Annotated in this window: 51 protein-coding genes and 1 pseudogene (1 of these 52 cut by a window edge); 32 read left to right on the plus strand and 20 right to left on the minus strand. The window is 51.1% G+C overall.

The genetic code is table 11. From position 1 onward, the window contains the following. The 4 genes in view from HZB31_01955 to HZB31_01970 are tightly spaced (at most 58 nt apart) and all read left to right on the plus strand, a layout consistent with a single transcriptional unit that may run on beyond the window. Positions 1–136, plus strand: partial view of a response regulator gene (locus tag HZB31_01955; protein MBI5846714.1) — the 3' end only. Its footprint begins 218 nt before the window's first position; 136 of the gene's 354 nt are visible here — the last part of the coding sequence; the start codon falls outside the window, past its left edge; it ends in the stop codon at positions 134–136. 58 nt (positions 137–194) lie between these two features. Beyond that, positions 195–1,157: an NAD(P)-dependent oxidoreductase gene (locus HZB31_01960; protein ID MBI5846715.1), complete on the plus strand. Its 963-nt coding sequence runs from the start codon at positions 195–197 to the stop codon at positions 1,155–1,157. Further along, complete coding sequence (locus HZB31_01965) at positions 1,148–2,347, plus strand: aminotransferase class I/II-fold pyridoxal phosphate-dependent enzyme (GenBank protein MBI5846716.1); 1,200 nt, start codon at positions 1,148–1,150, stop codon at positions 2,345–2,347. The genes HZB31_01960 and HZB31_01965 overlap by 10 nt, the downstream gene beginning before the upstream one ends. A 4-nt stretch (positions 2,348–2,351) precedes the next feature. Beyond that, positions 2,352–3,455 (plus strand): N-acetyltransferase, encoded by a 1,104-nt coding sequence (locus tag HZB31_01970; GenBank protein ID MBI5846717.1) that lies wholly within the window; start codon positions 2,352–2,354, stop codon positions 3,453–3,455. A gap of 27 nt (positions 3,456–3,482) precedes the next feature. Here the strand turns inward: HZB31_01970 and HZB31_01975 are convergent, their stop codons facing one another. Continuing rightward, on the minus strand, positions 3,483–4,832 hold the full coding sequence (locus HZB31_01975; GenBank protein ID MBI5846718.1) for a beta-ketoacyl-[acyl-carrier-protein] synthase family protein: 1,350 nt from the start codon (positions 4,830–4,832) through the stop codon (positions 3,483–3,485). Between the two features lie 71 nt (positions 4,833–4,903). On the opposite strand from HZB31_01975, the gene HZB31_01980 reads away from it, so the two are divergent. Together HZB31_01980 and HZB31_01985 are read left to right on the plus strand one after the other, a co-directional pair. After that, positions 4,904–5,698, plus strand: a complete 795-nt coding sequence (locus HZB31_01980; protein MBI5846719.1) for a helix-turn-helix domain-containing protein — start codon at positions 4,904–4,906, stop codon at positions 5,696–5,698. A 9-nt stretch (positions 5,699–5,707) separates the two neighbouring features. Then, entirely contained in the window at positions 5,708–7,306 is a 1,599-nt protein-coding gene (locus tag HZB31_01985; protein ID MBI5846720.1) for a DUF4388 domain-containing protein, read from the plus strand. Here the strand turns inward: HZB31_01985 and HZB31_01990 are convergent. Next, positions 7,303–7,503 carry a hypothetical protein gene (locus tag HZB31_01990; GenBank protein MBI5846721.1) on the minus strand — a complete coding sequence of 67 codons (201 nt, stop codon included), beginning with the start codon at positions 7,501–7,503 and terminating at the stop codon, positions 7,303–7,305. The two genes, HZB31_01985 and HZB31_01990, sit on opposite strands and share 4 nt — an antisense overlap. A gap of 96 nt (positions 7,504–7,599) precedes the next feature. Here HZB31_01990 and tilS point away from each other — a divergent pair, with 96 nt between their 5' ends. From tilS to HZB31_02010, 4 genes are all read left to right on the plus strand, one after another. Next, positions 7,600–9,012 (plus strand): tRNA lysidine(34) synthetase TilS, encoded by a 1,413-nt coding sequence (tilS, locus tag HZB31_01995; GenBank protein MBI5846722.1) that lies wholly within the window; start codon positions 7,600–7,602, stop codon positions 9,010–9,012. Positions 9,013–9,088: 76 nt separating this feature from the next. Then, the gene (gltX, locus tag HZB31_02000) at positions 9,089–10,501 is read left to right on the plus strand and encodes a glutamate--tRNA ligase (GenBank protein ID MBI5846723.1); all 1,413 of its coding nucleotides are present in this window, start codon (positions 9,089–9,091) and stop codon (positions 10,499–10,501) included. Between the two features lie 208 nt (positions 10,502–10,709). Then, positions 10,710–13,772, plus strand: coding sequence for a PAS domain S-box protein (locus HZB31_02005; protein ID MBI5846724.1), 3,063 nt, complete (start codon positions 10,710–10,712; stop codon positions 13,770–13,772). A gap of 14 nt (positions 13,773–13,786) precedes the next feature. Further along, positions 13,787–14,293, plus strand: a complete 507-nt coding sequence (locus HZB31_02010) for a response regulator (GenBank protein ID MBI5846725.1) — start codon at positions 13,787–13,789, stop codon at positions 14,291–14,293. Between the two features lie 81 nt (positions 14,294–14,374). Here the strand turns inward: HZB31_02010 and HZB31_02015 are convergent. Further along, a pseudogene (locus HZB31_02015) lies at positions 14,375–15,280 on the minus strand (glycosyltransferase family 2 protein). Positions 15,281–15,636: 356 nt separating this feature from the next. Between HZB31_02015 and HZB31_02020 the strand changes: the two are divergent. From HZB31_02020 to HZB31_02090, 15 genes are all read left to right on the plus strand, one after another. Then, positions 15,637–15,954, plus strand: a complete 318-nt coding sequence (locus HZB31_02020) for a hypothetical protein (GenBank protein MBI5846726.1) — start codon at positions 15,637–15,639, stop codon at positions 15,952–15,954. 15 nt (positions 15,955–15,969) lie between these two features. Further along, positions 15,970–17,016 carry a hypothetical protein gene (locus HZB31_02025; protein MBI5846727.1) on the plus strand — a complete coding sequence of 349 codons (1,047 nt, stop codon included), beginning with the start codon at positions 15,970–15,972 and terminating at the stop codon, positions 17,014–17,016. A 211-nt stretch (positions 17,017–17,227) separates the two neighbouring features. Continuing rightward, positions 17,228–17,668: a carboxymuconolactone decarboxylase family protein gene (locus HZB31_02030; GenBank protein ID MBI5846728.1), complete on the plus strand. Its 441-nt coding sequence runs from the start codon at positions 17,228–17,230 to the stop codon at positions 17,666–17,668. Between the two features lie 172 nt (positions 17,669–17,840). After that, positions 17,841–18,800 carry a tetrahydromethanopterin S-methyltransferase subunit H gene (locus HZB31_02035; protein ID MBI5846729.1) on the plus strand — a complete coding sequence of 320 codons (960 nt, stop codon included), beginning with the start codon at positions 17,841–17,843 and terminating at the stop codon, positions 18,798–18,800. Between the two features lie 25 nt (positions 18,801–18,825). After that, positions 18,826–19,854, plus strand: coding sequence for a methyltransferase (locus HZB31_02040; protein MBI5846730.1), 1,029 nt, complete (start codon positions 18,826–18,828; stop codon positions 19,852–19,854). Beyond that, a complete protein-coding gene (locus tag HZB31_02045) occupies positions 19,854–20,540 on the plus strand; it encodes a corrinoid protein (protein ID MBI5846731.1) in 687 nt (228 codons plus the stop codon). Before HZB31_02040 ends, HZB31_02045 begins: the two co-directional genes overlap by 1 nt. A 3-nt stretch (positions 20,541–20,543) precedes the next feature. Beyond that, positions 20,544–21,221: an epoxyqueuosine reductase gene (locus HZB31_02050; GenBank protein MBI5846732.1), complete on the plus strand. Its 678-nt coding sequence runs from the start codon at positions 20,544–20,546 to the stop codon at positions 21,219–21,221. A 22-nt stretch (positions 21,222–21,243) separates the two neighbouring features. Then, entirely contained in the window at positions 21,244–23,235 is a 1,992-nt protein-coding gene (locus tag HZB31_02055; protein MBI5846733.1) for a DUF4445 domain-containing protein, read from the plus strand. Between the two features lie 129 nt (positions 23,236–23,364). Next, on the plus strand, positions 23,365–23,685 hold the full coding sequence (locus HZB31_02060) for a hypothetical protein (GenBank protein ID MBI5846734.1): 321 nt from the start codon (positions 23,365–23,367) through the stop codon (positions 23,683–23,685). Positions 23,686–23,745: 60 nt separating this feature from the next. Further along, positions 23,746–25,287 carry a methyl-accepting chemotaxis protein gene (locus HZB31_02065; GenBank protein ID MBI5846735.1) on the plus strand — a complete coding sequence of 514 codons (1,542 nt, stop codon included), beginning with the start codon at positions 23,746–23,748 and terminating at the stop codon, positions 25,285–25,287. A gap of 27 nt (positions 25,288–25,314) precedes the next feature. Further along, positions 25,315–26,001, plus strand: coding sequence for a hypothetical protein (locus HZB31_02070; protein ID MBI5846736.1), 687 nt, complete (start codon positions 25,315–25,317; stop codon positions 25,999–26,001). Then, positions 25,991–27,211 (plus strand): (Fe-S)-binding protein, encoded by a 1,221-nt coding sequence (locus HZB31_02075; GenBank protein ID MBI5846737.1) that lies wholly within the window; start codon positions 25,991–25,993, stop codon positions 27,209–27,211. Before HZB31_02070 ends, HZB31_02075 begins: the two co-directional genes overlap by 11 nt. Next, a complete protein-coding gene (locus tag HZB31_02080) occupies positions 27,208–28,461 on the plus strand; it encodes a cysteate synthase (protein MBI5846738.1) in 1,254 nt (417 codons plus the stop codon). Before HZB31_02075 ends, HZB31_02080 begins: the two co-directional genes overlap by 4 nt. Beyond that, positions 28,437–29,594 (plus strand): sulfopyruvate decarboxylase subunit beta, encoded by a 1,158-nt coding sequence (gene comE / locus HZB31_02085; protein MBI5846739.1) that lies wholly within the window; start codon positions 28,437–28,439, stop codon positions 29,592–29,594. The genes HZB31_02080 and comE overlap by 25 nt, the downstream gene beginning before the upstream one ends. 102 nt (positions 29,595–29,696) lie before the next feature. Further along, complete coding sequence (locus tag HZB31_02090) at positions 29,697–32,192, plus strand: PAS domain S-box protein (GenBank protein MBI5846740.1); 2,496 nt, start codon at positions 29,697–29,699, stop codon at positions 32,190–32,192. A gap of 9 nt (positions 32,193–32,201) precedes the next feature. Here HZB31_02090 and HZB31_02095 read toward each other — a convergent pair whose 3' ends face one another. From HZB31_02095 to HZB31_02105, 3 genes are all read right to left on the minus strand, one after another. After that, complete coding sequence (locus HZB31_02095; protein ID MBI5846741.1) at positions 32,202–32,846, minus strand: hypothetical protein; 645 nt, start codon at positions 32,844–32,846, stop codon at positions 32,202–32,204. Positions 32,847–33,027: 181 nt separating this feature from the next. After that, complete coding sequence (locus HZB31_02100; GenBank protein MBI5846742.1) at positions 33,028–33,273, minus strand: hypothetical protein; 246 nt, start codon at positions 33,271–33,273, stop codon at positions 33,028–33,030. A 93-nt stretch (positions 33,274–33,366) separates the two neighbouring features. Beyond that, a complete protein-coding gene (locus HZB31_02105) occupies positions 33,367–34,149 on the minus strand; it encodes an ATP-binding protein (GenBank protein ID MBI5846743.1) in 783 nt (260 codons plus the stop codon). Between the two features lie 312 nt (positions 34,150–34,461). Here HZB31_02105 and HZB31_02110 point away from each other — a divergent pair, with 312 nt between their 5' ends. Continuing rightward, the gene (locus tag HZB31_02110) at positions 34,462–35,145 is read left to right on the plus strand and encodes a hypothetical protein (protein MBI5846744.1); all 684 of its coding nucleotides are present in this window, start codon (positions 34,462–34,464) and stop codon (positions 35,143–35,145) included. Positions 35,146–35,172: 27 nt separating this feature from the next. Here HZB31_02110 and HZB31_02115 read toward each other — a convergent pair whose 3' ends face one another. Continuing rightward, positions 35,173–36,036 carry an A/G-specific adenine glycosylase gene (locus HZB31_02115; GenBank protein MBI5846745.1) on the minus strand — a complete coding sequence of 288 codons (864 nt, stop codon included), beginning with the start codon at positions 36,034–36,036 and terminating at the stop codon, positions 35,173–35,175. Between the two features lie 22 nt (positions 36,037–36,058). Here HZB31_02115 and mutT point away from each other — a divergent pair, with 22 nt between their 5' ends. Together mutT and HZB31_02125 are read left to right on the plus strand one after the other, a co-directional pair. Next, on the plus strand, positions 36,059–36,463 hold the full coding sequence (mutT, locus tag HZB31_02120; protein MBI5846746.1) for an 8-oxo-dGTP diphosphatase MutT: 405 nt from the start codon (positions 36,059–36,061) through the stop codon (positions 36,461–36,463). 44 nt (positions 36,464–36,507) lie between these two features. Next, the gene (locus HZB31_02125; GenBank protein ID MBI5846747.1) at positions 36,508–36,747 is read left to right on the plus strand and encodes a hypothetical protein; all 240 of its coding nucleotides are present in this window, start codon (positions 36,508–36,510) and stop codon (positions 36,745–36,747) included. Here the strand turns inward: HZB31_02125 and HZB31_02130 are convergent, their stop codons facing one another. Genes HZB31_02130 through HZB31_02180 form a run of 11 tightly spaced genes read right to left on the minus strand, consistent with a single transcriptional unit; the run spans position 36,748 to position 45,805 of the window. After that, positions 36,748–38,067: a cobalamin B12-binding domain-containing protein gene (locus HZB31_02130; protein MBI5846748.1), complete on the minus strand. Its 1,320-nt coding sequence runs from the start codon at positions 38,065–38,067 to the stop codon at positions 36,748–36,750. It abuts the gene before it with no gap. Further along, positions 38,067–39,407: a cobalamin B12-binding domain-containing protein gene (locus HZB31_02135; protein ID MBI5846749.1), complete on the minus strand. Its 1,341-nt coding sequence runs from the start codon at positions 39,405–39,407 to the stop codon at positions 38,067–38,069. Before HZB31_02135 ends, HZB31_02130 begins: the two co-directional genes overlap by 1 nt. Further along, complete coding sequence (locus HZB31_02140; GenBank protein ID MBI5846750.1) at positions 39,404–39,817, minus strand: DUF2062 domain-containing protein; 414 nt, start codon at positions 39,815–39,817, stop codon at positions 39,404–39,406. Before HZB31_02140 ends, HZB31_02135 begins: the two co-directional genes overlap by 4 nt. A gap of 24 nt (positions 39,818–39,841) precedes the next feature. Further along, positions 39,842–41,029, minus strand: a complete 1,188-nt coding sequence (locus HZB31_02145; protein MBI5846751.1) for a hypothetical protein — start codon at positions 41,027–41,029, stop codon at positions 39,842–39,844. Beyond that, positions 41,026–42,234 carry a beta-ketoacyl-[acyl-carrier-protein] synthase family protein gene (locus HZB31_02150; protein MBI5846752.1) on the minus strand — a complete coding sequence of 403 codons (1,209 nt, stop codon included), beginning with the start codon at positions 42,232–42,234 and terminating at the stop codon, positions 41,026–41,028. The genes HZB31_02145 and HZB31_02150 overlap by 4 nt, the downstream gene beginning before the upstream one ends. Beyond that, a complete protein-coding gene (locus HZB31_02155) occupies positions 42,231–42,845 on the minus strand; it encodes an outer membrane lipoprotein carrier protein LolA (protein MBI5846753.1) in 615 nt (204 codons plus the stop codon). Before HZB31_02155 ends, HZB31_02150 begins: the two co-directional genes overlap by 4 nt. Continuing rightward, complete coding sequence (locus tag HZB31_02160; GenBank protein MBI5846754.1) at positions 42,842–43,786, minus strand: 2-hydroxyglutaryl-CoA dehydratase; 945 nt, start codon at positions 43,784–43,786, stop codon at positions 42,842–42,844. The genes HZB31_02155 and HZB31_02160 overlap by 4 nt, the downstream gene beginning before the upstream one ends. Continuing rightward, the gene (locus HZB31_02165) at positions 43,764–44,555 is read right to left on the minus strand and encodes a hypothetical protein (GenBank protein ID MBI5846755.1); all 792 of its coding nucleotides are present in this window, start codon (positions 44,553–44,555) and stop codon (positions 43,764–43,766) included. Before HZB31_02165 ends, HZB31_02160 begins: the two co-directional genes overlap by 23 nt. A gap of 36 nt (positions 44,556–44,591) precedes the next feature. Then, positions 44,592–44,855, minus strand: coding sequence for a hypothetical protein (locus HZB31_02170; GenBank protein MBI5846756.1), 264 nt, complete (start codon positions 44,853–44,855; stop codon positions 44,592–44,594). Then, a complete protein-coding gene (locus HZB31_02175; protein ID MBI5846757.1) occupies positions 44,852–45,541 on the minus strand; it encodes a 2-hydroxyacyl-CoA dehydratase in 690 nt (229 codons plus the stop codon). Before HZB31_02175 ends, HZB31_02170 begins: the two co-directional genes overlap by 4 nt. 12 nt (positions 45,542–45,553) lie before the next feature. Continuing rightward, on the minus strand, positions 45,554–45,805 hold the full coding sequence (locus HZB31_02180) for a hypothetical protein (protein ID MBI5846758.1): 252 nt from the start codon (positions 45,803–45,805) through the stop codon (positions 45,554–45,556). A 364-nt stretch (positions 45,806–46,169) separates the two neighbouring features. Between HZB31_02180 and HZB31_02185 the strand changes: the two genes are divergently transcribed. Both HZB31_02185 and HZB31_02190 read left to right on the plus strand, forming a co-directional pair. Next, positions 46,170–46,454 (plus strand): hypothetical protein, encoded by a 285-nt coding sequence (locus HZB31_02185; protein ID MBI5846759.1) that lies wholly within the window; start codon positions 46,170–46,172, stop codon positions 46,452–46,454. A 12-nt stretch (positions 46,455–46,466) separates the two neighbouring features. After that, positions 46,467–46,940 (plus strand): hypothetical protein, encoded by a 474-nt coding sequence (locus HZB31_02190; GenBank protein MBI5846760.1) that lies wholly within the window; start codon positions 46,467–46,469, stop codon positions 46,938–46,940. Positions 46,941–46,944: 4 nt separating this feature from the next. Here HZB31_02190 and arsM read toward each other — a convergent pair whose 3' ends face one another. Beyond that, positions 46,945–47,745 carry an arsenite methyltransferase gene (gene arsM / locus HZB31_02195; protein ID MBI5846761.1) on the minus strand — a complete coding sequence of 267 codons (801 nt, stop codon included), beginning with the start codon at positions 47,743–47,745 and terminating at the stop codon, positions 46,945–46,947. A 17-nt stretch (positions 47,746–47,762) separates the two neighbouring features. Here arsM and HZB31_02200 point away from each other — a divergent pair, with 17 nt between their 5' ends. Further along, positions 47,763–48,311, plus strand: a complete 549-nt coding sequence (locus tag HZB31_02200) for a GDSL family lipase (protein MBI5846762.1) — start codon at positions 47,763–47,765, stop codon at positions 48,309–48,311. A gap of 3 nt (positions 48,312–48,314) precedes the next feature. Here the strand turns inward: HZB31_02200 and HZB31_02205 are convergent, their stop codons facing one another. Next, on the minus strand, positions 48,315–50,045 hold the full coding sequence (locus tag HZB31_02205) for a DUF2628 domain-containing protein (GenBank protein MBI5846763.1): 1,731 nt from the start codon (positions 50,043–50,045) through the stop codon (positions 48,315–48,317). A 239-nt stretch (positions 50,046–50,284) separates the two neighbouring features. Between HZB31_02205 and HZB31_02210 the strand changes: the two genes are divergently transcribed. After that, positions 50,285–51,160, plus strand: coding sequence for a NapC/NirT family cytochrome c (locus HZB31_02210; GenBank protein ID MBI5846764.1), 876 nt, complete (start codon positions 50,285–50,287; stop codon positions 51,158–51,160). Positions 51,161–51,329 lie beyond the last annotated feature (169 nt).

The following is a 51,329-nucleotide window of genomic DNA, read 5'->3' on the forward strand; positions in this document are numbered from 1 at the left end:
AAGGATCATTGTCTGCTCAGCCTTCATCACCAGCGAACTTGAGGATGAGTTCAGCGCCAAAGGAATCTGCACACTGAAGAAACCCTTTAAACTTGACGAGTTGAATAATACCCTGAAGAAGTGCCTGGAGCAGTGACAGGCTACTTTTCAGCTGCCCCCTGTCTTAATTCTGACCTCTTGCCGGTTTTGGGACCATGAAAGCTCTTGTTACCGGTGCAACAGGATTTATCGGCAGTTTCCTTGTTGAAGCTCTCAGCGCGAAAGGCTATGACGTTACCTGCCTGGTCAGAAGAACCTCAAATCTCAAATGGTTGGGACATCTCAGACTGCAGTATCTGCAGGCAGATCTTGATGATACGGATTCCTATGCGAAGAAACTGGGTGCGTTTGATTATATCTTTCATCTGGCCGGACTCACCAAGGCAGATTCGGCAGGAGATTTTTTTTATGCCAACGCAGAATGCACAAAAAAACTCATCGCTGCCGCAGCTGAAGTGACCCCGGCCCTGAAAAGATTCCTGCATGTCAGCAGTCTTGCCGCCGCCGGTCCGAGTATTGAAAGCAGGCCCCTGAACGAAGATTCTCCTTCCTCTCCTGTTTCGGTCTACGGCAAAAGCAAGCTGGAAGGCGAAAAGGCAGTGTTCTCCTGCAAAGGGATGCTGCCGGTCACTATTGTCCGGCCCCCTGCGGTGTACGGCCCCCGGGACACTGATTTTTTTCTTGGTTTCAGGGCAGTGCAGAACAGGCTGTTTCCGGACTGGGGGAAATCGTCGTATTCTCTCATTTATGTGGAAGACCTTGTGCGGGGAATGATCCTGGCAGCAGAAAATAAAGAGGCTGCGGGTAAGGTCTATTATCTTGCGGACAACAGAATATATACGAATGACGATATTTTAACAGAGATGTCCAAGACCCTCGGCAGAAAGGCATTCCGCCTGAGGCTGCCGAGGTCTATCCTGCCTGCCCTTGCCGTTGTGCTTCAAAAAATCCAGAAAAAAGGTATAATTAACCCTGACAAAATTCAGGAGATCCGCCATCCACACTGGACTTGTGATCCGGCAAAGGCAATGAAGGAACTCGGGTTTCATACAGAGATACCCCTTGGGGAGGGGTTTAAAAAAACAGCAGAATGGTACAGGAAAGAAAAATGGCTATAGAAAAAAATACTGACCTCTTTGAAAAATGCTTTAAATTTACCAGAGCAAAAGAACTCATGGCGGTCGGCCTTTATCCCTATTTCAGAGTGATTGAGAGCGCACAGGACCCTGAGGTGGTAATTAAGGGCAGGAAGATGATCATGGTGGGGTCGAACAATTATCTCGGGTTGACGAACCATCCGAAAGTGAAAGAGGCCTGTATCGAGGCAGTGCGGAAATACGGCTCCGGCTGTGCAGGTTCCCGCTTCCTAAACGGAACGCTCGATATCCATGTGCAGCTTGAGGAGAAACTCGCCCGCTTTATCAGAAAAGAGGCGGCCCTTGTCTTTTCAACAGGATTCCAGGTTAATCTCGGTGTAATATCTGCGCTGGTCGGGAAGAACGACCTCGTTATCATTGACAAAATGGACCATGCAAGCATTATCGACGGCTGCAGGCTTACGTACGGCGGCGTAAAGAAGTATCGGCACAATGACATGGCAGACCTTGAGCGGGTGCTCCAGGAAAACGCTGACAAGAGAAAAATCATTATTGTTGACGGCGTATTCAGCATGGAAGGAGACATCGTCAACCTGCCGAAAGTCGTTGAGCTTGCAAAAGCTTACGGCGCACGGCTTATGGTGGACGACGCACATGGCGTTGGCGTGCTCGGCAAGACCGGCAGAGGCACTGCCGAGCATTTTGGTCTTGAGAAGGATGTCGATCTCATCATGGGGACGTACAGCAAGTCCCTTGCATCCATCGGCGGCTTTATTGCAGGATCAGCAGAGGTGATCCATTACATCAAGCATTTTTCCCGTGCACTTATATTCAGTGCAAGCCCTCCGCCTGCTTCAGTGGCTGCGGTAAGCGCTGCGCTCGATATTATCGAAAACGAGCCTGAGAGGATCGACCAGCTCTGGAAGAACACGCATAAGATGCTGAAAGGATTCCGTGATCTCGGATTCGAGATAGGCCCGAGCGAGACGCCGATCATACCGGTCATTGTCGGTGAAAATGAGATAGCCTTCAAGGCCGCGATGATGCTTCAGGACGAGGGAGTATTTGTAAATGTCGCCATCAGCCCTGCCGTGCCGGAAGGTCAGGCCCTCATCAGGACAAGCTATATGGCGACCCATACCGAGGAACAGCTCGACAGGGTGTTGGCCGCCTTTGAGAAGGTCGGAAAGGCCCTCGAACTGATCGACTGATTCCTTGGACGTTAAAGAAGTCATTGCATCAAAAGATCTTGACCGTTTCATAGAACTGTCGTTTTCACTTTACCGGAACTACCCTCACTATGTTCCTCAGCTCAGAAAAGAGCTGAGAGACCAGTTTTCCCGAAAGAACCCTTTTTTTATGCATGCTGAGGTCAAATACTTTGTTGCGGAAAAAGAGGGCAGGATTGTCGGCAGGATCTGTTCCATTATCAATAAGCGTCACCGGGAATTCCAACAGGAGGATGCAGGCTTCTTCGGCTTCTTTGAATCCATAAACGACATCGATGTTGCCAAATCCCTGCTCGATGTTGTATCTGCCGACCTCAAGGCAGAAGGCATGAAGGTTATGCGGGGGCCGATGAACTTTTCGACCAATGAAGAATGCGGCTTCCTGATCGAAGGCTATGATGAGCACCCGATGCTTATGACGCCGTATAACCCTTCCTACTATAACAATCTCATGGAGTCCTGCGGCATGGGGAAGTCAAAAGACCTCTATGCCTTTATTCACGAAGTGCAGCAAAGCCTTCCCGAAAAAGTGCTGCGTGTTGCTGCGATTGCCGAGAAACGCGGTATAACAGTCAGACCCGTAAACAAGAAGAGGTTCGATAACGAGATGCTCGTCTTCAGGGAGGTATACAACGATGCCTGGGAGAAGAACTGGGGCTTTATCCCTCTTACCGACGAAGAGATTTTTTATCTCGGCGAGCGGTTGAAGCAGATCGTAGTACCTGAACTGACCCTGATTGCCGAGGATAACGGAAAACCGGTAGGTTTTCTGGGTATGGTACCTGACTTCAATATCGTGCTGAAGAAGATGAACGGAAATATCAACCCTCTCACGATCATGAAAGCCCTGTATTATTCGCGTAAGATTAGGGACCTCAGGCTCCTTCTCCTGGGCATCAAGAAACAGTACCGCAATAAGGGTGTTGATGCGTTGCTCTTCCGGGAGGGGTTCAGGGGGCTCAGGGAGGGAAAATATCAGCGGGTGGAGTTTTCCTGGATACTTGAGGACAACATTCCGGTGCAGAGGATCGTGGAGATGGCCGGCGGCAGGCTCTATAAGAAATACCGGATTTACGAGAAAGCGCTATAATTACGTATTGCTGGCCATAGCAATCAATCAATTGATCTTTTTCAGCACCAGCACTGCATTCACCCCGCCGAAACCGAAGGAGTTTACCATAGCGGTCCCTATCTCCGCGGATTGTGCTTCCCGCACGACGGAAAGCAGTATCTTCTCATCCTGTTCTGAAAGATTGATCGTAGGCAATAGGGTGGATTGACTGATGGCCATGGCAGTGCAGGCTGTTTCGAAGGCGCCTGATGCGGCCAACATGTGACCGGACATGGATTTTATGGCGGTCACCGGTATGCGGGCGGCTTGCTCTCCAAAGACGAGATGGATTGCCTCGCATTCGGCAATGTCTCCCACAGGGGTTGATGTGCCATGGCTGCTTATCAGATCGACATCCGATGGTGTAATCCCTCCAGCGGTCAAGGCGCTATTCATTGCCCTTGCCTCTCCTTCGGCAAGCGGCTGTGTCTGATGAAAGGCATCAACCGAGTTGCCATACCCGATGATCTCGGCATAGATTCTCGCCCCCCGTCTTTGTGCGGCTTCATATTCTTCAAGAACGACAATGCAGGCACCTTCAGAGAGCACAAAGCCATCGCGATGTCTGTCAAAGGGTCTGCTTGCGCTCTGATCAGGGATTTTCGACAGCGCCCCGGCACTGCCATAGCCTTCCAGACACGTTCTGCAGAGCGGTGCATCAGCGCCTCCTGCAATGACCGGGCCTGTAAAGCCCGCCTTGATCATACGGTAGGCCTCACCGATTGCATTGGTGCCGGAGCTGCAGGCGTTCGAAATGCCGAGGCAGTATCCTTTCAGTCCAAGTTTTTGGGCGGTATAGGACGCTGCCATGCTTATGGTCGTCGAGGGCATGAGGTAGGGGGAAAAACGGCGGTTTCTTGTCCTGCGGCCGGTATCAGGGAGCTGAGCGCTGAGAGCCATTTCGATCGTTCTGATGCCGCCCCTGCTCGATCCGATGATTACGCCGCCGGAATTCAGATAGTTGATCTGCTGTGGCGTGGCGCCTTCTCCCTCCCCCGCCTGCGTGACCAGCCCGGCATCTTCCGCAGCCATAAGCGCTGCCTTTACCGCATACTGCGCAAAGGGATCAAGTCGTCGTATCTCCTTTACGCTTAGATAAGGGACAGGATCAAAACCCTTCACTTCGCCGCAGACCTTCCATGGTATGCCGTCCGTCTTAAAACGCGTAACAGGAGCAATCCCTGATCGCTGCCTGCAGGCAGCTTCCCAGGAAGCATTAAAGGTGCTTCCCAGCGGCGTTACGGCCCCGATTCCTGTTAATGCGATCCGATGCATAGTAAACCATATTACCACAAATGGTTTACCACTTTCTTTTTTCGGCTGCCGCATCTCGATGAGGTATCCTCCCTGATTCATAACACAAAACTTGCATAAAGATTTTTAATTAGAGGATAATAATAAGCTTTTAATCCTTGCAAGGAGAGGGTGTGGCCGGGGAACTTCTGAAAAGAAGACGTGAAGAGCTGGGGCTTGACCTGAAACAAACGGCAGATCTTCTGAAGATCAAGGAAGACTACCTTGCGTCAATTGAAAATGACCTCTTCGAGAAGCTTCCTGTTGCGGTATATACCATAGGTTATATCCGCTGCTATGCGGCGTATCTGCATATCGATCCTGAACCGATCATCGCCATTTATACGGGACATCTTACCCAGCCCAAGCCATCGACTATTTTCCCTGTAGCTTCTTCTAAGAAGAAGATCCCTTTTTATTATTACGTGATTCCTGCATTTGTGATAATTCTTCTTATTCTTGGTGTTTTCATCCTGGGACAGGGAAGAGCAGTGCCCGAGAAACAAATGGCGGCAGTGCCCGCCCCGCCTGTACAGCGCGTCGAGCCGGTCCCGGCAGAGCGGCAGCCGTCGCGGCCTGAGAACGAAACCGGCCGATCACAGTCTCAGGCAGTGCCGCCGGCTGTAAGCAGCCAGGCAACCGGTATTCAGAAGCCTCAGGTCTCCGGTGAGCACAGTCTTGTGATTACTGCAGATGATCTGACCTGGATGCATATCAAGTTTTCAAACGGCAAATATGAAGAGGTACTGCTCAGGCCGGGCACGACCCGGACCTGGCAGTTTGCTGACAAGGCGGTGCTGAAGCTTGGCAACGCAGGCGGCATCAGGTTGAATCTCGACGGAAAGGATATTGGCTCGCCGGGGAGCCTTGGCCAGGTTATGACCCTGGTTTTTCCTGAAAATCAGCAGATCAACAGGCAGGGTGAGTAGCCGGCTTTCGTGAAAGAGGTAATAAACAAAAGAGCATTTCCCAGAAGAAAGCTTGATCTCACCTTTGACCTTATCGTGAACGGTCAGGCCGTTTCTGCGGTTGCGACAGATTTTTCTCCAACCGGCATTGCCATTTTTATCAAGGGCATGTCAGAGCTCAATTCCCAAGTCCTCGATCTGAAGATCAGGGACATCAACCTCAATGCCTCCGGCAAGATCATCTGGAAAAGGGAGATGTTTGCCGGCCTGAAGGTAGGCGTTATCAGAATGGGGCCTCTGGAAGGAATGCTGGGCTACTATCGGCTTTCGGACCTTCTCTCAGGTATACAAAGGGCGCGCAAATCGGGAGTCCTGCATATCGAAACAGAGCAATCACACCGAAAGATATATTTTAAGGATGGGGAGATGGTCTTTTCACTGTCTGACCCGAAGGAAGAACCGCCTGGTGCCATGCTTCGTGCGTCAGAACCTCAGGACCTGGTTCAGGCAGCGCATCAGAGCGCTGCGTCGGTTATCATGAACCTCTGTACGGCTGAAGATGCGAAGTTCATATTCAGGGAAGAGCCCCTGCCGGGAGGGGAAATTATACAACTGAATCTGAATACAAGCGATCTCCTGTATCGCGGCGCCAGAAAGGCAGAATGTATTGATGCCTTCAAACGCAGATATCTCCCTCACCATACCACGGTATCCATTTCATCTGACATAAGCAGTATCCTGGATCGACTGGTGCTTGAGGCGCGGGACAAAGAGATCCTCTCGCTGATAAACGCCAAGGTTTCGCTCAGCGAGATCCTCGCGGTCTCTCCCTCGAATGAGGAAGATACCCTCAGAGCGGTTTACGCACTCTTTAGCGCCCGGTTGCTTGAGATGGAGGCAGAGACTGCGGGGGAAAGCCCTCAGGAACATATGATTGCACCCGAGGGAACGTCGATTGATCCTGGACTTGCCGAGAGGATCGATAAGATTTACCACGAGCACAAAACGCTCGGGTATCAGGGAGTGCTCGGCCTGCTGCCGGGAGCAACATCTTCCGAGATCAAGCATGCGTATCATGCACTGGCAAAGGAATACCATCCGGACCGTTATTTATTCGTTCAGTCCGGGGAGTTGAAGGAAAAACTCAACGTTATTTTTGCCTATATTAATGAAGCATACCGGGAGCTTTCGAGGTCCGGCAGCAGCAGTCAACAGCAGACGCAGACTGCCGCCCCCCAGGCGGAACCTCAGGGCACGAACAACAAGACTATGGCTCAGGGGAAATACCGGCAGGGCCGGCAAAGCCTGAACAATCAGGATAATGAGAATGCCATGACTTTTTTGGGTCAGGCAGTATACCTTGATGATTCAGTGCCTGATTATCATTTTTTTTATGGCATTGCCCTGCTCAGAAACAAGAAGATCAAGGAAGCCGAGGCGTCGATACTCAAGGCAGTTTCTCTCTCCCCCCATAATGCTGACTATGTTGCAGAGCTTGGCCATATCTATTTGAAGCTCGGTTTTATGCTCAGGGCGAAGAATACCTTTGATAAAGCACTCAAGATCAATCCTCACCAGGCAGATGCCGCCGAAGGGATGAAAAAAATCGTTGAGTTGCAGAAAGATTAACGGGACTTAAAGCCGGGGCAGCCCTCAAAGCCAAGGCATCCCCCTGCCTTTTTTCTGAGCATGCAGTCCGTATTGATACATATGGATACGTTGTCGCCATATGCCCTGCCGGCTCTCCCGGTCTGTTTGGCCGAAGATGAGTTCGGGATGTCGCTTTTATCGGCAATGCCCTTATGTCTTGTCGAACGTGTTTTCATATATGTTGCGTTAGGCCAATGGCAGAAGACTTGAGCCAACCTGCTTCCGGCTGGTTGAATGAGCTTTTTTATATCATAATATAAGCAGACCCTGTTATGAAAGAACCAGACATAGATATCATGAGAGCAGACAACCTCATAGAAAAAACCGAGCAGGCTATTGTCAAAAACGGTCTTCTCGCAGAAGGCGATTCTGTTGTCGTCGGTTTTTCCGGCGGCCCTGATTCTACCTGTCTTCTGTATCTGCTGCATACGCTTAAGGAAAAATATCAACTGCGCATATGCGCACTTTATATCAACCACAACCTCAGGCCCGATGAGGTGCCTGCAGAGATAGCGTTCTGCCGGAAATTCTGCGAGGATCTTGGCATACCGTTCATGGTTGAATCGGTCGATGTCATTTCGTTTAGTGAAGAACACCGCATGAACAGGCAGGAAGCTGCGAGGGAACTCAGGTATCAGGCCTTCGGGAAGGCGTCTGCTGAAATAGGGGCGAACAAGGTGGCGCTTGCCCATAATGCCGATGATCAGGCAGAAACCCTGTTGATGAGACTGGTCAGGGGAGCAGGACCCGCAGGGCTTTCCGGCATACCCGTGAAGCGGGGCAACATCATACGGCCCCTTCTGGAAACAGGAAAGCAGGAGATTGAGAGGTTCCTTGTGGGCAGGGACATCGTGGCGGTCATCGATTCCTCCAACCGTAAAGAAGACTACTTCAGGAACATGGTAAGGCTGAGGCTCATGCCAATACTGAAGCAGGCGAACCCGCAGCTTCTGCAGTCGCTTGGCCATACCATGGAGATCCTGCGGGAAGAAGAGCGCTACTTCGAGATCCTTGTTACCAAGACGCTGATGAAGCTCATCAGCAGAAAGTCCCAAAAGAGGATCGAGCTGTTTCTGTCTCCCCTGGAGGCAATGGAAACGGTCATTCTCAGGAGAGTCCTCAGGCGGGCGCTCAGCGAAACAGAAGGACTGAGGGGCATAGGCTTTCTCCATATCGAAGACATCATTGCTCTTATCAAGAATGGCAAGAGCGGGGACAGGCTTATGCTGCCAAGGGACATTCGCGTGATCAAGGATTACGCTCTCCTTGTGATTACGTCCGAGGAGCCCCTGCGTATTGCAGAGTATACTCTCGATCTGCCGGGCGAGGCGGTCATTGTGGGTGCCGGACAGGTGGTGACTGCGGCCAGAGAAGAGGGAACTGAGCAGCTGGGCGACGGGAAATCGTCAGTGGTCCTTGATGCAGAGAAGCTGCGGTTTCCGCTTACGGTGAGGCCGCGCAGAACAGGAGACTTCTTTTACCCCATGGGATTTGGCAGGAAAAAGAAGCTCCAGGATTTTCTTGTGGACATGAAGGTGCCGCGCGATGAGCGCGACAGTATACCGGTAGTTGTTTCCGGAGATGATATCGCCTGGATAGCCGGATACCGGGCAGATGAAAGGTTCAAGGTGAGAGATCAGACGAAAAAGTTTGTGAGACTTGGTATAGTAAAAGGGAAATTTTAGAGGGTGGGGGCAGGACTGTCAGCCACATGCTCAACAATACGTTACAAAACGCAATTAATTGGTTCAGGAGGTTATTTTGGCAGAACAGATTAGGGTAAGATTTGCACCCAGTCCGACAGGACATCTTCATATAGGCGGTGCGCGCACGGCCCTTTTTAACTGGCTCTATGCGCGCCACAGTGGCGGGACTTTTATTCTCCGGATCGAGGATACGGACAGGACGCGCTCGACCGATGAATATATCGAGGCGATCATCGAGGGCATGAAATGGCTTGACCTTGACTGGCAGGAAGGTCCGTTCAGGCAGACAGACCGGTTCGACGTGTACAGAAATTATGTCGAAAAACTGGTGCAGGAAGGTAAGGCATATCACTGCTACTGCTCTGTTGAAGAACTCGAGCAGCGCAGGCATCTTGCCATAGCGCAGGGCAAGCCGCAGAAATACGACGGCAGATGCCGGGACCTCAGAGAGCCGATCCCGGGCAGGGTCCCTGTTGTCAGGTTCAAGACCCCGCAGCAGGGAGAGACCGTTGTTGATGACCTGATCAGGGGCAGGGTGGTCTTTGAGAACGCTCAGCTCGATGACCTGATCATCCTCCGCTCTGACAATACCCCTACCTATAATTTCACGGTTGTTGTCGATGACGTAGATATGCGGATCACCCATGTCATCCGCGGCGACGACCACCTCAACAACACCCCCAAGCAGATCCATATCTACCAGGCCCTCGGATACGAGACACCAAGATTTGCTCATCTGCCGATGATACTCGGTGCAGACAAAACGCGCCTGTCAAAGCGCCATGGAGCGACCTCGGTCATGGCCTATTACGAGATGGGTTATCTGCCGGATGCCCTCGTAAACTATCTGGTGCGCCTCGGCTGGTCGCACGGCGATCAGGAGGTCTTCAGCCGCGAAGAACTGGTCAGCTATTTTTCTTTTGAAAATGTCGGCAATGCAGCAGCAGTCTTTAATCCGGAAAAACTGCTCTGGCTGAACCAGCAATATATCATGGCAACTGCTCCGGAGAAGCTTGCCGAACTCGTACTGCCTTTTCTGAAAAAGGAACAGACCATTTCTGAGGGACAGGCGCTGGACATGGCGTGGCTTGCCAGCGCAGTAAAGACCCTGCAGGAGAGGGCAAAGACGCTGGTCGAGCTTGCAACGTCGCTTCGTTACTATATCGTTGAGGATGTGACTTTTGACGAGAAGGCAAAGGAAAAGTTCCTGAATGAAAAGAGCCTGCCGCTGCTCAATGACCTGAAGGATGCGCTTGCATTGCATGCTGACTTCTCTCATGCTGGGCTGGAGCCGGTCTTCAAGGGTATTGTCGAAAAGCATGGCGTGAAACTCGGCGCCCTTGCACAGCCCGTGCGTGTTGCCATGACCGGTGGCACGGAAAGTCCGGGCATCTATGAGGTGCTTGAAGTGTTAGGCAAAGAGACGACCCTGAAGAGGCTTGAAAAGGCAATCAGTATTCTTGCGTGAGCCTGCTGCGTTTTGCTTTGAATTCCTTGCATTTTCCTGTACCTGCGTTACCCACGCGTGCGAAATATTCTCGACATTATTTTATTTCATGTTACGATAGTAGTGGGAAGAATTGCCTGATATTACCTGAGTTGTTACTCTTGGAAATGGCAATTTTGGGAAGAAGTAATCGTTATTTTTAGAAAATTTACGGGGGGGGGAGTAGCATGTGAGAATACAATTAGTATTCCTTGCCGCGGTCCTTCTTGTTTTCCTCTTTTTCGGAAATATCCCTGCCTATAGCGCAGCTGACAGTCCGAATCAACAGGTCAAAATCGGCGTTCTTGCCTATCGGGGTGCGGAAACCGCGCTAACGATGTGGGGGCCGACCGCCGACTATCTGTCGAAGAATATCCCTCGCAATACTTTCTCCATCGTACCACTGGGGTTTCATGAGATTGGCCCTGCGGTTGAGCGCGGGGATGTGGACTTTGTTCTGGCAAATTCCTCTATCTATGTTGAACTGGAAGCGCGGTACAACGCAAACCGGATCGCGACCTTGCGAAACGATGGACTTCATGGAGGCCAGACCGTATTCGGCGGCGTGATCTTCTGCCTGGCCGACAGAAGCGATATCAACAGTCTTGGCGATCTGAAAGGTAAGTCCTTTTTAGCGGTTGATGAAGCCTCTCTGGGCGGCTGGCAGGTGGCGTGGCGGGAATTGAAAAAAAGCGGTCTGGACCCATACCGGGATTTCAGCGGTCTGCACTTCTCCGAGACCACGCACGACGACGTTGTATACGCCATCCGCGACGGTAAGGCTGATGCCGGGACGGTGCGCACAGACACGCTTGAGCGTATGACAGCGGAAGGTAAAATTGACATTCGCGCATTTCGCATTCTGAACCAACAGGAGAAGGGCTTCCCGTTCCAGCTCAGCACCAGGCTCTATCCTGAATGGCCGCTTGCCGCGACAAGGAATACTGATATTGAACTTGCGGAACAGGTGGCTGTTGCACTCTTCGGCATGCCGCATGACAGCTCCGCGGCAAAAGCGGGCAAAATAACCGGCTGGACTATTCCGCTTGTCTACCAACCGGTGCACGACCTGATGAAGGAACTCCGTCTCGGGCCGTATAAAGATTATGGGAACATAACCGTAGCGGACGTGTTCAGACAATATTGGCGCTGGATCGTTTTCGTAATCGCCTCGATAATTATTATGATTATCCTGACTCTGCATGCGCTCAGGCTGAACAAATATCTTGTTCGGTCCAATCAACTTGTGGAAGAGGCGCGCAACGGACTTGAGCAGAAAGTTCAGGCGCGTACCGTGGAACTGCAGACGGCAAATGAAGAGCTGAGTAATGAGATTGCCGAACGCAGGAAAACAGAGGAAACGCTCCGCAAACTATCCCGCGCTGTCGAGCAAAGCCCAGCCACGATTGTTATTACGGACGCCAGCGGCGTTATCGAATATGTCAATCCGAAATTTACGGAAATTACTGGCTATTCAGCCGACGAAGCGATCGGGAAAAATCCACGGATTCTGCAATCAGGAGAAACACTCCGGGAGGAGTATGACCGCTTATGGGAAGCCCTCCGGGCAGGTCATGAGTGGCACGGCGAGTTTTGCAATAAAAAGAAGAATGGTGAATTGTACTGGGAATCTGCCACCATCGCTCCCATCATGAACAGTGAAGGAACAGTTACTCATTACGTGGCAGTCAAGGAAGACATTACCAGGCACCGGGAGGCCCAGGAGCAGATCCGGCAAGCCAAGGAAGAATGGGAACGCACTTTCGACGCCATTGCCGACCCGCTCATGATCCTTGACACGAACTATCATATTATCAAGGCCAATAAATCCATGGCAGATGCCTTGGGCGTTACCCCGGTCCGGGCAGTCGGGATGACCTGCTATGAGTCTGTTCATGGAACAACGGCACCGCCTGACTACTGCCCCCATGCAAAGCTCTTAGCGGACGGCCAGGCCCGCTCGCTGGAGATCCATGAACCGAGGCTCGGCGGCCACTACTTCATCACCGTCTCCCCTCTTTGCGCGGCCAACGGCACGCTGATCGGGTCCATCCACTCTGCCCGGGATATTTCCGTGCTTAAGAAGGCCGAAGAAATGAGCAAGCAATACTCCCGCGATCTTGAGCGGTTGCTTTCCATCTCGCGTGACACGACCGTGACCACGGACTTGAAGGGCTTATACCGGTCTTTCATCTCTGTCTCGCAGGAGCTTTTGAACTTTGACTTTTCGACGTTGTTGCTGCTGTCCGAGGACAGAATGAATCTGACTGTTGCAGACATCCTTGGCTTCCCGGAATCCCTGATCGGCCATTTCAGCCTTGCTGAGGGACAGGGGCTCTCGTCCCTTGTTCTGAAGAACAAAAGAGCGGAGACCGTGGCAGACTTCCTCTGCGAAAACCGGTTCGAAGTGCCTGCCATTGTTGGAGAGAAAGGCATCCATTCTGCTGTGGCTGTGCCGATGCTGATGAAAGACGAGGTCATCGGCGTTCTGATCGGGCATACGCTGCAACGCAGGGAGTTTTCCAAAAACGAGATCAATATTTATCAGCATATCGCCAACAATGCTGCGGTCGCCATCCGGAACGCGATGAACACGGACATGCTCAGGAAAAAAGAAAAGTATGTCCGGGATGTAACGGCAGCGCTGGGAGAAGGCGTCTATGTGTTGGACCCGCGCGGCAACGTAACCTTCATGAATCCGGAGGCTGAGGCGCTTCTTGGATGGTCAGAGAAGGAACTGATCCATAAAAATATCCACGATGTGATCCATAACAGGCGGGCAGACGGAACCACCCTTTTGTTCGATGACTGCGAGATGCGGAAGGTCATCGAGACCGGAAACCGGTTCCATTCCACGGAGGAGGTGTTCGTCCGAAAAGATAGGACCGTTTTCCCCGTGTCCGTCCACAGCAGGCCGTTGATGGAGGACGGGAAGATCATTGCATCGGTCACCGCTTTCCGCGACATCAGCGAGAGAAAACAGAGAGAACTGGAACGTGAAAGCCTTATAGCTGAGCTCCAGAAGGCGCTTGCGGAGATCAAGACCCTGCACGGCATATTGCCAATCTGCTCATACTGCAAGAAGATCAGGGACGACAAAGGGGCCTGGATACAGATGGAGAGCTATATCAGCAAACACACAGATTCTCAGTTTAGCCACGGCATATGCAAAGAGTGCGCGAAGAAGGAATTCCCTCAGTATTTTAAAGAGCCCGGGGGGCGAGATGAGGCCGAGTCCCCCAAGAATTCATGATCAGGGTAGGAACTATGGATAATAAATATCGCATTTTGATTGTAGATGATGAGCCGATGCTGGCAGAAATGCTTAAAGAAGGGGTAAAGGCCTTCGATCATACCTGCAGGACTGCATCCAGCGGCATTGCTGCACTGGAACTGCTTAAAACGGAAACGTTTGATCTCATGCTCACTGACGTCATAATGCCGGGTATGGATGGGTTTGTGCTTACTCACGCGGTAAAAGGCATGTATCCTGACCTAGCAGTCATTGTCATGACCGGGTTCGCAGAGGAAGAGACCTATGAGCGGGCAATTACCGCAGGTGCTTCTGATTTCATAAAGAAGCCTTTCACGATAGGAGAGTTGCTGGTAAGAATTGATCGCATCGTGAGAGATATTGCCGTGATAAATGAGATGAAGAAAAAACATGATGATGCTACCAATATTTCCCAGGAAATGATTGCAGGTCTGCAGGAAGAGGCCTCAGAAAAGATCAAAAAATTACAGGAAACCATATCTGAACTTAAGCCCGACTGACCGACAGGCTGTAATGCCGAGAAAACAGCGAGACAGACTCAGTTTGCTGTGATAGAGTGGCAATAATTATGTTTTAGATTTTTATTTATTCCAGTAGAATTTATTCCAGCTTAATTTGCATATAATTGAGTCAGGCAGCCTGTCGTAATGCCGTCCTAAGGAATATGCAATATATTTCAGAATGTTTCTTGCGATAAATTCCGGCAGCAGGTAACTTTTCCCGTTCTTGCCCAGAAAAGCCAGGGCTGATTGTACATAGCGTGCCCCCTCTCCTTCCGCTTTTCCAAACTCTCGAATGATCCACTGTTCTGATTTGTGGAAGACCCCGATATCGAAATACCTGCCTGCTTCCTGAAAAGCGGAATAGTTATGGGAATGATAGACCATCGCGTCAGGGACATACGCTATCTTATATCCGGCAAGCAATAATTTGGCGCCTGCATAAGTGTCTTCGCCGAGGATCAGTTTTTCTTTAAACCAGAGGATTCTTTCCAATGAGCTTCTCCGGTATGCACAAAAGGAGTTGGAGAGAAAAGGCGTCTTGATCCCATAGGTCTTCTTGTCGCCCAGAGTCCTTATATACGGGGTTTCAGGATAATTAAACAGCCTCAGGTGTGCTCCAAAGGCGCTGGCATCAGTATAGGGTAATTGTCAGCCGAAGGAAGCAGCGATCAGCGGGTCGTCAAAAAGCCTTACCATATTTTCGACACTGTGCCGGTCAAACGGAAGAGCGTCCTGTGTCATATAGAGCAGGATGTCTCCTTTTGCTGCGTTGCCTGCCAGTGTCCTTGTCTTTCCATGATCAAAATCCTCGCGCCGGACGACTAATACCCTTGCGCCGAACGATTCTGCAAGCTCAACAGTCCTGTCAGACGATGAGGAATCAACCACGATTATCTCGGAAGAAACAGTCTGAGATCTCAGGGCCTCAAAAAGGTTCCGCATCTGTTTTTCGGCATTAAATGTAGGGATAATGATACTTGTCATGCAATAAGCGTTAAGGTCAGATCTCCCGTAATTCTGTATTCCGCGGTACGCAATACCTGATCCTTGTATCAGTAAGTATATCCTTTGTTTCGGAACTTCGCCAGTTTTGATAATACCAACTGAACATAAGAGCCGGATTTTGCCTTACGCTAATCGTCTTAGCCCAATCCGACGATCTAAATTTCATTGAGTGGGTAAATATTCCCCAGATCATTGGGGCAATATGTAACAGTATTGACTAATAGTTGATAAAATATCTTTCAAATCCGGCAGGTTATAAGCGAGGCGACTGTGGCACTGGAATTGCCTCTTATTAAAACACTGTGAGCGACATCCTGTTATGCACGCAAAATCCGATGCTGATCAAAGGCCTCTACGGAATCCTTCGAGACGAGGGATACAATGTCGATCTTTCAGATTACCCTGCCCATGCTGTTCAGCAGATTATAAAGAACTCCTACGAAGCAGTTATTATCGACTCTCAGGCCTTTGGTATGCCTGCCGAGGATGCCATAAAGGTCATGAAAACCATTGCGCCAGACATCAGGGTGATCCTTGTCGGATATCCTGAAGACGAAACAGATTCACTCAGCATCAAAGTACCGATAGACCTTGAGAAGTTGAGGGACCTTGTTCATAGCCTGCATAACAGAAGCATTACTTCGCATATATAAGGAGGAATCACCTGTATGACCATGACACCGAGAGAGACGATCCTGAAGGCCTTTGCAATGGAGCCGACCGAGAGGATGCCGGTAACGCTCTTTGGCGGCGGTATGTGGTCCGTCAAGGACTACGGCACGAGTTTCGAAGAGCTTTCGACCAATGTGGACAAGAACGTGCAGATGTGCGTTACCGAGGCGGAGAAGATCAGGTCAGACATTGTGTATGTAGGATCAGGGTTTAACAATTTTCATGCGATCGCACTGGGAAGAAAACTGGGTGTTGGCGTAAAGTTCCGCGAGATCGGGGCACCTGACATGACTGCCCATGTGGTGAGTTCTGAAGAGGACCTTGCAAAGCTCGACATGGAAGATATTTTCAGGGACCCTGTAGTCCAGGCAGTAATGGATGCAACGCGGAAGGTCAGGCAGAAGATCGGCGACAAATATCTGGTTACCATGACCTGTTGGGGGCCTTTCACGCTTGCTGCCCGTTTTGTGGGCGAAGAGACTTTTATGAAGGCCACGTTCAAAAAGCCTGCCTTTGTCGAAAAGATGGTGGACTTCTGCGCAGACCTGCTTATCAAACTCTATGAACCCCTGGTCAAAGATGGGATCGAGGCGCTTAGCATTGCTGACCCTACGGCTTCAGGCGACCTGATCAATGCAAAGCAGATGGCACGATTCGCTGTGCCGCCGCTCAAGAAATTGAGCGACTGGGCAAAATCGCAGGGTGCCCATACGATCCTTCATATCTGCGGCAATACGGCAGACAGGCTTGATCTTTTCCCTCAGACAGGGTGCTCTACGATATTTTTTGATCAGAAGGTCGATATTGCCAAGGCACGCGAGGCGCTCCTTGGCAATATGTCCTTTGGCGGCAATGTTGCCCCGGTGCATGTGCTTCTGAACAAGACAGAGGCGGAGGTCGAGGCTGCCTGCCGCGAGGTTATTGAGGTTGCGGGCAAGGACAATAAGGGATTCATCCTTGTGCCGGGCTGCGATATCCCGCCCACGATCTCATTTGAAAATCTGAAAAAGTTCCATGACGTAGCGCTGAACTGGAAATATTAGAAAATGGGGAATAGGGTTTAGGGATTAGGGCTTGGTGTTTAACCAAACCTGATCCCCAATCCCCAACCCCAAGAAAGGATACCCCTGAGGGAGGTGAGGAAATATACAGGGGATTTAGAGGTAAGGGAGGTAATGAAAGAATGGGATTGCTCGATTTTGTAAAAACATTCTTGGCCTTGCGCCAGGAGATCAAACCACGGAGGTAAGTAAGATGGCAGAGAAAATGACAGCTGAACAGGTTAATGCGTACATGAAGCAGCAGTGCGGTTTTGTCCCGAGGATGTTTCAGGTTATCAATACGGTAACGCCGGATCCGGGCAGGACCTTTGCAGATTTTTATGCGAGCATCTTCGGCGACGGAGCACTTTCGAGAAAGGTTAAGGAACTGATGTTCATGTCAGGAGGCGTTGCCTATTGTTCACGGCGCTGCATTATCCATGTTATCCCTGCTGCTGAGGCAGGAGCAACCTGGAATGAAGTTTTCGAAGCAGCAGCAGTCGGCATGATCCTGGCAGGCTTTGTGCCCGGCGGCCCCGGCATACCCTATGCTTTTGAATATGCTCTGAAGTGTCTTGATATCTTCGACAAGTTCAAGAAGGGCGAGAAGTGGGAGTATCTGCCTGCTCCGAAGTTCGATCACGGCGTATTTTAAGAGAGCGGGAACCCGGAGGTCAGAAAACAGATTGCTGTCACTCAGAGTCTGGCTTCTGACTTCTGTGTTCTGAAGTACGAAAAAAAGGGACAGCGTCCTGAAAACAGGAACGACCGCCCCATGTGAGAAAGTAAAAATAGTTTAGCATAAATTACCACGATAAGGAGAGAGAATGTTCAGATTTGAAAAGGAACAGAAGGTGTTCAATTTCAGCGGCATCCCGGTGGGCGGCCAGCCGGGAGAGAACCCGCCGCTTATGATAGCTTCGCTTTTCCATAACAAAGACAGCGTCACCAAGACCGACCGGAAGGGCAATTTCGACCGTGACAGAACAAAGGAGATGCTGAAGCAGATGGAGCAGATCTCCGAGGCCACGGGAGTGCCTGCCATGGTGGCCATGGTGGCCAACTCCCCGGACGAGGCAAAGACCTATATTGATTTTTATCTTGAAAATACATCCATGCCCTTTGGCATTGACATGTGGGTGGCTGAACAGCGGGCGAAGGCAACCGAATATGTTGCAGAGATCGGTGTGCAGGACAAGTTCCTGTACAACAGCATCACGCCCTGGGACAAGGACATTAAGGGACAGGTGCAGCGTCTTAAAGACCTCGGTATTAAGCATGTTGTTATACAGGCATTTGACGATCAGGACCAGTCGCCGGCAGGCAGGGTAAAGTCTTTCGAGTCGATCATGGCTCAGGGCGCCGATTCTTTTGATACGATCATCGTGGACACGTCGGTCATGAATATGCCTTCCACGTCTTTTTCCTGTGTGGCCAACAGGTTGATAAAGGAGAAACACGGATTTCCCTGCGGGGGTGCGTATTCGAACGGCACGCATATGTGGGGCGAGATTAAGCAGAAGTGGGGACTTGACGGGTTCAAGGCTATGGACGCGGTGGTCCAGGGCATGGGTTCAGCGCTCTGGTCTGATTTCAATTTTTGCGGCCCGGCAGTCACGGCACCCCGTGTATTTCCGGCAGTGGCAAGCGCGCATATCCTGCTTTCTACGCTGGTCTATGACGAAACCGGGACGATCTATGATAATCCGAACCTGCCGATTCGAAAACACTTAGCTGACTTCATCGTAAAAATGCAGGAAGGCGGGATGAGGAAAAAAGGGAAATAAATATGCGAAAGGAGAATTACTGTTCATGAATTCACGCGAAAGAGTATTGAAAGTGTTTAGAAAGGAGCCGGTCGACAGGGTGCCCTGTTTCAGCGGTATGGGCAACATTACCGAGACCGGAATCAACGGGCTCGGGTACAAGTTCGCCGGCATCCACCTCGATGCAAAACAGATGGCGGAGACCGCTGCAACGACCTACAAGCTGTTCGGGTACGAATGCGGTGTTGTGCCGGTTGACCTCTGCGTTGAGGCAGAGGCGATGGGCTGCGTCATCAATGTATATCCGCAGGCAGAAGGCATCCTCTATCCTACGATCAAGGAAAAGCTTATCCATAACGAGGCGGAGATGGACACCATCAAGCTGCCTGACGGCTTTTCCGAGAAGGGGAGAATACCGATGATGCGAGAGGCTATCGGACTTCTGAAGGCTGATATTGGCAACGATGTTGCCATCGGCTCGTATGTGCTCGGTCCCTTTACCCTTGCCGGCCAGATCATGGAGCTGAATGACCTCCTGAAGCTTTCCTTCAAGAAGGCGGACAAGGTTGCAAAGCTGCTCGATCTCTGCGCAGATGCCATTATCCTTACGGCAAAGGAATACGAGAAGGCCGGTGTAGATTTCATAACAGTCAGGGAGATGGGCGCCACCAGCGATGTGCTCAGCCCCCGGGTATTCAAGAGCCTTATCATGCCTCCGCTCCAGAAGGTGCTGAAGGCGATTTCAGCCTTTTCCGTGCTCCATATCTGCGGAAAGACGAACGATATCGTAACGTCAATGATGGAGGCAGGGCCTACGGCCATAAGCGTTGAGCAGAAGAACGATGTTGCAGAATCAAGAAAGAAGCTCGGTCCTGATGCCATTATCTTCGGCAATATGGATGCATACAACGTGCTGGTTTCAGGCAGCGAGGAAATTGTGCGTCAAGCGGTCAGAAAGTGTATTGACGACGGCGTGAGCGGTGTATGGCCGGGATGCGATATCTGGCCGACTGTGCCGCCTCAAAATATGAAGGCAATGGTGGAAGAAACGATCTCATACGGAGGTAAAAAATAATGGCAGATGAAACAAGAAAGAAAGAGATCCTTGAGAAGATGAGAAACGGCGTTATCCAGTACGACGAGGACGCCTGCAGGGAAGGTGCAAACGAAGCCCTTGAAGCAGGACTTGATGCGAACGAGGCTATCTTCGACGGCCTGGTCTCAGGCATGGAAGAGGTAGGCAGGCTTTTCGAGGCCCAGGAATATTTCGTTCCCGAGATCCTCATGTGCGCTGATGCCCTGTATGCAGGACTCGACATTCTGAAGCCTCACTGCAAGCAGATGGACCTTGGCCTGAAGGGATCGGTCGTCATCGGCACGGTCGAAGGCGATGTCCACGATATCGGCAAGAACCTCGTTAAAATGATGTTCGATGTTGCGGGCTTCAATGTCTATGACCTCGGCCGGGACGTGCCCCTGGATAAATTCGTGGATGAGCAGCTCAAGACAGACTCTGATCTGGTTTGCTTATCGGCCATGATGACGACGTCCATGGTCGGCATGCCTACGGTTATCGAAAAGATCAAGGCCAAGAACCCCAACTGCATGATCATGATCGGCGGCGCTCCGACATCCAAGGACCTTGCTGACAAGTGGGGTGCTGACGGGTATGCAGAAGACGCCAGCAATGCCCTGAAAGAGGCGATCAAGATGGTCGCATTCCTGAAGAAGCTGAGGGATGAAAAGGCTGCCAAGCAGTAACTGGTGAATGCGGACCCGCTCAAGCAGTACCTGAGGAGCGAAGGAGCAACGCTGGTCGGCGTCGGCGATGTGACCGAGGCCCTGTCAAAGGAGATCGTTCACCTGAACCGCGGCATCGCCATAGCGGTGAACAGGAACCTTAACAGGGAAACGATACGTCTTCTGGCTCTGCTTCAGGGTGCCACGGTCGCATGGCTCAGTGCACGGGGATACCGGAACCTTTCGATTCCCCCTGACTCTGACCGGCAGAAAGTTAAGCTGCTAAGCAGCTTGTACAAGCTTTTCTGCCATAAGACCGCAGCCACCTGTTCCGGGCTGGGCTGGGTTGGCAAGAACGGGCTTTTGATCAACCGGCAGTACGGTTCCCGGCTGTCCTGGGCTACGGTGCTGACCAATGCCCCACTTGATGCTGACGAGCCGGTGAGGGAGTCAGAATGCGGAGACTGCGATCTATGCGTAACACACTGTCCTTCCGGAGCAATCAAAGGCGGTCATTGGTCCCTGGGCAATCCCCGGCTGAAGCTCGTTGCATACGAAAAGTGTGCTGCGCTCAAAAGCAGGCGTCAGGCTCTCGACGGCAAGCCCAATTGCGGGTTCTGCGTTACGGTATGTCCTTATTCGAGGAAGGCAAGCGCGAAGAACAGAGAAGTAAAACAGCCGGGACAAAGAAAAAATACATAGCGACCTCAAGGAGGAAATATAGATGAGTCGTAAATTCAAGGTTATTTTCCAGCCTGCAGGCAGGCGGGGAGAAATAGAAGAGGGTACAACCATACTCAAGGCTGCACAGCTTCTGGGCGTTGACCTCGAAGCCCTCTGCGGCGATAAAAAAGTATGCGGCAAATGCAAGGTGCGGATCGAGGAGGGATATTTCGAAAAGGACAATCTCGAATCCGGCATGTCCCATATCATCCCTTCGGAGGCGGGTGCTGACGAACTGAAGCATATCAAGCCTGAGGACGGTCCCGGCGTTCGCCTGGCCTGTTCAAGCCATATCCATGGCGACCTCAAGGTCTTTGTCCCTGAGAGGTCGCGGGCAGGCAAGCAGGTGGTCAGAAAAGCGGCCAGTGAACTGACGATTGCACTCGATCCTGCAGTCAAAAAATATCCTCTGACGCTGACGCCGCCAACACTGCATGAGATGACGACCGGCGACTATGAACGCGTTATAAAGGCCCTTGAGGAGATCTATGGCTTGAAAGATCTGAAGTTCGATTTTGAGGTGCTGCTTGGGCTGCAGGATGCGCTTCGCCAGGGCGAATGGACCATTACGGCCACGGTTTGGCAGGACAGGGAGATCGTAAAGGTTGAGCCCGGTCATGTGGATGTCTGCTACGGTCTGGCCGTTGACGTCGGGACAACCACCTGTGTCGGTTATCTCTGCGACCTGTCAACCGGCAAGGTGATCAATACCGAGTCGATGATGAACCCCCAGGTCCCCTATGGCGAAGACGTCATGTCCAGAATTACGTACGCCATGTCAAACCCTGAGGGTCTCAAGACCATGCAGGATGCGATCATCACCGGCTTAAACGAGGTCATCAATAAGGTCGTGAGCGAGGTCAGAAAGGACGGCCCGAACCCGGGCTTTGCGATAGATGACCTGACGATCGTCTTCAATACTGCGATGCATCACATATTCCTCGGACTGAACCCGGTCTATATCGGCCGCTCACCGTTCATTCCGGCAGTACAAAAATCACTCGATATCAAGGCCCGCGATCTTGGACTGAAGATCAATCCGGGTTCGTTTATCCATGTGCTGCCGATCGAGGCAGGGTTTGTCGGCGCCGATAATGTCGGCGTGCTGATTGCCAGAGAGCAGTATTTCCAGGATGACATGGTCCTGATCATCGATATCGGCACCAACGGAGAACTCCTGCTTGGCAACAAGGACAGGGTATGCTCAACATCCTGCGCAACCGGCCCGGCGTTTGAAGGAGCACAGATCAAGTTCGGCATGCGTGCAGCACCGGGTGCAATCGAGAAGGTGCTGATCGACCCTGCCACCAAAGAGCCCCAGTACAAGGTGATCGGCAAGGCTGACTGGCATACGCATATCGAGGGCAAGATCGATGCAAAGGGTATCTGCGGATCAGCCATCATTGACGTGATTGCCGAGATGTTCAAGGCCGGCATTATTGATAAGTCCGGCAAGTTCGTAACTGACGCCAATACGAGCCGGATACGCAAGGATGAGGAAGGGAAGCCGGAGTACGTCCTCGCATGGGCAGACCAGACCTCGATTAATCAGGACATAACGGTCACGCAGGGAGATGTCAGGGCGCTTCAGCTTGCAAAGGGAGCGCTCTATGCCGGCGTGAAGCTGATGATGCAGAAGATGGGCGTCACCAAGCTTGACCGTGTCGAGCTTGCTGGTGCATTCGGTAGCCACATTGACCGTGAGGCATCACTGGCATTGGGACTCTTTCCTGATGTGCCGATCGACAAGGTTGTCGTTGTCGGTAACGCAGCAGGTGACGGTTCACGCATGACCCTCCTGAACAGGGGCAAGCGCATCGAGGCTGATGAGCGGGCCAGATGGGTTGAGTTTGTCGAGATCGCAACCGAGCCGGCATTCGAAAAAGAGTTTATGATGGCGATGCATATTCCGCATATGAAGGACAAGTTCCCGAATCTGAAGGCTCTGCTTGAAGAGCAGAAGGCGCCGATTGCTTCATCCATAAAGGGATAGACGCAGGAAGAGAGACAGCGCCTTCTGCCTCTCTTCTACGGGCCATGGGACTGCAAGGATCGATTTCCCCCCCAGGGAATTCCCCTCCCCCTTGCTTTCCATGGCCCGTAGAAGAGGGAGGGAGAAATAATGACAAAGGTCCAGGTTCACTCTGGAGTATGCGGATTTATGGTTATCGTAAGCGTCGAAAGGGACAAGGACAGAAACTTCCACATCAGCCTTGAGACGGAATGTGAGATGGTGAAGAAGATGTCTGAGGATATCTCCTTTCTTGAGTTTCGGGCCCCGTTTTCCGTAATCCTGCATAACCCTGTGTACCGTTCTGCCTCAAAGAACCTCAAGCATGCGGCCTGCCCGGTCCCCTCAGCAATCCTTAAGGCGATTGAGGTAGAGGCTGGCGCCTGCCTTCCGCGCCCTGTCAGCATGACGTTCATCGGTGGAGAGGATTAAAGCCGGCAGGGACAGATGCCGATTATGATAAGATAAATAGAGGCAGCATCGGAGGTAGTCATGAGCGCGCTGAGCATTTTTTTAGCGATATTCCTTGCCCTTTCCCTGTTTCTCAACAGCATTCTTTTTTTCAGAAGACCCTCGGTCAAAACGGGCCGGCAGCTCGATGAATATCTTGCCAGGAATGCCACCGGCAGGCCTGACATATCAAGAACGCTTGATGCAGGAAACGGGCAGAGCGATAACCTCGGCTATTTCAACGCATTTCTTGCGAGGATCCGGGATATCTTTGTTAAGACCTTTTCGATCGGCCATAGTCTTACCAAAACATCGGACAGCATGAAAAGCGATTCAGGAAAGCTCCTGGACATGGCCGATAAAACCAGTTTCCAGGCAACACAGGTGGCGACCGCTATGGAGCAGATGAGCGCCACAATCAATGAAATTGCGCAGAATGCCTCAACCGTTGCCACATCCAGCGGCCGTACCATGGAGAATGCGAACAGCGCTGAACACGATATCGTCGAGAACGTTAAGAGTATCCAGCTTCTGGCTGAAAATGTTTCTACATGGGCAGAGACGAACAAAGCCCTTTCCAGGGCAACCTCAAAGATCGATGAGATCATCCTTGTGATCAAGGATATCGCTGACCAGACAAATCTCCTTGCCCTGAACGCTGCGATTGAGGCAGCCCGCGCCGGGGAGCAGGGACGCGGCTTTGCTGTTGTTGCGGACGAAGTGAGGAAGCTTGCGGATAAGACGGCAAAGGCGACGAAGGAGATCGCCGTGATGATCCAGGATATCAAGCAGAAGGCTGACCAGTCTCTCCAGACCATGGATACCACGCTTCAGGGTGTGAGCGAAAGCATTGCAAGGTCGGACAGCGCTGAAGAATCACTCAAGAAGATCGTTGCCGAGATGAAACAGATCTCCGACATGATCCATCAGATGGCCACGGCCTCTGAAGAGCAGTCCAAGGTCTCAGAAGATGTTCTTTCGAATATGAGCAAGGTGTCAGAGTATGCTGCGGAAACGAAGAAATTTGCATCGAGCATATCAGGTTCGAGTGACGCTATTGCTGCCACAGCCAACGGCCTTTTCAGTCAGCTCTGCGGCATCAAGAAGGACCAGGTGGACGTTTTGATGGAGGAGCATCTCAAGTCCATTACGGCTGATCTTACCAAAAGGCTCGAAGAGGCAGTGAGGCAGTCCAGGACCGATATGGATTCTCTTTTTGACGAAAACTATGTCAGGACTGCAGAAGAAGGCAAGTTCAGCGTCCGCTCAACCCGATTTTTTGATGCTGAGGTGCTGCCTCTGCTTAAACAGTGGGTGCAGGCGGACAAGAGGCTTATCTATGTCGTCGCCATGGACAGGAATGGCTATATGCCTACCCATCTCATGCCTGCGAGGGCTCTGGTTCGGATGAGCGATCCGGTGTCTCTTAACGGCGCAAAAAGTACTGTACTGCTCGGCCAGGCATTCCGTCGGCCGATCGCAGCAGGCGGTGAGCTTGCAATTGACGTTGCCATGCCGATCATGGTTGGGAGCCGTCACTGGGGATGTCTGAGGTTAGGGTATCTCCCTGATGTCGGAGCATAGACTGCTCACCATGGTAAGGGCATGCTGATGTCTTTGATCATTTTCCTTGCGGCACTCTCTTCCTATCTGCTGTTCGTTGCACGCTTTGCCTGGGAGGGAATCCAGGTGCTTCGGGCATCCGGACATGCTCTGCATTATCCGGTTTTTCTCCGGAAAGTCCCTGCTTCGGTTTATCTGTCCACGGTTCTCGATATCCTGTTTTTCCGGCGGATCTTCAGTTCCAGTAAAATCCTCTGGGCTGGGTCGTGGGTTTTTCATATATCCTTCTTTTTTGTAGTAATTCGCCATATGAGGTTTTTCTTTCCTTCCCTGCCCGGATGCCTGATTTTTCTTCAGCCTGCGGGCGTCGTTGCCGGATATCTGCTCCCCCTCTCCCTGTTATATCTCATTGCGCTAAGAACGCTGCAGAAAAAGGACAGGTATGCCTCCTCATATAACTATAGTATTTCAGTAATGCTTTTTTTAATCAGTTTCACTGGCACGGTCATGCGAACCTTTTTCAGGCCCGATCTGATCATGGTCAAGAAGTTTACGCTCGGTATCTTTGGCCTCCGTTTACATGCCGTGCCGGAGAGTTCTATATTTTTTTTTCATATTGTCCTGTTTCTGCTGCTGCTGCCCTATCTGCCGACGCACATTATTGCTGCGCCCTTTGTAAACCTTGAGGCAAACCGGAGACGGGAAGAGTTGAAATATGTCATCCATGAACGATAAGAAAGAGTCCTTTACCAGGAACCTGACGCCGATGCAGGTGATGGAACTGGATGCCTGCACCCAGTGCGGTGAGTGTCTTAAGCACTGCCCTGTTCAGGAAGTGACCAACAGACCTTCCATATCCACACCGGAGAAGATCAGGGTCTTCAGGGAATTTATCAAGGCAACGGGCGGGCTTAAGGCGCGGTTCTTCAACCCTAAAGAGATAGACAAAGCAGTGCTTGAAGATTTTACCAGGGCTGTCTTTGAATGCACGACCTGCGGAGCCTGCGGCCAGAAATGTGCTGTCGGCATCTTTACGCAGCGGCTCTGGCCCTATCTCAGAAAAGAGATGTTCGACCGCGGCCTTGTGGACTACGAGATTTTAATAAACATGCCTGCGGCAATAAAAAAGTCCGGCAACCCCTATAACTTTCCGGTCGAAGAACGGTTCAAGCCCTGGTTTCCTGAGCAGGTGAAGGTGGCTGATAAGTCAGAAATAGCCTATTATGCCGGCTGCTCCGGCGTGTATGGCGCAAAGCCGATGGTAAGGGGCGATGTGCTGGTGCTTGACGCCATCGGCGATCCATTTACCATGCTCACAGAGGAGGAGGAGGTCTGCTGCGGGTTCCCTCTCTTCATATCAGGCCAGCACGAGATGCTTGGAGACCTTACAAAAAGGCTTGTCAAGGCGTACAAGGCAAAGGGTACAAAGGTCCTTGTCTGCTCCTGCCCCTGCTGCGTAAATATTATGACCAGAGACTGGCCGGCCTTCTACGGAGAGGCGCTTCCGTTTCAGATCAGGCATATGACCCAGTATGTTGCCGATGCCCTGAAGCAGAGGAAGATTACGGTAACAAAGGAATTGAAGGAACGAATTATCTATCACGATCCCTGCTATCTGAGCCGGGGCGTGGGTGTTATTGAAGAGCCGAGGGAAGTGCTCAGGGCTATCCCGGGGATTGAACTCCTGGAGTTCGACCGGCATGGGCTTGAGTCACGCTGCTGCGGGGCCGGCGGAGCTGTCAGAAAGGTGTTTAATGAAAATGCCATTGCAATGGGCAGGCTTGCGATTGACGAGGCTGTTGCCAAAAAGGCGGACAAACTTATTCTGAGCTGCCCGGCCTGCTATGGCAAGGTGAATGAGGCAATGCAGGAGCATGACAGAAAGATCCCGATTGTTGACATTATGGAGCTTTTCGCCCAGTATGTGGAGCGGGTCGTTCCATGAGCCATTTTACGATAATCTGCAGAGGGTGCGGTAAGGAGCTTACCGATGTCTATTGTGCGTTCTGCGAGCACTGCAAAGACTCTTTGCTTGTAACGAACTATAACGACCCGTTCAGGGATGACTGTGGAAAGGGCATCTGGAAATTTAACTGGCTGCCTGTGCATACGCCGGCATTTGATCAGCCCGGTACAATAGTCTACCGTTCACAGTGGCTTGCGCGTCACCTGGGGCTTGAAAACCTCTTTATCGCCTTCAATGGGTACTGGCCGGAGCGGGGGGCAATGCTTGAGACCTGCACATTTAAGGAGTTCGAGGCAGCCATAGTCCTTCAAAACGCAGTGGAAAACAATGTCGAAGGGTTGATCGTGGCATCGGCAGGAAATACGGCCAGGGCCTTTGCGCACCTCTCCGTGGTTGCCGGTTTCCCTGCGATAATCGTGGTGCCGCGCATGTGCCTCATGGAGATGTGGTATCTTGAAAGTTCATCCATGGTGCCGACGCTTGCGGTCGGTGACGGAGACTACTCGGACTCAATCGACGTTGCCAGACGGATCGCCGCGATCTCCGGGTTCCCCTTTGAAGGCGGTGTAAAAAATATAGCCAAGCGCGACGGCCTCGGCTCTACGATTCTTGAGGCGGTCTCGAAGATCGGGGAATTGCCCGACCACTATTTCCAGGCAGTCGGCAGCGGCACTGGAGGCATTGGGGTATGGGAAATGTCTGAGCGGTTTCTCAGGGATGGACGGTTCGGCTCAAACCTGCCCAAACTGCATCTTGCACAGAATCTGCCCTTTGCGCCGATGGTCCATGCCTGGGAGAAAAAAAGCAGAGGGCTGTTTGAGGAAGACCTCAGGCCGGAACTCATCGGCCAGATATCGACGCGTGTTCTTTCGACCCGTTATCCTGCCTATTCGGTCAAGGGTGGTGTTTTTGATGCGATGCAGGCATGCGGCGGCGCCATGTACGGCGTTACGAACCGGGAAGTATTCGAATCGCTGGAGTTGTTCAGTAACCTTGAGGGAATAGATCTGGTGCCTGCTTCTGCGGTGGCGGTCGGTGCTTTGAGACAGTCAATAGAAATGGGTATGATAAAAAAAGATGAAACCGTGCTGCTGAATATTACCGGAGGGGGAGAACTGATGCTCGGCAGAGAGAAAAAGATCTACAATGTGGAGCCTGAGTTTGTTTCAAAGAAGATAACAGACAAGGAGATTGAGGAACTGGTATGCAGAATCCTGAAGAACAACTGATATCCATACTGAAGTCAGGAGGGGTCGACTTTACCGCTTCACTGCCGTGCGAGAAGATCAAGGTCCTGCTTGAAATGGTTTCTGCGCAGTTTTTTCATGTGCCGCTTACACGCGAAGAAGAAGGGGTTGGCATTGCTGCCGGCGCCGCACTGGCAGGGAAACGGCCAGCCCTGTTTATCCAGAGTTCAGGCATCGGCAACATGATCAATGCCCTCCTGTCGCTGACCGGTTTCTATGAACTGCCGCTTGCGATCTTTGTGAGTCAGCGGGGCATTTATCAGGAGAAGATTGCGGCCCAGTTCCCCATGGGCCGGGGCCTGCCGAAGATTCTGAGGGGTGCAGGCATTGCCCACACCCTCGTCAGTTCAGCGGAGGATTTTGCAGTCATACCGCGGAAACTGAGGACGGTTTATCAAAAGAACCGAATCCATGCTTTCCTCCTGAGCCCTGCGATATGGGAAGGTTCTTCGGCAAGGAGCACGCTTGCTCTCGATCAGCGGCCCATAGCCTGTATGATTTCCGGGCAGCGCAGTGTAGTCTCACCGCCTGAATGCAGACGCTATGACGTGATCGAGACGATTGCCCCCTATCTTGCAGGCAAAGTGGTGGTGAGCAACCTCGGATGGCCCTCAAAAGAACTGTATGCCCTGAAACATCAGCCGTCCAATTTTTATATGCTGGGCAGCATGGGAATGGCCTCTCCTATCGGACTTGGCATCAGTCTTTCCTCAGAAAAAGAGGTCGTAGTGATCGACGGCGACGGCAGCCTGCTTATGAACCCCGGCGTGCTTGCGACCGCTGCTCATGTTTCGCCTGAAAACCTGACCATTCTTGCAATCGACAACAGTTCGTATGGTTCGACAGGGAGCCAGGAAACCCTGACGGGATCCTGCGTTGACCTTGAACTTGTTGCAAGAGGTTTTGGCATCGGCAACACGGTGAAGGCGGTGACAAAAGAGCAGTTGGTTTCGGCAATTACGCAGCAGAAGAAGGGGATGAAATTTATCCATGCCCTTGCCCTGCCGGGAAACAGGGATCTGCCGAATATCCCGATTGACCATATAGCAATAAAGACAGAGGTCCAGAATTTCCTGAAGATAGAGCAGATACCATCCGAATTGTGCCGCCCCTGAGATAATCCCTTCGTCAACTGCATAAAGCAGCATTATCGTCCTGTGCGTTAAATTAATGGCGCGTAAATGCCGATAGATTACCTATGGAGCTGAATTCCGCGCATGTCCCTTAGATTGCTGTCCCGCTTTGTCACGATCGGACTGAAACTGCTTGTAGCCATAGCTGCTACAGAGCTGCTTATTATGCTTGTATTCAATGTCATGCATATTGAAACCATGCTGTCTCCCCTTCTGATAATGCTGGCAGACACCCTGCTTTTGAGCATTGCAGCCTCTGTCATGATTTTTGTCTGGGTTGTAAGGCCGATGCGGTCTGCCGAGGAGTTCATGTCCGTGGAGGAGAAACTCCGGGAATCCGAGAGCCAGTACCGGCTCCTGTTTGATAACAATCCCAGTCCGGTCTGGCTGTATGATGAGGAGACGCTTGCTTTTCTTGCCGTAAACAGGGCAGCAACCGCTCATTACGGGTATTCAGAGAGCGACTTCCTGCAGATGACGATCAGGGACATCAGACCGCCCGAGGATATTTCCCTGCTGATGGAGCACTTTGAAGAATATCCGGAGGGGACGAGGGCTGTTCTGGTGAGGCACCGGAAAAAAAGCGGTGATATCATGGATGTCCAGATCACCTCCCAGCCCATGATCTTTAAGGACAGGAAGGCCAGGATCGTTGTGGTTCAGGATGTCACGGAAAGACTGAGCCATCTGAAACTGATCGAAAAAAGTGAAGCGCGCTACCGCCTGCTGTTTGAAAGCTCAAAAGATGCTATATACATAACGCAGAGAGAGGGACCGTTTCTTGATATGAACCGCGCAACGCTCGATCTGTTCGGGTATTCGAAAGAAGAGATGGTCGGTATGGATATCCGCAGAGTCTATGCAAACCCTGAAGCCCGCGATCGTTTTCAGACAGAGATAGAGAAGAACGGATTTCTCAGGGACTATGAAATCTGCTTTAAAAACCGGGAGGGACGCGAGCTCGACTGTCTTCTTACGTCCACACTTATCATTGACGAACAGGACAATATCCTGGGCTATCAGGGCATTATACGCGATATTACGGACCGCAAGAAGATGGAGGCCCAGCTGTACCAGGCAAAGCAGGATTGGGAAGAGACGTTCAACACCATCACGGACATGATCACGGTGCATGACAGGGATTTTCATATTATCCGGGCGAACAAGGCTGCTGAACAGATACTCGGCCTGCCGTTTCTGGAAATGACTAAGGTCAAATGCTATGAGTATTACCACGGCACCGGCTGTCCGCCTGAGGGCTGCCCCAGCTGCCAGGTCCTGAAGACGGCGGTGGCATCAACCGCTGAGGTATTCGAGCCCCACCTCAACCGGTTTATCGAAATACGGGCTATACCCCGTCTGGACAAAGATAACGAGCTTGCAGGACTTATTCACGTTGTCAGGGATATCTCGGAACAAAAAAAACTTGCCGAACAGCTCCGGCAGTCGCAGAAGATGGAGGCAGTGGGCCAGCTTGCGGGTGGCATAGCGCACGACTTCAACAATATCCTCACGGCGATAACAGGCTATGGGTACCTCTGCCATATGAAGATGGACCAGACTGACCCCCTGCGGACGAACGTGGAGCAGATTCTTGAGGCAGCAGAAAGAGCTGCGACACTTACCCACAGTCTGCTTGCCTTCAGCCGGAAGCAGGTGATCAGTTTGAAGCTGATCAATCTGAACGACCTTGTAATGAGGTTCGAAAAACTTCTCCGCAGGCTGGTCCCGGAAGACATCGATTTTAATACGGTCTGCTCGGCAGAGAATATCATGGTGATGGCAGATTCAGGCCAGATCGAGCAGGTCCTGATGAACCTGGTCGCAAATGCCCGCGATGCCATGCCGGACTCGGGGAAACTGGTGATTACGACCAGTCTGGCTGACGTTGATGATCAATTCATGAAATTGGACGGACACGGCAAGCCGGGCACCTATGCCCTTGTAACCGTTTCAGATACCGGTATTGGTATGGATGAAGAAACGCAGCGGAAGATCTTTGAGCCTTTTTTTACCACCAAAGCGCAGGGCAAGGGCACCGGCCTCGGCCTTGCCATGGTCTACGGTATTGTGAAACAGCATGAGGGGTATATTCTGGTCAGGAGCCGGCCGGGGTCAGGAACGACCTTCAGTATTTATCTGCCTATATTGCGCCCTCATGACAGATCTGGACCGGAAGAGACCAGCAGAGGGGCTGTTTCGGTCAAGGGCGGTTCCGAGACGATACTGATCGCCGAAGATGATCCTGCCTTAAGAAAACTCGAGAAGACGGTCTTGACCCAGTTCGGCTACACGGTTATCGAAGCGGTTGATGGGGAGGATGCTGTCTTGAAATTTGTTGAAAACAGGGATAGTATCAGGCTGCTGATCCTTGATGTGATCATGCCCAGGAAAAATGGCAAAGAGGTTTATGATGATATAGGGATACTCAGTCCCGGCATGAAAGTCTTATTCATGAGCGGCTATGCCTCAGACATCATCGGGCCAAAGGGGCTTCCTGTTGAAGGACTCAATTTCATTAATAAACCTATCTCCCCGCGGGATCTCCTCGAAAAAGTGCGCTGGCTCCTCGATACCTGAGGCGGAGTGTTACTGTGCGGTGAGCTGGTTTCGGATCTTTTGCTGTTCCTGCTGTTTTTTGAGCTTTTCGGTATTGTACGTCTTTAGCTGGTTGAACATCTCCGCCTCGCCGAGAATGCCCAGCTGGACAAGCGCCTCTCCGAAGAAAAGATAGGTATCTTCCTGCTCGATAACGAGCTCACGCACCTGGGCGTCTGTGAGAAACCCAAGCTCAGTCGCCACTTCACCGAACTTTTGGAGCGTTTCTTCCTGTATGATCAGTATCCTCTGAATCTGGTCGTCCGTGAGCATGCCCCGGCTTTTGGCAAAGACCCCGATCTTCTGGTTATGCCTGAGCTGCAGTGAACGCGCCTGGATGACCTGCTCCATATTTATAAGCCCCTGGCTGCAGAGATACTGGCCAAACAGGAAGAAACGGGAGCGCTGCGGCTTTGTCCGCGTTTCCTGCATCTTGTTGTAATAATCACAGATTAGGCAGCTCTCGTACTCTTGTGCATCGCTGCCCTGAACCTCTCCGGTGCACATGGTGCCTGCAACGGTCCAGCATTCAGTAGGCTTAAACGTTGCTGCAGGACATACACCGAGCTCGTCTGCCCTGTCACCTCCGGGCTGCCTGCCGCATTTTTTGTATTCCCAGCACTTCAGGTAATCCAAGTTTTTCCTGTCCTCCGAAAACTGAGCTGTCTTAGTGGATCTCTTATCCCTTCAATCATACCTGAACTTCTCTGTTTGTCAGCAGCAGCTGCGTCTTTTACCTGACAGGGCATGATTGCTTCCTGCCGGGCTATCATGCCTGTTACACAGCACAAAAATCTACCGCACAGTGCTCCTGCAATTATAAATCCTTGTCGTCATCTTTTATGCGTTCAGGCTTGAATGGCCTCTGTCGCTTAATTCGGGATTCGCTGGCGCCGGGGGTATCCTTTTTCCTGGAGAAGCCTCCGGGTGTTTCGCTTCCGGAACCTCCCCTGACCGTAAGGATCTTAATTTTACTGATCGAGCCGGTTGAATCATAATTAATAGTATAGTTTCTTTCTTGTACCAGTGTAAAAATCCTGGTTATGCCCCTGTCAATATCCATATCGCGAAATTTAACGTTTATTCCCTATCCAGGACTATGCAGCAATAACGGGTTGTACCCAGAAAATCAGCTGACGGATTGTGCCCCCTGGGGCTACCGGCCTTTCCATTTCCTTTTCCTGAGTTTTCCTTCGAGGTCGTCTATGAACTGTCGTGCCGTCCGTCCCGAGAAACTGCCGTGGGAGATGGACCACTGCATTGCCAGTCTCCGTAGTTCGTCGCGGTCAACGCTGAACTTTCTGATCCGGGCATAGTTTTTTATAATGTCAAAATAGATATCGAAATCAAAATACTGAAAGCCTAAACGGAGGCCGAAACGGTCAGATAGGGAGATTTTTTCCTCAACTGCCTCCTCAGGATGCAGTTCTCCCTTCGGATCACGCTGGTTCTCTCCAATCGTTTCCGGCATGAGATGGCGGCGGTTTGAGGTTGCATAGATGAGCATGTTTTGAGGCCTTGTCTCGATACCACCTTCAAGTACGGTCTTGATATGCCGATAGGACTTTTCGTCCTTATCAAAGGTCAGGTCATCACAGAAGACAATAAAATATTCTTTTCGTTTCCGAACAATATCAGCAATATCGAGGATATGGGCAAGGCTGTCTCTCGGCATCTCGATCATCCTGAGGCCTCTGCTTTCATATGCATTGAGGAGCGCCTTGACGATCGACGATTTTCCGGTTCCGCGCGGCCCATACAAAAGCGCGTTATTGCAGGGCAGTCCTTCGAGGAACTGTTCGGTATTTCCTCTGAGTTCATCGATAAGTTCCCCGATACCGATGATCTCGTCAAAGGTAACGGGATCCGGCTCAGAAATGCCTTTAAAGACAAACTGGTCATTCTGCGATGAGCACTTAAATGCAATAAACTTTTCCATGACCGTTGCGTCAAAAGAGGGGGAAAGAGAATCGGCAATGCGTTGAAGGCTTTTGTTCAGAAGAGCGAGCTGCTTTAGCATTTCATCCATGTAACAGTTTAATACAGGACATTTGGCCAGGGCAAGATGGGCAGCTAAGCTCTGCATGCAGTCCTACGCACGGCAACTATATATTGCCGGAGTCAGGAGGGGCGCAACGGTGACTCCAACACGTATAAGCGTATCCTTTCTGTCAGTTTTTAGAGGTTTATTCAGCCATAACTTAATTAATTCTCAGATCTGCCGATAAGTACACTTAAGAAGGCATGTATCATGAAGATTCCACTCAGACAATTCCTTTTGTTCAAGCGCATTATGCTGTTAGCAGTCCCTGTGCTTATACTCCTGACAGCTGCCCTCTATTTTCTTCTTCCCCTCCGGTCCTCTGTAACCGCTAAACATAAGGTCGAGCCTCAGAATAAGACGGCCTCCAATATCATACCGCAGGAAAAACCGGCGCCACCTCTTGCAAAAGTCCGGGTAATCAAGCCTGTCCGCGTGGCTGATGAGCCCTTCAAAGGGTACTATCCGATCCCGGAGGCCGACAGGGCAGGAGATGAAGACCAGGACAGGAGCGTTTCCCTGAACAATGAAAAGAGAAATGATGAAGCTCCCTGTGAGGAACTTTCATTACCTGCAGGCGGAGGAGGGAAGGCGATTAAGGAGCCTCCGGAGTCTGATAAGAAAGCGGCTGCAATGAAGAGTAAGAGCGCTGACCATGGCGATCAGTCAGGCAAAAGGCAGTCAGTACACGAGCCGGCAGGACCTCCCGATAGCAAGAGCGCCGAAGAGGCAGAAGTTCTTAAGTCGCTTGATAACAGGGCAATAGAGGCCGGAATACCTGAGGCAGCACGAAAAAAGTTACTGCAGTCGTATAAGGACCTCAGCAAGGTATTACCAAAAGACGAGGCTCAGAAGATGATCTTATGGAAGATCGCACATGAATATACCCAGTGAAGGCGCAGTATGGCCGACGGACTAATCTCAGGACCCGGCTATTACAATTTTTTCCCCTGTTGTTGTTAAGAAACCGTCTCTCACCAGACCGTCCAGTATCTGGTCGAAGGCCTCAGGGACATTGCCGAGCTTTTTTTTCAGCGCCTCCCTGGTCATACCTTGGCTATGGAGCAGGGACTTCAGGATCATGCCGCGAACCTGGCGCTTTGAGCCCTCGAACGTTGACTGTTTTACATAGTGGGCGCTCCTGCGGTTCGGGTTCGCCACCTCGTTCTTCAATTTCACTCCATAGTCCATCAGTGCATAATACCACTCCCTCGGGTTTGTCCTGTCCAGGGTTTTTTCGAGAAACGGCATGATCTCCTCGTCCCTGATGTCCTCACCGTCTGCAAAGAAGAAATGGATATACACCCGCCTGATATTGGTTTCGATGAAAAGAGTCGGTCTGTTTGTTACGAATGTATGAATGGCTGCTGAGGAATACCTGCCAATGCCCGGCAGCTTGATCAGTTCCTCAGGATCACACGGAAGGTTACCCTTATAATCCTGCATAACGATCTCTGCCAGTTTTTTCAGGGCGATCGCCCGCCTGTTGTATCCCATGCCTTGCCAGATCTTCAGGACCTCAGAAAGCCTGGCCTGTGCCAGTGTTGAGAAATCAGGGAAGGCCCTTACGAACTCCTGATATTTGATGAGTACACGTGCTACCTGCGTCTGCTGGAGCATGACTTCTGATATTAGTATGCGATAGGGGTTCTTTGTCCTGCGCCAGGGCATGGGGCGCTGATGTTCATGGTAATGCTTATAAATAAGCTTTCGGAAGCTTCTGATTGTCTGTGCGGTCAATCCCCTTGTCCGTATGCCTTCAATACATCTCTTTTCATCTGACATGATTTACAATAAAGCGATGAAAATGAAAAAGCAAACACCGGTAAAGGTTGTTGCTGCTGTAATCGAAGAGGACGGAAAGGTGCTGATCGCGAAACGGCGGAAGGGTGATATGCTCGCCGGCAAATGGGAGTTTCCGGGAGGCAAGATCGATCCGGGCGAGACCGCAGAAGAGGCACTGAAAAGAGAGCTCCATGAGGAACTGGGCATCGAAGCCGAGGTCTCGGACTTTATCTGCTCAAGCCGCTACGACTATGAACATCTGTCTGTCGAACTGCTTGCGTACCGTGTGAAGTATATCTCGGGAGATATTACTCCGCATGTGCATGATGAGGTAAAATGGGTCCTTCCTGATGACCTTTGTACCTACGATTTTCCTGCAGCGAATGTCGAGATCGTCAGGCGTCTTTCCTCCTGCCATGATCTATGATTTTGATCATAGACGCCTAAACGCAGAATCTTCAGAATAATAGCATGAAGATACTTACAGCATTGATCCTGACCGCCTCCCTATTTTTCTGCATGGTCTCCCTGCCTGAGGCAGCCTGCAACGAGTGCCACAGCAAGAACCTGAAGATGCGGAAGATGCACGAGGCGCTTGGCTACAAAGATTGCTTTAAATGTCATGGGTTTGGCCAGGTGAAGAAGGCCCCGGAAGAGCGAGCAGCCCAGATGATCTCAGATTCGCTCTGTATCGACTGCCACAAGAAGTAGTTACCTCTTTGAGAGCCCTTCCCAGAGTGAACCCTTGATGCCGTGCTCCCTGAGCTTCTTCTGAAGACGCGGATGAAAATTGATCTCGTACCCCGGCATGATCCAGTTCTTTTTCTTTGAGACTGCCTCAGCCACCGCATCGTAGTCGGTCAATTTTCTCGAGTGATAGAAGACAGGCTCAAGTCCTATTCCAGAGATGCCGAGTTCCTTGCCTGCATATTCAGCCAGAATTGTTCCGGGGAATATCCTGATCCCTGCCATGATAACCGCAGCATCCGGCCCGATCTCCTCAAGCCGCGCAAGGGTCATATTGACCGTTTCATCAGTGTCCCCCGGAGATCCGGCAAAGATGAAATGGCAGAATTTCAGGCCGCTCTTTTTACATATCTCCGATGCCTCCCTGACCTTGCTGAAGGTGAAACTTTTGCCCATGTTTCCGAGCATCTCATCAACAAGGGAGTCGGTGCCGAACTCAACTGCGGTGCAGCCTGCCCTGACCATGGCATCAGCGAGCTCTTCTGTCATGTGCGCAGGATTTGCATAACACGACCACTGAATACTGAGGCCGCGTCTGATGATCTCGTCGCAGACCGCTTTTGCATGAGAAACAGGGTAGTTGAATATGCTGTCAACGATGAAGAAATGTCTTGCTGCTGTTGCCGCAATAAGCTGCTCTATCTCATCGGCAACAGACTGTGGGCTGCGCATCCTGACCGTGCTGCCTTCTACCTGCGGATAGGTGCAGTAGATGCATTTGAAGGGACAGCCCCTTTTAGTCTGGATATTGAGCATGCCTCCAAGGCGGTAGTAGGAACTGCTGTCGAAGAGTTCCCGGTCAGGCATCACCTGATCAAGATCTGTGAGGCGCTTTGGCGACTTAATGATCATATTCCCTTCATCGCCGAGTTTATTCAGCAATTCCGGGAATGCCTTCTCCCCTTCGCCGACGATCCCGAAGTCTGCCCCCAACGCTTGCATGAACGCCTCAGGCATAATCGTAAAGCCTGAACCGCCCAATACGATGGGAGCCTGTGAATACGCTCTGAGAGAGTCAATCGTGGTATTATATTCCTGCAGATACGAGTGCTGCTTCGGGTAACAGACGTCGTCTATATTTCTAAGCGACATGCCGATCACATCAGGCTGAAAGTCGCAGAGCGCTTTATGAATATCATTGTCCATATCCCCGGAAAAACAGAGGTCGATTATCCTGACGCTGTGTTTATGCCTTTTGAGGGCAGATGCAATGTAGGAGAGACCGAGAGGGAATACCGGGTCAGGCAGATGCTCACGGTTCGGTGAGACGAGAAGGACTTTCATTACAGGCCCCTGAATATCCTGAGTATCGAGCTGAGCTTGATTCCTTTGCCGCGGAAACCGCTCATGATTCCGGCCGCAATCTTGCGGGGTGAAAGATAAAATGACAGATAGGCCTTTTTGAGCAAAGCCTCAAGTTCCTTCTGTCCGAGATGGTCGGTGCGCACTACGGAATGCAGACAGTCATAAAGGTCCCAATCATAGGTAATGATCCGCTCCTTTACTTCGTCAAAGAGCTTTGTGCCGGGATACGGTGTGAGGATCGTGAACTGCACAGCCTGGGGATCGATCTCTCTTGCGTACCGGACGGTATCCATCACCATTTCCCGCGTCTCGTCAATATTGCCGATGATAAAGCTCGCATGGACGGAGATGTTATACTTTCTCAGGAGTTCTGTTACCTCCCCTGCCATCGTGTCAGTAATGTTTTTATGGTACTGGTCGAGCGTGCCCTGGTTTTGTGACTCAAAGCCAATGAAAATATACTTGCATCCTGCCTCAGCCATCCTTGCAATCATCGCCTCGTTGTTCAGGAGCGTGTCAGCGCGGGAAAAGCACCACCAGTAGATGTCGATTTTTCTGCGCATGATCTCATCACAGATTGCGATGACTCTATTGGGGTCAAGGGTAAAGTTGTCGTCAAGGAACGCTATGCCGTTGAAGTCATGGTTCGCAACAACGTCTTCTATCTCATCGACGATCTTCAGAGGGCTCCTCGATCGCCACTTCCTGCCGCTAAACTCCGTAGAGCAGCAAAAGGAGCAGCCAAAGGGGCAGCCCCTGCTGGTGAGGATCGATGTCATTTTCCGCTTGCCCATTTCGAGGTGGCGGTACGCACCCATGTTCAACAGATCACGGGCCGGGACAAGATCGTCGATATTGTCAATGAACCCCCTGCTTGGAGTCCTCTGAATATTACCATCCCTCAGATAGCTGATGCCCCGGACGGAATAGACCTGTTCGGTTCCGACTGTGTTTGCCAGTTCGAGCATGGTCTGTTCGCCTTCTTCACGCACAACAAAATCACAAAACCCTGTTCTGAGCGTATCCTCATCCCGGTAACTGACATGGGGGCCTCCCATTACTACCGTACAGCCAGCATTTTTTGCATCTTTGGCCAGCATCAGGCCGCTTTTATATCTGCTTGTATCTGCAGAAATGCCGACAATGTCAAAGGCAGTATAATCGACACTTTCGTCAGTGACATTGAAGTCGGCGATCTTCACCTCATGCCCGCTGTCCCTGAGTAAGGACGCAATATAGGCGATACCCAGGGGCGGAAGAATGAACCCGACCTTGCGGTACGTATCTTCCCTGAAGGGATACGCGAGGAGGACTTTCACGTCCTGAATTTCCTGGCGATCTTGAGCGTAAGAAAATATGATACGGAACTGACCGCGAGACCGAGCACAATGCCCCCGATCACGGTCGGTATAACATAGGTCCTCAGTATTGCCAGATCGGTCGTGAACTGTATCTTCAACAGTGCGCCGCTCAGCATCAGACTGCCGATCTGGGCACTGATAAAGAGGATAAAGGGAAACGATATTGGGTTTGATATCTGGGTGCCGAGAAAGACGATCATGATGTTCAGCCGCAGAAGGTGTGCAAGGCCGATCGCCACCACCGTATGGAGTCCCACAAGGGGCAGGATGCCGACAAAATTTCCAAGCGCAATGGCAAAGGCGATCCTGGATGGCGAGAGCCCCTTTTTCATGAAGCGCGTAATCGTCTCTTTATATTTTTTAAGCATCAGTGTGACAACTCCTGCCGGGCCTCATGTCTCTTTCTTCAGAACCATCGAAGCAGCAGTTCCGCCTGTGGAAAATGTGGTGATGAGCGCAGAATCCGCATGGACTGTTCTTGCCTTGCCGATCACCAGGTCAATCCCGCATCCGTCAAGCGGGTTTTTCAGTCCGGCTATCGCCGGTACGATTGCACTTTTGAGACAGAGCGCAGTTGAGGCAATCCGCAAAATACCGTCTGCCGGGAAATAGCCGTTATATGACCGTAAGGCAGTCACCGGGACGGTATGATCGAAGAGATCAGCTATCGATGCCGCTTCGAGATGATCAAGGTCAGGCGTCGAATTTGCGCATGCCGAAATAAATCCCGGTGTCCGGAGGCCTGAGTTTTTCAGAGCAGTCTGAATCGCTTTTTTCATCGACTCGCGGGTTTTGTCATACGAACTGATCAGTGTCGGATACGACGTTATCTCTGCTGCGGCAATAGTGCAGTAGATTCCTGCACCTCTTCTGGCGGCATCCTCTTTCCGCTCAAGGATAATTGTTGCTGCGCCTTCGCCAAGTACAAAGCCGCTTCTCTTGCGGTCAAAAGGCGTCATTTTGTTTGACAGTACATTGAAGCCTGAATAGCCGACAAGTTCAACTTCGCTCAGCTCGTCTGCGCCCGAGACGATTACCATATCTGTCAACCCGTCATGCAAGAGCCCGCAGGCATAAGAGACTGCAAGCTCAGAGGATATGTCAGCATGGCTGAAGGTAATGTTCTGCCCGCGCGTGCCAAAATGCATCGAGATATGTGCTGCCGCGATATTCTGCACGGTCTCCGGAAAAAGGATAGGGTTTGTTCCCTCAGGCCCTTCCCTGAGAAGCCCTTCATAGAACTTGTCAGTACTGCCGGTGCTTGCAAGCCCTGTTCCAAAGGCAATAGCGACGTCGTAACAATTGTGGTCACGGATCCCGACGCCTGCATCATTCATTGCCTCGATCGCAGAGGCAAGACCGAACTGGGAGAAGCGTGACATGCGGCGGGCCTTCATGACAGGGATATAATCCTTTGCCCTGAAGTCTTGTACTTCCCCTACGGTCGTAATCCCTGCATAAGGGAGTCCCAAATTGGTCGATTCTGCGACGCCTGTTGTCGTATCCATGAAGGACCTGATCAGGTTCTCTCTGCCGATACCGGCAGGGCATATGATGCCGATGCCCGTGATTGCGATCATGTCGGCCTCTTCAGGATAAGGGCTGTGTTGTTGCCGCCGAATGCCACCGAGGTAGAGAGCACTACCGAGACATCGTTCTTTTCCCGCGGTTCAGGGACATAGTCAAGATCGCATTCAGGGTCAGGGTTCTGGTAATGCACGGTCGGTGGGATTATGCCCCGGACAAAGGGCAGTATCGCTGCTGCCGCCTCCTTTGCGCCAGCTGCACCGAGGCAGTGCCCTATCATCGATTTTGTCGAGCTGACAGGAATTATGCTGGCATGCTCCCGGAAGGCAAGTTTGATGGCGTTCGTCTCTGCAAGATCGTTTGCCGGCGTGCCTGTACCGTGGGCATTGATATAGCCTATCGCCGAAGCTTCAACGCCGGACGACCTGAATGCCAGACGGATTGCATGGGCAATGCCCGTTCCGTCAGGCGAGGGGGCAGTCACATGATAGGCATCGCAGGAGAGGCCGTACCCCGCTATCTCTGCATAGGCCTTTTTGCCTCTTTTTGCTGCATGCTCTGCTGTTTCGACGATATATATAGCGGCGCCTTCGCCGAGTGATATGCCTTTCCGTTCCCTGTCAAAGGGCCTGCAGGCCACTTCGTCAACCGCACGCAGAGAGTTGAATCCTGCAAAGGTCGTCTCCGCCAGGGACTCGCTTCCTCCGGTGATCACAAAGTCTGCGATTCCCTTTCTGACAATCTCGCCCGCAATGCCGATTGCCGTGCTGCTTGACGAACAGGCAGTTGAGATCGTGGAGCGGAAGCCGCAGGCGCCGGTGAGAAGACCGATATAGTCGGTAAAAGAAGAAGCAGTGAAGTATTCGAGCAGGCTGGATTTAGGCTTCCTGCCATGGTAGATCCTTCTCCGGAACTCTTCGCCCTGCAGCAGTCCCCCTGAACCGCTTCCGATCACAACAGCAAGCCGGGCTCTGTCCATGGTCTGAAGATCAAGGCCCGAATCCTGAACTGCTTCTCTTAATGCGACCGTGCCGAGCATATTACAGCGCGAAAGCCTTCGGGACTCCTTGCGGTCAAAGTGGTCGTCAGGGATAAAGCCCTTAACCTGGGCGCCAAGCTTGCCCCTGAAGCCCGAGGTGTCAAAGAGCGTTATCTCGCCAATACCGCATCTGCCGACGCTTAAGGCATCCCAGTATGCTTCTCTGCCGATGGCGATAGAGGAAACAATTCCTATGCCGGTGATGACCGGGGTCCTCACCTGAGAGATCTTTCCCTCACAACGACTCCCTTGTCCGGCAGAAAAATAAAACTGTTCTCCTGAATTTCAGGGTTTAGTTTGACATCTCTGAATGTGATCGTCGTGGGTTCGTTGTTCTGATCATACAGTTTCGCCATGCGCGGAAATGGTGACTCATCAGAGACCTCCATCTCTATCTGACTGATCGGGCCTTTCACCTTCGGCGAGAATCTGAGAAAGGTGATTGTCTTTTCTTTCCTTGCAGTGATCGTATAATCGCGGGACATGCTCAGCACATCAAACTGCATGAGCGATCCATACTGGCTCAGGCCGGTCAATTTATCTGCCTCCTTGAGGTCAGGATAATAGATCCAGATATCCTTTCCGTTGAAGATGACCTGCAGATTAACGCTCCCCCGATATTCCCACCTGATCCTGTCAGGCTGCTTATAGAGGAAGCGGCCGTCGGTCCTGATCGGCTTTGTGAGGAGCCGGGTTTTTTTCTCCTGTATAAAGTTAGCGCTCACGGTCCTTATCTTTGCCTGCTTTGCCTTGAGATCGTCAAGGATGTCGGCAGAGGATAGTGAAGTGAAGACAAGGATGAAGAGCGAAACGAAGAAAAGTCTCTTCATCCTTCCATCCTTCCCCATTTGCCGCAGGTATCGCCCCAGCGGGCAATCACTGCATCGCAGTCATTAATCTGCATCACGCCGCAGGCATTCGGGCAGTCAGCGCAGTAGAAGCTCGAGGTCGAAAGCTGCTTCTCTGAGAGTGACCAGCCCCTGAACTTTGTCTGTTTTGTATTTCTGCTCAGGAGGGCTGCGCCGATAGCGCCCATGATCGGATAATAGTGAGGCACGATAAACTCTTTTCCGAGTTCGCGCTCAAAAGAAGCCTTTATGCCCGGGTTTGCCGCAACCCCGCCCTGGAAGATGACCGGATCGCGGATCTCCTTGCCGCGGGACAGGTTGTTCAGATAGTTCCTGACCAGTGCATCGCAGAGGCCTGCAACAATGTCTTCCAGGTTGTGTCCCATCTGTTGTTTATGGATCATGTCGGATTCTGCAAAGACCGTGCACCTTCCTGCGATCCTGGCAGGGGAAGAGGCTGCGAGGGCATAATTGCCGAGTTCTTCGATCGCCATGCCGAGGCGTGTTGCCTGATGTTCGAGGAATGAGCCGGTGCCTGCAGCACAGACCGTGTTCATCGAGAAATCGACCACAACGCCGTTTCTGATCAGGATCAGTTTTGAATCCTGCCCGCCGATCTCGACAATGGTCCTTACATTTGGAATGAGATGGATCGCAGAAACTGCGTGGGCAGTGATCTCATTTTTTACCTGGTCAGCACCGACAATATAGTCAGCCAGTTTCCTTCCGCTTCCTGTTGTGCCTACACCACGTATCTCAATATCGCCCTTATCCTTTCTCAAGACAGAGAAGGCTGACTGTATGGCCTTAATGGGCTGGCCCAAGGTCTTGTTATATGAATTCCAGAGGACATTGCCATGCCGGTCGATCAGCACGACCTTTGTGGTAACAGAGCCTACATCAATGCCGAGATACGCTTCCATCTCTTCTCCTTTCGAGCAGGTCAACAAACGCTTCAAGTCTTGTTATTATATTCGCCTCGGATACATGCTCGTCAAATGTCATTGAGAGCACAGGATACTCCTTGTCCCTGCTTATCCGGTTGATGACTGCTGACGCAACAAGCTCAGGCATGCAGGTAAACGGCATGATATGAAGCACGCCGTCAACGCCTTTTTTCTGAAAGAGGATGGTCTTACCGACTGTTTCTATGCTCTCGCCGCCTGAGGGAAAATTAAGATATCCCCTGGCCAGTTTTGTGGCATACTTTGTCTGGTTCCTCCTGAACGGCTTATATCTAAACCGGTCATTGAGCCAGTCGCTCAGCCAGACCCCCCGCTTCACCTCGACCCGCAGTTCACCCAATTTCTTTTCGATCTCAAGGTTGGCAAACGGCTCGATCACCACAAATATCTCACCCAACACGCCGATGGTTACGGGCTTGAAACTCCTGTCGATCTTAATGGCATAATACATCTTTTTGACTTGGGGCATGGTCCTGAAGAGCTTTGTGTACGAGTCTGCCAGGTCTATCATCTCAATGGCCTGTTTCAGCACCAGGTCTGTCTCTCCCCTGTTAACTTCGCGCGGCTTGTAATAGTGATACAGGGCTGTTGCTCTGTCCAGAGCTGCCATGCGCATCAAAATGAGGAAGAAGACGCTGTACCCGTCATATTTATTCTTGATCTGGCTGATGTCCCGGATCGTATCGATCATATCTGAGAGCCGGTCAGGATTGTCTGTTGTGGACATGGTGAATTTGTAACCTTGTTCCCTCAGGATCTGTTCCTATATGATGCCGTAGTATCCGAAGCGGCAGGGGCCGTACCCGCCCGGCATGAGGATCGCGTCTGCCCCATTGTCGAGCGCCTCCATCATGTTGCCGAGGTTGATCTTGAACGGCAGGCAGGCGAACTCCGGTGAATATTTGACGCCGAGGTTAAGGGTCCTGATCGTGGCCTTTGGCGGGGGCTGCATGTCAACGCCGTGCTGCCTCAACACCCGCGTGTATGCAACAGAAAGAAGACCCATATGCGGGACCGTGAGCTTCATGCGGTCACCTTTGCGATCATGTCTATGAATGCCTCGATCCTTGTCTGGATGCCGACGTCTGATGCGTGTTCATCAATACTGAGCGTCATATACGGCTTGTTTCTCTGGTTCAGTCTCTTTCTGATAAGGTCGCCGGTGAACGAGTCAGGGCCGCAGGTAGAACTGCAGACATTGATTACGCCGTCTATGCGGTCATCCTTGAATAAGAGATGGGCAGCGGTCACCACTTCCTTGCCCATGTCCCAGTACACCCACTTTGGGATCACTGCCATGGCCTCGCGGATATCCGGTTCTTCAGGTTTGATATAAATGGGGTTTGCATTAAGATCTCTGATGTAGTTAAAGAGGTTCTTCGAAAGATGGCGGTCAAAAAGCAGATAAGGCCTGCCGACGATACCGATATTCATCTTCCGGTGAGATGACAGGATGCCCACACCCTCAGAAAGCAGACGATCAGACAGCCTGCTTTGTTCTCCCGGGATCTCAACGCCGGAGTTCATGTGCTTTTGGAACAGGGCATTGACTGCTGCATGCGGACGGAAAATTGCCTTTGCAATGGACTTTGTAAACTCCCCGACTGCCTGATCGCCAAATTGTTTGACGTGGAACATGGGGGCAATAATTCCGGGCAGGTTCGTGAAGCAGGCTCTGACAACATAGGGCAGGCCGATCATCTTCGGGCACATGAAACTTTCCTTTTACACACTCACATACCGTGGGATGAAAAGAAGGTCAACGTTGTCTTTCAGCAGAGCAACATGACCCAGAAATGTCTTTACCGGCAGGCAGAAGTCCCCGATTGCATGTCTGAGCCCCTCCTTGAGAATGTCTGCATGTGTTTCAGGTGATGTGATGACCTCGCAGCCGAGTTCACTGAAAAAAAGCTTCCAGGACTCGGCATAACTGTAGTACAGCAGGCCTCTGGGGATTCCGATTCTTGGGTTTTTCATATATAAGAAGCGCATATAAGTCAGTGAAAAATAACTGCTTTTTAGGGTTTAATTTTAGATTATTTCGGCCTTTTTCTGCAAAGAAAGAGCCCCCTGAAAATAGTTCTTATGTTTTAGCCGGGAATGTGTTAATCTTAATATGTGTTTAAACCCCCTAAAACCGGTCATCGCAGGTGGATTGTGATATGAATGAAATACATGAAATTATAGAAATGGGCAAGAGGCTCGACGGAAAATATCTAAAACTCTTGTATACAAAAACATCCTCAAGAGAAAACCTGCCGAGCTCGTTACGATCGTCAAGCAGCTTAAAAACATACAAGCTGAGCTTGTCGAATTTCTGAGGCGGCTCAGAAAGAAAAAGGTGTCTCAGGGAGAGGCAGTATCCCAGACAGTCCTGAATGAGTTTTGGCTTATTTCTGACATATTTATCGAGATCTTCTATCTCTATGGGCAGAGTCTTGAGGAGCGCACCCTGAGTATGGTCGATGACTGCCGGATGAATCTGGCAACCATGGCCAAGACTCTGAGGCCCTATCTCAAGCTGAATCCCCTGTATTCGGCCCTGATGAAGTCCATGGGTGAGATCAACGAAACTCATGACTTTCTTGTGCACTACCACGGGAAGAAAAGAAAGACTGCAGTCTGAGGGAGCTGCATCATGGATGCAAAGCTCAACATATCCGGCCTGTTTACGTCAGAAAAAGAACTCTCAGAAACGATCCGTAAGCGCCGGATCTGCTACGACATCGAACCCTACTACAATACGACAAAGCAGGGACAGATGCTCCAGATCGGCTTTCAGATCAATATATACGGCACCTTTCCCCCTGCTGATGAAGATGCCTCTCCGGACGACCGGGAGTTTCCCCGGGTGCTGCGCGATGTCAGAAATATTGCCGAGGCGTTATCGAACACCTGTAATCCCCTGCATATGTGCGATGCAACGATTGAAGATTCCAACTCCATTACCTATTCCCCGGACCGGAAGATGCGGCCTGATGTTACCGTCCACATACCGGTCTTTGACCAGCAGCATTTTGGCCATCCTGTTAATAAGCAAATTGAGGATACGGTTTATCTTGCAGGCAGTATTCTTGAGGCTGCCGGAGTACAAAAGAAGAAATGGGAATAGCGATTTAAGAAACCGGTTTTATTGCCCTGATGTAGGCTGAAACGACCATCTTTTCGACCCCTTCACCGAACTTCCAGCTCTTGATGATATCGTCGCTGTTCTGCTTGTCCGTGATAAGGATATCCTGAAAACCGGCTTTGGCGAGAATCATTTTCAGTTCCTCCACGGGAACCGATCCGGTTATTCAACCGCTGTACGCATGTTCGTGCTCAAGGATCTCCCTGCTGAACTCGGTCTTCTTGAGGATGTCGGAAATGGCAATTCTGCCCCCTGGTTTAAGAACTCTGAACGCCTCGCTGAAAACAGTCTGTTTGTCTGGAGAAAGGTTGATGACACAGTTCGAAATGATCACGTCAACTGAATTTTCGTCCAGGGGCAGATGTTCGATCTCGCCCTGTCTGAACTCAATATTCTTTGCGTTTAACTTTGTTGCATTTGCAGCTGCTTTTGTAACCATATCCGGCGTCATGTCAACGCCGATCACTCGGCCGGTCTTACCGACCTTCATGGAGCAGAGGATGGCATCAAAGCCTGCCCCGCTGCCCAGGTCAAGGACTATCTCTCCATCCCTGAGATCAGCGATAGCCTGGGGATTGCCGCAGCCCAGTCCGAGGTTCGCCTCTCCAAGACCGATCTTCAGCTCTTCATCCGAATATCCGAGTCTCCTGCCCGCTTCCAGCAGACTGACAGAGTCTGATCCAGGGGCGCAGCAGCTCGAAGGTGCGAGAAACGAGAGATTGCCTTTGGCCACGTCAGAATAGCTGTTGACTACGATCTGCTTGAGCTTTGCCTTTTCGTTGTCCATAATATAATGAATATACCATGAAAAAAGCATCAAGTACCCATGAAAAGTGTAAGCGGCTCCTTTTTCTCGGTGACTCATTAATTGAATATTTCGACTGGTCTGAGCGTTTTCCTGAATATGAAGTCTACAACCTCGGTATGGCTGGAGAGACGGTCAGCGGGCTTGCTGCAAGACTCGGGCATATTATCCGGACGGTGAAGAATCCTGATAGAGTATTCATTATGTCAGGCATCAACAGCCTGGCAATGGGGGAGGGGGGCATCGCCGATACATACCGGGACATCGTGCATACCCTTCATCAGGCATTTCCTGCAGCCGTGATCTACATAGAAAGTCTTCTGCCGGTGAGTTTCCCTTTCATCGATAATGCGGATATCCGCCAGATGAACGGGAGACTTCGCCATATTGCCCAAGAAGAAGGGGTTCATTATCTTGATTTGCATACACTCTTTACTGATCAGAATAAACGGCCCATAGAGCGCTATCTCCTGGACGACGGAGTTCATGTAAGCGACGAGGGCTATGGGGTCTGGGCGGGCGAGATAGCAAGGCTGCTCAGTTCTTAAAGTTCAGTCCATTCTGCAGTCTTTATCTGCATAGATCATTTTAGATCCCTGGTTGTGCCGGGCGCTCATGCGCAGGGTATCCGGCAGGGAGTTGATGATCGATATCTGCACTTCAGGACGCCGCCGGTACCCGAACCGCTCCAGTTTTTCGAGGGTCACCTGCCCGTCGTTCTCCTCGTTTAGGTAGACCATGGCAGCTGTGCAGGCATTCTTGAGTTCAGCCCTTGCCATATTATCGTAGGCCATCTGCATCGCCTCTTCCGGGCTCTGCGGAAAGCCGGGAGGCAAATTCTGGCCCGGAAGCAAGGGCATTATCATGGGGGGATTCATCTGTTCTGTTACCAGTTCCTGCTTTTTTTTGAGTGCAGATACCACAAGTGAAATGGAAATGATCAGGCTTATGCAGAAGACGCCGCCGATTCCAACATACACGGCTGTGGGCGTTACCCCGCCCTCGCGCGTCATGACATAGCCGATCTGAGCTGGTGTGGTGGCCCGTTTGATTGCGGTGACTGAATCTCGTACGTGCCTGAAATAGATATAATACGCGGTCAGGCCCATTGCAATGCAGGTCAGGATGTTGATGCCGGGTATGAAGCTCAGCACCAATACCCCAATAGCATGCAGGTAAAGTTTCCTGTAGAGCAGCCAGAAGAAAGGAAGAAAAAATGCGGGCCAGTGCCAGGTTGGCACAAAGGAAGATGGGCCTTTGATGCCGAACTTCTTGAAATTGTCCATGTATTTGACAACGTTCGGCCCAATAAAAAGATCGAGATATTCTTCATCGCTCATAAGCGATGTCTCTTTCTGGTCCTGGTCCTTACCGGATTCTGCTTCTATGGCTGCTACTGTCTTTGCCGGTTTCTTCAGGTTTGCAGCCGCAAGAACGAAGAGGCCTTCCTCGTCGAGAGCGCTACCGAGCGCGGATGCCCAGAAGGTATCATCACGCTTTACCATCCCCGGGCCGCTGCCCTTGAGGAAATCGGATGTGCTGCTGTCAACGATTAATGACGGATTGGCTTTGACGAGATCTGTAACGAATTGTCTGAGCGCTGCATAGATGTCATCTTCTTCTCTGCCGAGAATGCCGGTAAAGTCAATGGCATCGGCATCGACAGTAAGTGGTTTTTTTTGAGTCCTGCTGAAGACCATTACCCTTGTCTTGGGCTTGATGCCTGAAGGAATATGGTATACCGAGACGAGAAGGATGTCGCTGAACGGTATGTTTTCGCAGCCATAACGGTTGAAGTTAAGTCCTCCCTCTGTTTTATTCAGTGCTCTGCAGTGAAGCGGTGAGTATTGAAGCGATACAGCCTTCTGGGGAGGAGAAATGACCCTTGGCCCGGGAGCTTCTTCTGTCCGATTTCCGGCATGCGTAGTAAATCCCGGAGCAGACTCCTTCGTAATGGCATGCTCAGGTGTCACGGGCGTAATTGCCGGAGAAGATGAAAGCTCAGGTTTTGCGGCAGAACTATTTGATGGTCTTCCGGTTTCTGTCTGCACCACCTGTTTTATAAAACAGACAGCCCCTGCTTTTTCGAAAAGGGCCTTGAACTTTTCAGCAGTTTCAATGTCTGTGGTGGTCTTGACAATGACTGGTTTTCCGATAAAAAAGCGATCAATGGAGTCTGCAGAGAGGCTAAACGCTACAGCAAGCTGCTTTTTTGTTTCCGCAAGCTGATGACCAGAGAGCGTTTCGCCGCTTAATAAGACTTTATAAGTAGGCTCTGCCATGGCTGTCTACGTTGCGCAACATCTCGGTATCTCCTGAAAAGAGTGGAGTGCTAATTATTATTAAGCTGATTTTATCATAATACTCATGTGTCCGGGAAATGAAATATGTAAGAAGTTAATATTAGTATTGCTTCTCTAAAAACCATCGGATATAATCGTTGCATGCGAAGACGACAGGTCGGGCGTTTCTTACGGAAACAATGCATGGATGCTCTTGTTCATTCCGATCGGGTATTTCGATGAATTGGGAGAAAAAGATTGGAGGCCTTGTTGAGCACATCAAAGGTTTTGTTCTTGCAGCGTTTCTTATCATTGCTATTCTCGCGATAGTTCTTGCCTATCGATATTACGAATATCGCCAGGAAGATCCTAATTTCTGTGTTTCGTGTCACCTCATGAAGGAAGCGTATAAGGAGTGGCAGAAAGGGAAGCACCGGGATATTATCTGCCAGCAATGCCACCATGTCAGTATGGTAGAGCAGAACCAGCTTCTCGTAGCTTTTGTTATGAAGCAGGATGGACAGGCCTTCTCCCAATCGCATGGAAGAGAAAAACCCTGGCGTGAGTGCCGAAAGTGCCATATGGACAATGTCGCGCAGGGGTCTTTGAGTTTGCAGAAATCATACGGCCATGCAAAGCATGTATTTATGCAGAGCATCGAATGCAAAGTCTGCCATAAAGGCACGCTCCATAATTTCAAGCCGAATGAGAGTGCCTGCAGCGGCTGCCATAAGGACAAAGGTGTTCACGGCATAGGGATGGAGGCCTTCTCATGCCTCAAGTGCCACTCATACTCTGAAAAAACCGCTTCAATGATACCGAAAGACAGATGTATCAAATGCCATCCCTCAGTTTCCGTCAAGGGCCCGATGTCCGGTATTCTCTGCCATCAGTGCCATAAACCTCACGGGAAAATCATGCCGACTCTGGCATTATGTACAACTGAATGCCACAGCAACGAATCTACGGTTGGACAGCACGGGCTGCATATGAAGAAAGGGCTTAACTGCCTTGACTGTCATAAGGCGCATACATGGGTAGTGGGAGAAAGCAGAGCACAGAAACTATGCAGCAGATGTCATCCCTACAAGAATCCCCGACTTTTCATCTATTAGAGCATACATAGAGTTCCAACCTTTGCAGTTTTGCAAAAGGGATGGACGTATTTGCAGAACTGCAAACAAATCTTCGAAAAGAATCCTTTAAAAACGCAGTGTTTCATGTTGGCATGAAGCCTGCATATATACAGGCAAGATCAACAAGCAGGAGGATACGAAGATGAAA

The organism is Nitrospirota bacterium, assembly GCA_016235245.1.
GTDB lineage: Bacteria > Nitrospirota > Thermodesulfovibrionia > Thermodesulfovibrionales > UBA6898 > UBA6898.

What these genes read in the sequence shown, in the direction of transcription:
- HZB31_01960 (MBI5846715.1), top strand. Translation starts at nt 195, where the DNA reads ATGAAAGCTCTTGTTACCGGTGCAACAGGATTTATCGGCAGTTTCCTT.
- HZB31_01965 (MBI5846716.1), top strand. Translation starts at nt 1,148, where the DNA reads ATGGCTATAGAAAAAAATACTGACCTCTTTGAAAAATGCTTTAAATTT.
- HZB31_01975 (MBI5846718.1), bottom strand. Translation starts at nt 4,832, where the DNA reads ATGAATCAGGGAGGATACCTCATCGAGATGCGGCAGCCGAAAAAAGAA.
- HZB31_01990 (MBI5846721.1), bottom strand. Translation starts at nt 7,503, where the DNA reads ATGAAAACACGTTCGACAAGACATAAGGGCATTGCCGATAAAAGCGAC.
- tilS (MBI5846722.1), top strand. Translation starts at nt 7,600, where the DNA reads ATGAAAGAACCAGACATAGATATCATGAGAGCAGACAACCTCATAGAA.
- HZB31_02010 (MBI5846725.1), top strand. Translation starts at nt 13,787, where the DNA reads ATGGATAATAAATATCGCATTTTGATTGTAGATGATGAGCCGATGCTG.
- HZB31_02020 (MBI5846726.1), top strand. Translation starts at nt 15,637, where the DNA reads ATGCTGATCAAAGGCCTCTACGGAATCCTTCGAGACGAGGGATACAAT.
- HZB31_02025 (MBI5846727.1), top strand. Translation starts at nt 15,970, where the DNA reads ATGACCATGACACCGAGAGAGACGATCCTGAAGGCCTTTGCAATGGAG.
- HZB31_02030 (MBI5846728.1), top strand. Translation starts at nt 17,228, where the DNA reads ATGGCAGAGAAAATGACAGCTGAACAGGTTAATGCGTACATGAAGCAG.
- HZB31_02035 (MBI5846729.1), top strand. Translation starts at nt 17,841, where the DNA reads ATGTTCAGATTTGAAAAGGAACAGAAGGTGTTCAATTTCAGCGGCATC.
- HZB31_02040 (MBI5846730.1), top strand. Translation starts at nt 18,826, where the DNA reads ATGAATTCACGCGAAAGAGTATTGAAAGTGTTTAGAAAGGAGCCGGTC.
- HZB31_02045 (MBI5846731.1), top strand. Translation starts at nt 19,854, where the DNA reads ATGGCAGATGAAACAAGAAAGAAAGAGATCCTTGAGAAGATGAGAAAC.
- HZB31_02055 (MBI5846733.1), top strand. Translation starts at nt 21,244, where the DNA reads ATGAGTCGTAAATTCAAGGTTATTTTCCAGCCTGCAGGCAGGCGGGGA.
- HZB31_02060 (MBI5846734.1), top strand. Translation starts at nt 23,365, where the DNA reads ATGACAAAGGTCCAGGTTCACTCTGGAGTATGCGGATTTATGGTTATC.
- HZB31_02065 (MBI5846735.1), top strand. Translation starts at nt 23,746, where the DNA reads ATGAGCGCGCTGAGCATTTTTTTAGCGATATTCCTTGCCCTTTCCCTG.
- HZB31_02070 (MBI5846736.1), top strand. Translation starts at nt 25,315, where the DNA reads ATGTCTTTGATCATTTTCCTTGCGGCACTCTCTTCCTATCTGCTGTTC.
- HZB31_02075 (MBI5846737.1), top strand. Translation starts at nt 25,991, where the DNA reads ATGAACGATAAGAAAGAGTCCTTTACCAGGAACCTGACGCCGATGCAG.
- HZB31_02080 (MBI5846738.1), top strand. Translation starts at nt 27,208, where the DNA reads ATGAGCCATTTTACGATAATCTGCAGAGGGTGCGGTAAGGAGCTTACC.
- comE (MBI5846739.1), top strand. Translation starts at nt 28,437, where the DNA reads ATGCAGAATCCTGAAGAACAACTGATATCCATACTGAAGTCAGGAGGG.
- HZB31_02090 (MBI5846740.1), top strand. Translation starts at nt 29,697, where the DNA reads ATGTCCCTTAGATTGCTGTCCCGCTTTGTCACGATCGGACTGAAACTG.
- HZB31_02100 (MBI5846742.1), bottom strand. Translation starts at nt 33,273, where the DNA reads ATGGATATTGACAGGGGCATAACCAGGATTTTTACACTGGTACAAGAA.
- HZB31_02105 (MBI5846743.1), bottom strand. Translation starts at nt 34,149, where the DNA reads ATGGAAAAGTTTATTGCATTTAAGTGCTCATCGCAGAATGACCAGTTT.
- HZB31_02110 (MBI5846744.1), top strand. Translation starts at nt 34,462, where the DNA reads ATGAAGATTCCACTCAGACAATTCCTTTTGTTCAAGCGCATTATGCTG.
- HZB31_02115 (MBI5846745.1), bottom strand. Translation starts at nt 36,036, where the DNA reads ATGTCAGATGAAAAGAGATGTATTGAAGGCATACGGACAAGGGGATTG.
- mutT (MBI5846746.1), top strand. Translation starts at nt 36,059, where the DNA reads ATGAAAAAGCAAACACCGGTAAAGGTTGTTGCTGCTGTAATCGAAGAG.
- HZB31_02125 (MBI5846747.1), top strand. Translation starts at nt 36,508, where the DNA reads ATGAAGATACTTACAGCATTGATCCTGACCGCCTCCCTATTTTTCTGC.
- HZB31_02130 (MBI5846748.1), bottom strand. Translation starts at nt 38,067, where the DNA reads ATGAAAGTCCTTCTCGTCTCACCGAACCGTGAGCATCTGCCTGACCCG.
- HZB31_02140 (MBI5846750.1), bottom strand. Translation starts at nt 39,817, where the DNA reads ATGCTTAAAAAATATAAAGAGACGATTACGCGCTTCATGAAAAAGGGG.
- HZB31_02145 (MBI5846751.1), bottom strand. Translation starts at nt 41,029, where the DNA reads ATGATCGCAATCACGGGCATCGGCATCATATGCCCTGCCGGTATCGGC.
- HZB31_02155 (MBI5846753.1), bottom strand. Translation starts at nt 42,845, where the DNA reads ATGAAGAGACTTTTCTTCGTTTCGCTCTTCATCCTTGTCTTCACTTCA.
- HZB31_02160 (MBI5846754.1), bottom strand. Translation starts at nt 43,786, where the DNA reads ATGGAAGCGTATCTCGGCATTGATGTAGGCTCTGTTACCACAAAGGTC.
- HZB31_02165 (MBI5846755.1), bottom strand. Translation starts at nt 44,555, where the DNA reads ATGTCCACAACAGACAATCCTGACCGGCTCTCAGATATGATCGATACG.
- HZB31_02170 (MBI5846756.1), bottom strand. Translation starts at nt 44,855, where the DNA reads ATGAAGCTCACGGTCCCGCATATGGGTCTTCTTTCTGTTGCATACACG.
- HZB31_02175 (MBI5846757.1), bottom strand. Translation starts at nt 45,541, where the DNA reads ATGTGCCCGAAGATGATCGGCCTGCCCTATGTTGTCAGAGCCTGCTTC.
- HZB31_02180 (MBI5846758.1), bottom strand. Translation starts at nt 45,805, where the DNA reads ATGAAAAACCCAAGAATCGGAATCCCCAGAGGCCTGCTGTACTACAGT.
- HZB31_02190 (MBI5846760.1), top strand. Translation starts at nt 46,467, where the DNA reads ATGGATGCAAAGCTCAACATATCCGGCCTGTTTACGTCAGAAAAAGAA.
- HZB31_02200 (MBI5846762.1), top strand. Translation starts at nt 47,763, where the DNA reads ATGAAAAAAGCATCAAGTACCCATGAAAAGTGTAAGCGGCTCCTTTTT.
- HZB31_02205 (MBI5846763.1), bottom strand. Translation starts at nt 50,045, where the DNA reads ATGGCAGAGCCTACTTATAAAGTCTTATTAAGCGGCGAAACGCTCTCT.
- HZB31_02210 (MBI5846764.1), top strand. Translation starts at nt 50,285, where the DNA reads ATGAATTGGGAGAAAAAGATTGGAGGCCTTGTTGAGCACATCAAAGGT.